This is a genomic window from Comamonas sp. MYb69 (assembly GCF_037479315.1).
Taxonomy (GTDB): Bacteria; Pseudomonadota; Gammaproteobacteria; order Burkholderiales; family Burkholderiaceae_C; genus Comamonas.
Genome location: NZ_JBBGZG010000005.1, coordinates 289,293 through 345,839 on the forward strand (window position 1 = coordinate 289,293; position 56,547 = coordinate 345,839).

Annotated in this window: 50 protein-coding genes and 1 tRNA gene (2 of these 51 running past the window's edge); 21 read left to right on the forward strand and 30 right to left on the reverse strand. The window is 63.8% G+C overall.

Annotation, left to right across the window (positions count from 1 at the left end; all coding sequences use genetic code 11):
- A protein-coding gene (locus tag WH303_RS09545) for an EAL domain-containing protein (protein ID WP_339518155.1) crosses the window boundary here: on the forward strand, positions 1-1,891 show its 3' portion. It extends 650 nt beyond the left edge of the window; 1,891 of the gene's 2,541 nt are visible here — the last part of the coding sequence; the start codon falls outside the window, past its left edge; its stop codon occupies positions 1,889-1,891.
- Positions 1,892-2,190: 299 nt separating this feature from the next.
- The gene (locus tag WH303_RS09550) at positions 2,191-3,357 is read left to right on the forward strand and encodes a YncE family protein (RefSeq protein ID WP_339518156.1); all 1,167 of its coding nucleotides are present in this window, start codon (positions 2,191-2,193) and stop codon (positions 3,355-3,357) included.
- Positions 3,358-3,525: 168 nt separating this feature from the next.
- Here WH303_RS09550 and WH303_RS09555 read toward each other — a convergent pair whose 3' ends face one another.
- The gene (locus WH303_RS09555) at positions 3,526-6,048 is read right to left on the reverse strand and encodes a YgiQ family radical SAM protein (RefSeq protein WP_339518158.1); all 2,523 of its coding nucleotides are present in this window, start codon (positions 6,046-6,048) and stop codon (positions 3,526-3,528) included.
- A gap of 403 nt (positions 6,049-6,451) precedes the next feature.
- Entirely contained in the window at positions 6,452-6,634 is a 183-nt protein-coding gene (locus WH303_RS09560; protein ID WP_021028080.1) for a hypothetical protein, read from the reverse strand.
- A 216-nt stretch (positions 6,635-6,850) separates the two neighbouring features.
- Here WH303_RS09560 and WH303_RS09565 point away from each other — a divergent pair, with 216 nt between their 5' ends.
- The 3 genes from WH303_RS09565 (at position 6,851) to WH303_RS09575 (ending at position 8,369) form a co-directional block, all read left to right on the forward strand.
- Entirely contained in the window at positions 6,851-7,444 is a 594-nt protein-coding gene (locus WH303_RS09565; RefSeq protein ID WP_339518160.1) for an IMPACT family protein, read from the forward strand.
- A 158-nt stretch (positions 7,445-7,602) separates the two neighbouring features.
- Complete coding sequence (locus tag WH303_RS09570; RefSeq protein ID WP_021028082.1) at positions 7,603-8,217, forward strand: GAF domain-containing protein; 615 nt, start codon at positions 7,603-7,605, stop codon at positions 8,215-8,217.
- Between the two features lie 78 nt (positions 8,218-8,295).
- A tRNA-Gly gene (locus WH303_RS09575) sits at positions 8,296-8,369 on the forward strand.
- 56 nt (positions 8,370-8,425) lie between these two features.
- Here WH303_RS09575 and phbB read toward each other — a convergent pair.
- From phbB to WH303_RS09590, 3 genes are all read right to left on the reverse strand, one after another.
- Positions 8,426-9,163 carry an acetoacetyl-CoA reductase gene (gene phbB / locus WH303_RS09580; protein WP_021028090.1) on the reverse strand — a complete coding sequence of 246 codons (738 nt, stop codon included), beginning with the start codon at positions 9,161-9,163 and terminating at the stop codon, positions 8,426-8,428.
- 378 nt (positions 9,164-9,541) lie between these two features.
- The gene (locus WH303_RS09585; RefSeq protein WP_021028091.1) at positions 9,542-10,723 is read right to left on the reverse strand and encodes an acetyl-CoA C-acetyltransferase; all 1,182 of its coding nucleotides are present in this window, start codon (positions 10,721-10,723) and stop codon (positions 9,542-9,544) included.
- Positions 10,724-10,847: 124 nt separating this feature from the next.
- A complete protein-coding gene (locus WH303_RS09590) occupies positions 10,848-12,605 on the reverse strand; it encodes a PHA/PHB synthase family protein (protein ID WP_339518162.1) in 1,758 nt (585 codons plus the stop codon).
- A 62-nt stretch (positions 12,606-12,667) separates the two neighbouring features.
- On the opposite strand from WH303_RS09590, the gene WH303_RS09595 reads away from it, so the two are divergent.
- Complete coding sequence (locus tag WH303_RS09595; protein ID WP_339518163.1) at positions 12,668-12,949, forward strand: hypothetical protein; 282 nt, start codon at positions 12,668-12,670, stop codon at positions 12,947-12,949.
- 15 nt (positions 12,950-12,964) lie between these two features.
- On the opposite strand, the gene WH303_RS09600 is transcribed toward WH303_RS09595, so the two are convergent.
- From WH303_RS09600 to maiA, 7 genes are all read right to left on the reverse strand, one after another.
- A complete protein-coding gene (locus tag WH303_RS09600) occupies positions 12,965-14,386 on the reverse strand; it encodes an MFS transporter (protein ID WP_021028094.1) in 1,422 nt (473 codons plus the stop codon).
- A gap of 33 nt (positions 14,387-14,419) precedes the next feature.
- The gene (locus WH303_RS09605; protein ID WP_339518164.1) at positions 14,420-14,923 is read right to left on the reverse strand and encodes a GNAT family N-acetyltransferase; all 504 of its coding nucleotides are present in this window, start codon (positions 14,921-14,923) and stop codon (positions 14,420-14,422) included.
- Between the two features lie 82 nt (positions 14,924-15,005).
- Positions 15,006-15,434, reverse strand: a complete 429-nt coding sequence (locus tag WH303_RS09610) for a PaaI family thioesterase (RefSeq protein ID WP_021028096.1) — start codon at positions 15,432-15,434, stop codon at positions 15,006-15,008.
- A 126-nt stretch (positions 15,435-15,560) separates the two neighbouring features.
- The gene (locus WH303_RS09615; protein ID WP_339518165.1) at positions 15,561-16,874 is read right to left on the reverse strand and encodes a type II toxin-antitoxin system HipA family toxin; all 1,314 of its coding nucleotides are present in this window, start codon (positions 16,872-16,874) and stop codon (positions 15,561-15,563) included.
- Between the two features lie 28 nt (positions 16,875-16,902).
- Positions 16,903-17,214, reverse strand: coding sequence for a helix-turn-helix transcriptional regulator (locus WH303_RS09620; protein WP_312990119.1), 312 nt, complete (start codon positions 17,212-17,214; stop codon positions 16,903-16,905).
- Between the two features lie 131 nt (positions 17,215-17,345).
- The gene (locus tag WH303_RS09625; RefSeq protein WP_339518166.1) at positions 17,346-18,227 is read right to left on the reverse strand and encodes a polyphenol oxidase family protein; all 882 of its coding nucleotides are present in this window, start codon (positions 18,225-18,227) and stop codon (positions 17,346-17,348) included.
- Positions 18,224-18,895 carry a maleylacetoacetate isomerase gene (maiA, locus tag WH303_RS09630; RefSeq protein WP_339518167.1) on the reverse strand — a complete coding sequence of 224 codons (672 nt, stop codon included), beginning with the start codon at positions 18,893-18,895 and terminating at the stop codon, positions 18,224-18,226. Before maiA ends, WH303_RS09625 begins: the two co-directional genes overlap by 4 nt.
- 191 nt (positions 18,896-19,086) lie before the next feature.
- On the opposite strand from maiA, the gene WH303_RS09635 reads away from it, so the two are divergent.
- The 3 genes from WH303_RS09635 (at position 19,087) to WH303_RS09645 (ending at position 21,043) form a co-directional block, all read left to right on the forward strand.
- Complete coding sequence (locus tag WH303_RS09635) at positions 19,087-19,785, forward strand: fumarylacetoacetate hydrolase family protein (RefSeq protein ID WP_339518168.1); 699 nt, start codon at positions 19,087-19,089, stop codon at positions 19,783-19,785.
- A gap of 86 nt (positions 19,786-19,871) precedes the next feature.
- On the forward strand, positions 19,872-20,483 hold the full coding sequence (locus tag WH303_RS09640) for an NUDIX hydrolase (protein ID WP_339518169.1): 612 nt from the start codon (positions 19,872-19,874) through the stop codon (positions 20,481-20,483).
- Between the two features lie 14 nt (positions 20,484-20,497).
- Positions 20,498-21,043, forward strand: a complete 546-nt coding sequence (locus tag WH303_RS09645) for a hypothetical protein (protein ID WP_339518170.1) — start codon at positions 20,498-20,500, stop codon at positions 21,041-21,043.
- A 108-nt stretch (positions 21,044-21,151) separates the two neighbouring features.
- On the opposite strand, the gene WH303_RS09650 is transcribed toward WH303_RS09645, so the two are convergent.
- The 4 genes from WH303_RS09650 to smc form a co-directional block, all read right to left on the reverse strand.
- A complete protein-coding gene (locus tag WH303_RS09650) occupies positions 21,152-21,958 on the reverse strand; it encodes a hypothetical protein (protein ID WP_339518171.1) in 807 nt (268 codons plus the stop codon).
- A 169-nt stretch (positions 21,959-22,127) separates the two neighbouring features.
- Complete coding sequence (ligA, locus tag WH303_RS09655) at positions 22,128-24,221, reverse strand: NAD-dependent DNA ligase LigA (protein ID WP_339518172.1); 2,094 nt, start codon at positions 24,219-24,221, stop codon at positions 22,128-22,130.
- A 153-nt stretch (positions 24,222-24,374) separates the two neighbouring features.
- Positions 24,375-25,508, reverse strand: coding sequence for a cell division protein ZipA C-terminal FtsZ-binding domain-containing protein (locus WH303_RS09660; RefSeq protein ID WP_312989989.1), 1,134 nt, complete (start codon positions 25,506-25,508; stop codon positions 24,375-24,377).
- Between the two features lie 23 nt (positions 25,509-25,531).
- Positions 25,532-29,059: a chromosome segregation protein SMC gene (gene smc / locus WH303_RS09665; protein ID WP_312989988.1), complete on the reverse strand. Its 3,528-nt coding sequence runs from the start codon at positions 29,057-29,059 to the stop codon at positions 25,532-25,534.
- 341 nt (positions 29,060-29,400) lie between these two features.
- Between smc and WH303_RS09670 the strand changes: the two genes are divergently transcribed.
- The 6 genes from WH303_RS09670 to gloA all read left to right on the forward strand — a co-directional run bounded on the left by WH303_RS09670 (position 29,401) and on the right by gloA (position 33,944).
- Positions 29,401-30,942: a protein adenylyltransferase SelO gene (locus WH303_RS09670; RefSeq protein ID WP_339518173.1), complete on the forward strand. Its 1,542-nt coding sequence runs from the start codon at positions 29,401-29,403 to the stop codon at positions 30,940-30,942.
- On the forward strand, positions 30,939-31,349 hold the full coding sequence (msrB, locus tag WH303_RS09675; RefSeq protein WP_021028109.1) for a peptide-methionine (R)-S-oxide reductase MsrB: 411 nt from the start codon (positions 30,939-30,941) through the stop codon (positions 31,347-31,349). Before WH303_RS09670 ends, msrB begins: the two co-directional genes overlap by 4 nt.
- Positions 31,350-31,622: 273 nt before the next feature.
- On the forward strand, positions 31,623-32,168 hold the full coding sequence (locus WH303_RS09680) for a septation protein A (protein ID WP_182341477.1): 546 nt from the start codon (positions 31,623-31,625) through the stop codon (positions 32,166-32,168).
- Between the two features lie 66 nt (positions 32,169-32,234).
- Positions 32,235-32,519 (forward strand): BolA family protein, encoded by a 285-nt coding sequence (locus WH303_RS09685; RefSeq protein ID WP_021028111.1) that lies wholly within the window; start codon positions 32,235-32,237, stop codon positions 32,517-32,519.
- Positions 32,520-32,566: 47 nt separating this feature from the next.
- Positions 32,567-33,352 carry a peptidylprolyl isomerase gene (locus tag WH303_RS09690; protein WP_021028112.1) on the forward strand — a complete coding sequence of 262 codons (786 nt, stop codon included), beginning with the start codon at positions 32,567-32,569 and terminating at the stop codon, positions 33,350-33,352.
- Positions 33,353-33,530: 178 nt separating this feature from the next.
- Positions 33,531-33,944 carry a lactoylglutathione lyase gene (gene gloA, locus WH303_RS09695; protein ID WP_339518178.1) on the forward strand — a complete coding sequence of 138 codons (414 nt, stop codon included), beginning with the start codon at positions 33,531-33,533 and terminating at the stop codon, positions 33,942-33,944.
- A 92-nt stretch (positions 33,945-34,036) separates the two neighbouring features.
- Here the strand turns inward: gloA and WH303_RS09700 are convergent, their stop codons facing one another.
- Complete coding sequence (locus tag WH303_RS09700) at positions 34,037-35,761, reverse strand: diguanylate cyclase domain-containing protein (protein ID WP_339518180.1); 1,725 nt, start codon at positions 35,759-35,761, stop codon at positions 34,037-34,039.
- 572 nt (positions 35,762-36,333) lie between these two features.
- Here WH303_RS09700 and WH303_RS09705 point away from each other — a divergent pair.
- Entirely contained in the window at positions 36,334-36,603 is a 270-nt protein-coding gene (locus WH303_RS09705; RefSeq protein ID WP_021028115.1) for a DNA-directed RNA polymerase subunit alpha C-terminal domain-containing protein, read from the forward strand.
- A 305-nt stretch (positions 36,604-36,908) separates the two neighbouring features.
- On the opposite strand, the gene eda is transcribed toward WH303_RS09705, so the two are convergent.
- From eda to WH303_RS09720, 3 genes are all read right to left on the reverse strand, one after another.
- On the reverse strand, positions 36,909-37,550 hold the full coding sequence (gene eda, locus WH303_RS09710; RefSeq protein WP_339518183.1) for a bifunctional 4-hydroxy-2-oxoglutarate aldolase/2-dehydro-3-deoxy-phosphogluconate aldolase: 642 nt from the start codon (positions 37,548-37,550) through the stop codon (positions 36,909-36,911).
- A complete protein-coding gene (gene edd, locus WH303_RS09715) occupies positions 37,535-39,382 on the reverse strand; it encodes a phosphogluconate dehydratase (protein WP_339518226.1) in 1,848 nt (615 codons plus the stop codon). Before edd ends, eda begins: the two co-directional genes overlap by 16 nt.
- A 106-nt stretch (positions 39,383-39,488) precedes the next feature.
- Positions 39,489-40,022, reverse strand: a complete 534-nt coding sequence (locus WH303_RS09720; RefSeq protein ID WP_339518184.1) for a gluconokinase — start codon at positions 40,020-40,022, stop codon at positions 39,489-39,491.
- Positions 40,023-40,206: 184 nt separating this feature from the next.
- On the opposite strand from WH303_RS09720, the gene WH303_RS09725 reads away from it, so the two are divergent.
- Positions 40,207-41,286, forward strand: a complete 1,080-nt coding sequence (locus WH303_RS09725) for a LacI family DNA-binding transcriptional regulator (RefSeq protein WP_445228269.1) — start codon at positions 40,207-40,209, stop codon at positions 41,284-41,286.
- Between the two features lie 12 nt (positions 41,287-41,298).
- Here the strand turns inward: WH303_RS09725 and WH303_RS09730 are convergent, their stop codons facing one another.
- The 7 genes from WH303_RS09730 to scpA all read right to left on the reverse strand — a co-directional run bounded on the left by WH303_RS09730 (position 41,299) and on the right by scpA (position 50,840).
- The gene (locus tag WH303_RS09730) at positions 41,299-42,069 is read right to left on the reverse strand and encodes a YdcF family protein (RefSeq protein ID WP_339518186.1); all 771 of its coding nucleotides are present in this window, start codon (positions 42,067-42,069) and stop codon (positions 41,299-41,301) included.
- An 84-nt stretch (positions 42,070-42,153) separates the two neighbouring features.
- Positions 42,154-44,202 (reverse strand): acetyl/propionyl/methylcrotonyl-CoA carboxylase subunit alpha, encoded by a 2,049-nt coding sequence (locus WH303_RS09735; protein WP_339518188.1) that lies wholly within the window; start codon positions 44,200-44,202, stop codon positions 42,154-42,156.
- Positions 44,203-44,252: 50 nt separating this feature from the next.
- Positions 44,253-45,431, reverse strand: a complete 1,179-nt coding sequence (locus WH303_RS09740) for a hypothetical protein (protein WP_339518190.1) — start codon at positions 45,429-45,431, stop codon at positions 44,253-44,255.
- A 42-nt stretch (positions 45,432-45,473) separates the two neighbouring features.
- Positions 45,474-47,006, reverse strand: a complete 1,533-nt coding sequence (locus WH303_RS09745) for an acyl-CoA carboxylase subunit beta (RefSeq protein ID WP_021026063.1) — start codon at positions 47,004-47,006, stop codon at positions 45,474-45,476.
- Positions 47,007-47,066: 60 nt separating this feature from the next.
- Positions 47,067-48,104 (reverse strand): methylmalonyl Co-A mutase-associated GTPase MeaB, encoded by a 1,038-nt coding sequence (meaB, locus tag WH303_RS09750; protein ID WP_339518192.1) that lies wholly within the window; start codon positions 48,102-48,104, stop codon positions 47,067-47,069.
- A gap of 91 nt (positions 48,105-48,195) precedes the next feature.
- Positions 48,196-48,648, reverse strand: a complete 453-nt coding sequence (locus WH303_RS09755; RefSeq protein ID WP_339518193.1) for a GNAT family N-acetyltransferase — start codon at positions 48,646-48,648, stop codon at positions 48,196-48,198.
- Between the two features lie 17 nt (positions 48,649-48,665).
- Complete coding sequence (gene scpA / locus WH303_RS09760; RefSeq protein WP_339518195.1) at positions 48,666-50,840, reverse strand: methylmalonyl-CoA mutase; 2,175 nt, start codon at positions 50,838-50,840, stop codon at positions 48,666-48,668.
- 131 nt (positions 50,841-50,971) lie between these two features.
- Here scpA and WH303_RS09765 point away from each other — a divergent pair, with 131 nt between their 5' ends.
- Entirely contained in the window at positions 50,972-51,607 is a 636-nt protein-coding gene (locus WH303_RS09765) for a GntR family transcriptional regulator (RefSeq protein ID WP_339518197.1), read from the forward strand.
- A 30-nt stretch (positions 51,608-51,637) separates the two neighbouring features.
- Here the strand turns inward: WH303_RS09765 and WH303_RS09770 are convergent, their stop codons facing one another.
- A complete protein-coding gene (locus tag WH303_RS09770) occupies positions 51,638-52,930 on the reverse strand; it encodes a TIGR03862 family flavoprotein (protein WP_339518199.1) in 1,293 nt (430 codons plus the stop codon).
- A gap of 205 nt (positions 52,931-53,135) precedes the next feature.
- Between WH303_RS09770 and moaA the strand changes: the two genes are divergently transcribed.
- The 3 genes from moaA to WH303_RS09785 all read left to right on the forward strand — a co-directional run bounded on the left by moaA (position 53,136) and on the right by WH303_RS09785 (position 55,346).
- Positions 53,136-54,221: a GTP 3',8-cyclase MoaA gene (gene moaA / locus WH303_RS09775; RefSeq protein WP_445228273.1), complete on the forward strand. Its 1,086-nt coding sequence runs from the start codon at positions 53,136-53,138 to the stop codon at positions 54,219-54,221.
- A 68-nt stretch (positions 54,222-54,289) separates the two neighbouring features.
- A complete protein-coding gene (gene mobA, locus WH303_RS09780) occupies positions 54,290-54,943 on the forward strand; it encodes a molybdenum cofactor guanylyltransferase MobA (protein WP_339518201.1) in 654 nt (217 codons plus the stop codon).
- A gap of 73 nt (positions 54,944-55,016) precedes the next feature.
- The gene (locus tag WH303_RS09785; RefSeq protein ID WP_339518203.1) at positions 55,017-55,346 is read left to right on the forward strand and encodes a thioredoxin family protein; all 330 of its coding nucleotides are present in this window, start codon (positions 55,017-55,019) and stop codon (positions 55,344-55,346) included.
- 44 nt (positions 55,347-55,390) lie between these two features.
- Here the strand turns inward: WH303_RS09785 and WH303_RS09790 are convergent, their stop codons facing one another.
- Both WH303_RS09790 and WH303_RS09795 read right to left on the reverse strand, forming a co-directional pair.
- A complete protein-coding gene (locus WH303_RS09790; RefSeq protein WP_021026052.1) occupies positions 55,391-56,296 on the reverse strand; it encodes an adenylate/guanylate cyclase domain-containing protein in 906 nt (301 codons plus the stop codon).
- Between the two features lie 247 nt (positions 56,297-56,543).
- A protein-coding gene (locus tag WH303_RS09795; RefSeq protein WP_339518205.1) for an LD-carboxypeptidase crosses the window boundary here: on the reverse strand, positions 56,544-56,547 show its end. Its footprint extends 1,010 nt past the window's final position; the window shows 4 of its 1,014 coding nt (coding positions 1,011-1,014); its start codon lies off the right edge, out of view; it ends in the stop codon at positions 56,544-56,546.

The following is a 56,547-nucleotide window of genomic DNA, read 5'->3' on the forward strand; positions in this document are numbered from 1 at the left end:
CGATACATCGCGGGCGATGAACAAATGGCTGTGGTCCATCAACATCGGCATTGCGCTGGCCATGCTGGGCCTGCTGATGGGCCATACCTGGCGCCTGCAGCGCAAAACAGCCCGCGCCGAAGATGCGCTGGATCTCGTCAGGGAGCGCGCCTCCACCACGCTGGCCGCTATTGGCGAGGCGGTCATCACCACCGATGCAGCCGGGCATGTGATGTACATGAACCGTGCGGCCGAAGAGCTGCTGGGGATGAGCCTGGAGCAACTGGTGACCAGCGAACTGGTGCAGCACATGCATGCACCTCCGGCTGTTATGGCGAACCAAAGAGACGGCGACAGGGGCACCAGCATTGCGCTGGTGCAAACAGCCATCGCCGATGCCCTGCAAGGGCGCGAGCACCCGCGCGAGACGATTTTCCGGCTCTGTGATGCGCAGCACCATATGCGCGAGGTCAAACTCGCGTTCACGCCGATCGGGGACGACACTGGCACGACCGAAGCAGTCTTTGTGCTGCACGATGTGAGCCAGGAGCAAAGCTATATCCGCGAGCTGGCCTGGCAGGCCACCCATGACCAGCTGACCGGCCTGGTCAACCGCTATGAGTTTGAGCGCCTGCTGGGCGTCTTCCTGGAGCAGACCAAACAGGCTGGGGCAGCGCCGGGCGACCATGCCATCATGTACCTGGACCTGGACCAGTTCAAGGTCATCAACGACACCGCAGGCCACATTGCAGGTGATGCCATGCTGCGCGCGATGAGCGCCATGCTGCAGCGCTGTCTGCGCGCCGGGGACACGCTGGCCCGTGTCGGTGGTGACGAATTTGCCATTTTGCTCAAGCACTGCTCCTTTGATGACGCCAAGCGCATTGCCGAGCAGATCCGCGATGCCGCGCAGAATGTGCGCATCCAGTGGGGTGAGCGCAGTCTGAGTGCAGGCATCAGCATTGGCCTGGTCAAGCTCGCAGCACCCCTGGCGTCGGTCGAAGAAGTGCTGCGCGTTGCCGACATGGCCAGCTACGGCGCCAAGCAGCGCGGCCGCAACAATGTCTATGCCTATGACCCGGGTGTGGACCAGGAAATTGCCCGCTATGTCGGAGAGATGGAATGGGTCGAACGCATCAAGGCAGCGCTGGAAGGTGGGCATTTCTGCCTGTATGCACAAACCATTGAAGCGCTGAGCACCTCCGCAGACGATATCGCAGGGGGCGGCCTGCACATCGAGGTGCAAATACGCATGCGCCTGCCCGACGGCCACATCATCAGTCCCGTGCTGTTCATTCCAGCAGCCGAGCGCTATGGGCTGATGCCGATGGTGGACCGCTGGGTGGTCAAGCAAACCCTGCAGACCCTGGCCCGCCTGCAAAAAGCCGCGCACCGCCCAGCGATCTCCTGCTGCGCAATCAACCTCTCAGGCACCTCGCTGGGTGATGAGCGCCTGCTGGACTTTTTGCAAGAGCAGATTGCCCTTTATGGCGTGGACCCGCGCACGCTGTGCTTTGAGATCACCGAGACTGCTGCCATCACGCATCTGCCCAACGCCATCCGCTTGGTCAATGCCTTGAAGGCCATTGGGTGCCGTTTCTCGATGGATGACTTTGGCGCTGGCGTCTCGTCCTTTGGTTCGCTCAAGAACCTGCCCGTGGACTTTCTCAAGATCGATGGCGCCATCGTCGCCGACATGCTCAATGAGCCTGCACACCGCGCGATGGTGGACGCCATCAACCACCTGGGCCATGCGCTGGGCATGAAGACCATTGCCGAGTTCGCATCCACGCCCGAGATTGTCGACACCCTGCGCGGCATGGGCATCGACTACGCGCAGGGCTATGCGGTAGGACGGCCCCAGCCCTTCTCCGACACTACCGAGGCACTGCCTACGGGCCGCGTGCACTAGCCGAGGCAGCCCTGGCGGCATTCCGCCCACCGTTGCTGACACGGCAGCACCTGGTCAGTGGCGCACTGCAAGAGACGTGTTGCAAGCAGTCACGAAATGCGCATTTCGCAGCGAGCGCTGTGCTGCACAGGCCAGCGCTTGGGCACCGCCTTTTGCGGGACAGGCGACGGCCTCTTTCCCCCTTGCGCGGGGAAAGCCTGCCCCGGATTGCGAACAATCTTGATTCGATGGATCAGCATGCGTTTTGCCGCAACTTATGATGTACATTAATATAATTAATTAATTTCATACGTCTAATCGTGTTAGTCAATCTGAAAGGGTGGGCACGCTGGGGCTTGCGCTGGGCCAGTGCGATGGCGCTGTGCTGCGCCTTCGGCCTGGGCCAGGCCGCACCACTGGCCTATGTGGTCAACCGCGATGACAGCAATGTCTCGGTGGTCGATGTGGCGAGCAAGCGCAGCATCACCACCATCCCCGCCGGCATGGCCATGCCCCAGGAGATTGCCATCAGCCCGGACGGCTGCCTGGCCTATCTCTCCAGCGTCTGGTCCGCCACCATTGCGGTACTCGATCTGAACAAGCAGCAGTTGCTCACAGGCATTGCTTTGAACCATGTCAGCAACGATGTGGTCTTCAGCCCTTCCGGGGCCCTGGCCTATGTCGACACCACCACGCCCGGCGGCGGCGCGATTGCCGTCATTGATACCGCCACCCACCAACTCATGCGCATGTTTCCCGTCAGCCCCCAAAACACCCGCGGCATGGCCGTCCACCCCGATGGTTCACGCCTGTATTCGCTCGAACAACACCGCGACCCCGATGTCGGCAAAGTGGCGGTGATCGACCCCAGCAGCGGCACGGTGCTCGAGCGCATCAGCGTCGGCGCCGATGCCAGCGATATCAAGATACACCCGGCAGGCAACCTAGCCTATGTGGTCAACCGCGCGTCAGACGAAGCCCGTGGCCGTGTCACCGTAATCAATACGCGAACCCACAGCGTCGTCGCCACGGTCGCTGTCGGCCTGCATCCCAGTCGCATCGCCTTCCACCCCGCAGGCACCCAGGCGTATGTCACCAACAGCGGCGACGGCACCGTGTCGGTCATCGACACTGCCAGCCACGCGGTGGCCGCTGTGATCGAGGTGGACCAGACACCCCAGCATGTCGTCTTCCATCCGGCCGGGACGCATGCCTATGTGAGCAATCCGCAGCGCAATAGCCTGTCCATCATCGATACCGCCACCCAGGAAGTGCATGGCGCCGTGACGGTAGGCAGTGCCCCTTGGGGGGTTGCGCTGGCCGCTGGCGCGCACAAGGCTGCCGCCAAGCAGGATGCCAGTGGCCTGGAGGCGGGCAGCGTCGTGGCAGGCAAACCCATTCCGATCAGCGGCGTCTGGGCCGGCTTGCTGCTGTTGGTTGCGGGCATTACGGCACTGCACCGCCATGGGCAGAAGCTGATGGGCTAACCCCCCGCTGCCAAAGCCCCTGCTTTGGCCGCCCCGTGGGGCAAGGGTTGTGCAGACCATCGTTCCTGCACGCTGGCCGGTGGCTGCCTCCCCATCCCGCCAAAAACAAAGGCGCCAAGCCTTCGCTTGGCGCCTTTGCGGCGATCTGGGTGCAACAACACCGCAGTCTTAGCGGCTGCCCTTGCGCACGGGGCCCGACTTCTTGGCCAAGCCAGGCTTGCCCGCGCCAGCGCGCACGCCAGCCCGTGGCGGCAAGCCGCTGTGCTGGGTCAGCAGCTGACCGGGCTTGGGCTGCGCACTGCGAAAGCGCACATCGCCCTTGGGCTCTTGCTGCTCCTGCGGGCGGCGCGGTGCCAGCGCTACAGCCTTGCCATCCTTGTTGGTGGTATAGCCCAGGCCACTACCGCTTTTGGAGCTGGTGCTGTTTTTCTTGCGCGCGCTTTGGTAGCTGCCATCGACCAGCGGCTGGAAGGTCGGGATCAGGTGCTGCTTGCCATTGCCGATCAGGTCCGAGCGCCCCATGGTCTTGAGCGCTTCGCGCAGCAGCGGCCAGTTGTTGGGGTCGTGGTAGCGCAAGAACGCCTTGTGCAGACGGCGGCGCTTTTCACCGCGCACGATGTCGACGCGCTCCTCGGCCTCGTCGCGCATCTGGCGGCGCACCTTGGTGAGCGTATTGCGGCCGCTGTGGTACATCGCGGTGGCCGTAGCCATCGGGCTGGGGTAGAAGGTCTGCACCTGGTCGGCGCGGAAGCCATTCTTCTTGAGCCAGATCGCCAGGTTCATCATGTCCTCATCGCTGGTGCCCGGGTGGGCGGCAATGAAGTAGGGAATCAGAAACTGCTTCTTGCCCGCCTCTTCGCTGAACTTTTCAAACAGCTGCTTGAAGCGGTCATAGCTGCCAATGCCCGGCTTCATCATCTTGTTCAGCGGCCCGGCCTCGGTGTGCTCGGGGGCGATCTTCAGGTAGCCGCCCACATGGTGCTGCACCAGCTCCTTGATGTACTCGGGCGACTTGACCGCCAGGTCATAGCGCAGGCCCGAGCCGATCAGGATCTTCTTGATGCCAGGGAGCTTGCGCGCGCGGCGGTAGATCTTGATCAGCGGACCGTGGTCGGTGTGCAGGTTCGGGCAGATGCCGGGGAACACGCAGCTGGGCTTGCGGCAGGCCGCTTCGATCTGCGGGCTCTTGCAGCCCAGGCGGTACATGTTGGCCGTGGGGCCGCCCAGGTCCGAGATGGTGCCGGTAAAGCCCTTGACCTTGTCGCGGATGTCTTCGAGCTCCTGGATGATGGAGTCTTCCGAGCGGCTCTGGATGATGCGGCCTTCGTGCTCGGTGATCGAGCAGAAGGTGCAGCCGCCAAAGCAGCCGCGCATGATGTTGACCGAGGTGCGGATCATCTCCCAGGCAGGGATCTTGGTCGTGCCTTCATGGCTGCCGCTCTCGTCGGCATAGGCCGGGTGCGGGCTGCGGGCATACGGCAGGCCAAACACCCAGTCCATTTCGGCGGTAGTGAGCGGAATGGGCGGTGGGTTCATCCACACATCACGGGCCGTGGCTCCTTCACCATGGGCCTGCACCAGCGCGCGGGCGTTGCCGGGGTTGGTCTCCAGGTGCAGCACGCGGTTGGCATGGGCGTAGAGAATCGGGTCGCTCTTGACCTCTTCAAAGCTGGGCAGGCGCAGCACGGTGCGGTCGCGCGCCGGCATCTTGGACTTGTGGCGCAGCGAGAGGTTGGGCACAAACTGCAGCGGCTGCACATTCGACAGCGTGGGTGCGCTGGTGCTGGCAGCGCCTGCAGCCGTGCCACAGGCCGCTGCGGCGGGCGCGGCCGTGGACGCATCAGCGCCCTGCTTTTCCGCATCTTCCTTCGCGCAGCTCTGGCCCTGGGCTTCGGCCTGCTCGCTGGTCGTCATGTAGGGGTTGATATGGGGCTCGACCTCACCGGGCTCGTCGACCGTGGTGGAGTCCACCTCGAACCAGCCCTCTTCCGATGCGCGGCGGAAAAACGAGGTGCCGCGCACATCGGTGATGTTCTCGACCGGCTCACGCGCGGCAATGCGGTGGGCCACTTCGACCAGCGCGCGCTCGGCATTGCCGTAGAGCAGGATGTCGCACTTGCTGTCCACCACAATCGAGCGGCGGACCTTGTCGCTCCAGTAGTCGTAGTGGGCAATGCGGCGCAGCGAGCCTTCGATGCCGCCCAGCACAATCGGCACATCCTTGTAGGCTTCGCGGCAGCGCTGGCTGTAGACGATGGCAGCGCGGTCCGGGCGCTTGCCGCCCACATCGCCTGGCGTGTAGGCGTCGTCGGAGCGGATCTTGCGGTCAGCCGTATAACGGTTGATCATCGAATCCATATTGCCCGCCGTCACACCCCAGAACAGGTTGGGCTTGCCCAGCGCCTTGAAGGCCTCGGCGCTTTGCCAATCGGGCTGTGCAATGATGCCCACGCGAAAGCCCTGGGCCTCCAGCACGCGGCCAATCACGGCCATGCCAAAGCTGGGATGGTCCACATAGGCGTCACCGGTGACCAGGATAATGTCGCAGCTGTCCCAGCCCAGCTGGTCCATCTCGGCACGGCTCATCGGCAGAAATGGCGCAGCACCAAAGCGCTTGGCCCAGTACGGCTTGTAGCTGGTCAGCGGCTTGGCAGCACGTTCAAAAAAAGAAACATCAATCGGGGCAGACATGGGCAACAACAGTCGTGGAGTAATGCACGCGGGGCTCGGCGCCAGGGTGGCGGGGTCCGATATTCTAAAAAAATAGCCCGTAGCGCGCACTTGTACGGGTATTGATGCTATGTATTTGGAAGCATCTGCGGGGGCAAGGCCCCAGTTCAGACCAGGGCGGTCAAGGCATTGCAGCGCGGCGCCAGGCTTGGATAATCACCGGCCCCTGGCTGGCTAGGGCTATGGCCACCAGCAGAGGGTATTAAAACCGCATTTTTTGCGCTGCATCAAATAGCCCGCCATTGTCGCATGGCTGGGCATGGCACCGCAAATAAAAAAGGCAGCCTAGGCTGCCTATGGCGCTCATGCGATGCGGGTTCTGTCTGTTAACCGGTAGCCCATCCTGGCGCGCTTGCTCAGCGCCTTACCACTCACCGCCTTCGCGCACGCGCTGGGCCAGGTCCACATAGCTGCCATCGTCATTGGCACTGGGGGTCGTTGGCAGGGCTGCCAATACTTCAGTCACATAGGCGGGCGTCTCCAAACCTGCACGTCCGAACCCATGGTTGTTCAAGGAATCCAAATTGGTTTGCAGTTGGTGTTGCATGGTCGCTCCCGGGTAATGTGTCAGTCGGTGGTATGAAATGGTTCTTGGAAAAATCGGGGTAGACTCGAGCCTGGCTGCGCCTGAGGTCTCCGCTGCGGCAAGCCACTCCATCACTGGAGCGCTCCCGTCATTGAAACAATGATATGTGTCTAACGCATGACATCTAGGCGACGTTGACGCATGACAGTGTAAGCAAACGTCTTCTCCACGCAACGCATGCCCTACACCCTGGCCCAGCCCGTTCACAGCGAATTGCTCATCAAGAAAAGCCGCTTCATCGGCTGCGTTCAGCCCGTGCAGGATCGTGCACAAGCCCTGGTCATTGTGCAGAGCCTGCGCGAGCAGCACCCCGGTGCCAACCATGTCTGCTGGGCGCTGATGGCGGGCGGGCAGTCTGCTGCGGTCGATGATGGCGAGCCCAGCGGCACTGCCGGCCGCCCGATGCTCGATGTGCTGCGCCACCAGCAGATCGAAGGCGCCTTGGCGACCGTGGTGCGTTATTTTGGCGGCGTCAAGCTGGGCGCCGGCGGTCTGGTGCGGGCCTACACCGACGCCATTGCCCAGGCGATGCTGAAAGCAGAAAAAGTCGAGCGCCAGGCGATGGCCCGCCTGCAATGCCGCCTGCCCTATGCGCTCGAAGGCGGCATGCGGCGCGAGGTTGCCAGCGCCAACGCGCAGTTACTGCAGGTGAGCCACGGCGATGATGTGCTTGCCGAGATCGAGTTGGTCGCGTCGCAGGCGCCTGACTTTGTCGCCAGGATGAATGAGCTCGGCCAGGGCCGCCTGACCTGGATCGACGAGTCCGCTTGAATCCGGGTTAGCGGAGCTAGCACCGCGTGTGCGCTCGCTTCCATGTAAAAGAGTAATTCAATCCTGCTGCCAGGGATGCACACGCTTTTCAGTGCCGTTATCATCAAACGCGACCGGGATGCGCTAACGGGTAGCGCATGGAAATAGCGAGAACAACTATGGCCATTCATTTATGGGATTACGCACCTGACGCGCTGGAAGTATCGATGAGCGAGCTGCTGGTGGCTACGGCCGAAGGCGCCGATGACCTGATCGACCAGAACGTCAAAGAGGTGCTGCACGGCCTGCGCGAGCATCTGAAAATGGACGTGATCTTTGTCTCCGAGATCCGCAATGGCCAGCGCACCTTCAAGCATGTGGACCACAGCGCCGACAAGGCCTTGATCGAGACCGGTGGGGGCTCCTCACTGGAGCAGTCCTTCTGCCAATGCGTGCTCGACGGCCGCCTGCCGCCACTGGTGCATGATGCGGCAGAGCACATCGAGTCGGCCAAACTCCCTGCCACCCCTTTCCGCGTTGGCGCCCACCTGAGCACCCCCATCATCCTCGCCGATGGCCAGATCTACGGCACCCTGTGCTGCTTCAGCACCGAGCCCGATCCGACGCTGCGCGATACCGATCTGCAAAAACTCGCCGTCGTTGCCAAGCACACGGCTCGCCGCATCGATGTGCGCCGCGAGACCGAGCGCGACGCCGAACTGGAGAAATGGAAGCTGCAGCCGCTCGATGAGAAAAAGCAGGCCTGGGCTTTCCCTGGCAAAAAGGGGAACTGAATCACACAACCTGACTGTAGCCAATGCGGCAGCAGCGCAGCGGGTGTTGCGATTTCTAGGGATACAATGTCAGCAAACGCGGGTGTCGTTCAGTGGTAGGACTCTTGCTTCCCAAGCAAATAATGTGGGTTCGATTCCCATCACCCGCTCCAGACAAAACAAAACGCGCCTTATGAGGCGCGTTTTTCATGGGTAGCTGCCGTGGCGATCAGTGGGTGTGCAAACCACCATTGACCGAGAACTCCGCACCCGTCGCATAGCCGCCATCTTCCGATGCCAGCCAGGCGATGATTGCCGCGATCTCGGTGGGCTCGCCCAGGCGCTTCATCGGGATGGTGCCAACGATTTTCTCCAGCACATCGGGGCGGATGGCCTTGACCATGTCGGTGCCGATATAGCCGGGGCTCACGGTGTTCACCGTCACGCCCTTGCCGGCCAGCTCCTGGGCCAGGGCCATCGAGAAGCCGTGCATGCCTGCCTTGGCAGCGGAGTAGTTGGTCTGGCCCGCCTGGCCCTTGGCGCCGTTGACCGAGCTGATGTTGACGATGCGGCCCCAGCCCTTTTCCACCATGTCGGCGACGACCTGCTTGGTCACATTGAACATGGAGTTGAGGTTGGTTTCGATCACTGCCTGCCAGTCATCGGGCGTCATCTTGATGAACATGCGGTCGCGGGTAATGCCGGCATTGTTCACCAGCACATCGATGCTGCCGTGCTCCGCCTTGGTCTTGGCAAAGGCTTCGACGGTGGATTCCCAGTTGCCGACATTGCCCACCGAAGCGTGGAACTCATAGCCCAGCGCCTTTTGCTCGCCCAGCCATTTTTGGAAATCGCGCGTGGGCCCGCAGCCCGCAATCACCTTGAATCCATCTTTGTGCAAACGCTGGCAAATGGCCGTCCCAATGCCTCCCATACCGCCGGTTACGTAGGCCACTTTTTGACTCATTCACATCTCCTTGGTTTTGCTTGAAATGCCTGTGCACTACCACTGTAACCAAGAAACGAGGTGTGCAAACGCTCGTTTACGCCAAGCGAACAATTTCTTGCAGTAGCCCTTAATTTCGGCGATTTTGACCGGCTATTGCAACAAAAACGCGCCTCATTAACGCGCGGTTTTGATCGTTTTCGCGCCGCATCCTCGCAAACCCTATCACGAAGCAGACAGCCATAGTCAGGTATTTTTATGACAGTCCAATGGCCCTCAATGACGGAACAAGCACCAGCCCTGCCAAGCCCTCAGCCCTGTCTTGCGCGGCGACGGGCGCACATCAAAAAACCGCCCCGAGAGGCGGTTGCGATGCAAGCGATGCGGGGGAAGAACGGCTTAGAGACGCTCGACCGCCAGCGCCACGCCCATGCCGCCGCCAATGCACAGGCCGGCGATGCCGCGCTTGGAGCCACGGCGCTTCATCTCGTGCAGCAGGGTCACCAAGATGCGCGCACCGGATGCGCCGATCGGGTGGCCGATCGCAATGGCGCCGCCGTTCACATTGACCTTGCTGGTGTCCAGACCCAGCTCCTGGTTCACCGCGCAGGCCTGGGCCGCAAAGGCTTCATTGAGCTCGAACAGATCGACCTCCTCGGCCTTCCAGCCGGTCTTGGCCAGCACCTTGCGCACGGCATGCATGGGGCCCATGCCCATGATCTTGGGGTCCAGGCCCACGGTGGCAAAGCCGGCGATGCGTGCCAGTGGCTCGGCACCCAGCTCCTTGGCCTTCTTGCCGCTGGCAATCACCAGCGCGGCAGCGCCATCGTTGAGGCCCGAGGCATTGCCGGCCGTCACCGAGCCGGTCTTGTCAAAAGCGGGCTTCAGGCTCGCCAGCGCTTCGCCATTGGTCTTGCGGTTGATGTACTCATCGGCCTTGAAGGCCACCGGGTCACCCTTGCGCTGCGGGATCTGCACGGTGACGATTTCTTCGTCGAACTTGCCGGCGTCCTGCGCAGCCGCTGCCTTTTGCTGGCTGGCCAGTGCAAAGGCATCCTGCTTGTCACGGTCGATATGGAATTCCTTGGCCACGTTCTCGGCGGTGATGCCCATGTGGTACTGGTTGTACACATCCCAGAGGCCGTCGACGATCATCGTGTCGGTCATCTTCCAGTCGCCCATGCGCTGGCCGTCGCGCGAGCCGTTGAGCACGTGGGGCGAGAGGCTCATGTTTTCCTGGCCACCGGCCACGACAATCTCTGCATCGCCTTGGCCAACCGCCTGCGCTGCCAGCATCACCGCCTTGAGGCCCGAGCCGCAGACGGCGTTGATAGTCAGCGCCGGGGTCTTCTTGTCCACGCCGGCCTTGATCATCGCCTGGCGTGCGGGATTTTGGCCCACGCCAGCGGCCAGCACCTGGCCCATGATGACTTCATCGACCTGGTCGGCGCCCACCTTGGCACGGGCCAGTGCTTCCTGAATGACAGTGGCACCCAGGTCAGTCGCAGGCACCTTGGCCAGCGAGCCGCCAAACTTGCCAACTGCCGTACGCACGGCGGAGATGATGACGATGTCTTCCATGATTCTTCCTTTTCAAAATGGGCACGGATGCCGTTGTCTCAGACGGCCCTGCGCTGCAGATTATTGCACCGCAGCATGGGGTTGGCGACCCTGCAATTGCAACCAGACCGCTATGGTTTCCAGGTCAGGCCTTGGCTTGCACATAGCTGCCGGGGGCGGGCTCCAGCTCCCGGTAGTCGGTGCGCGCGCGGCCATAGCTTTTGGGCGCTGCCACCTTTTTGCCTGCATGCTGGGCCAGCCACTGGCTCCAGTCCGTCCACCAGCTGCCGGGCAGCTCATCGGCGCCGTCCATCCAGGCATCGATGTCGGCGGGCAACTGGCCATCCTCGCGCAGCCAGTGGCTGCGCTTGTTCTTGGCGGGCGGGTTGATGACGCCGGCAATATGGCCCGAAGCACCCATGACAAAGCGCTTGTCGCCGCCCAGCACCTGGGTGGATGCGTAGGCCGCGCCAATGGGCACGATATGGTCCTCACGCGAGCCGTAGATGTAGATCGGCATGTCGATCTTGCCAACGTCGAGCTTTTCACCGCAGACGCTGAGCGCGCCGGGCTGCACCAGCTTGTTTTCCAGGTAGAAGTTGCGCAGGTACCAGGCGTAATAAGGCCCAGGCAGGTTGGTGCAATCGCTGTTCCAGTACAGCAGGTCGAAAGGCGGCGGCGTCTCGCCCTTGAGGTAGTTGCCGACCACGTAGTTCCACACCAGATCGACCGGGCGCAGAAAACTGAAGGTGGAGGCCAGCTCCTGGCCGGGCATCAGGCCGTTCTGGCCCATCGTCAGCTCGCGGAACTTGACAAAGTTCTCGTCGATGAATACATCGAGAATGCCGGTGTCCTGGAAATCCACCAAGGTGGTGAGCAAGGTCGCGCTGGCCACCGAGTCATCGCCGCGCGCGGCCAGCACCGCCAGCGCGTTGACCAGCATCGTGCCGCCCACGCAAAAGCCCAAGGCGTTGATCTGGGGTTTGCCGGAGATGGCCTTGACCACCTCGATCGCTTCGAGCACCGCGCCGCCGATATAGTCGTCCCAGCCCTTGCCCCCCAGGCTGGCATCCGGGTTGCGCCAACTGACAACAAAGGTGCGGTGGCCCTGGGCCACGCTGTAGCGGATCAGCGAGTTGTCGGGCTGCAGATCGAGGATGTAGTACTTGTTGATGCAGGGCGGTACAAACAGCATCGGCCGCTCATAGACCTGGGCGGTCAGCGGCTTGTATTCGATGAGCTGGAACAGCTCGTTCTGGAAGACCACCGCCCCTTCGCTGGTGGCCACATTGCGCCCGACTTCAAACAGCGACTCATCGGTCATCGAGACATGGCCCTGGCGCATGTCGGCCAGCATGTTCTGCAGGCCCTGGGCAATGCTCTGGCCCTGGGTGTCGAGCGCCTTTTGCTGCGCTTCGGCATTGAAGGCCAGGAAGTTGCTGGGCGCCGTGGCCGCCAGCCACTGCTCCACGCCAAAGCGGACACGCGCGCGGGTTTTCTCATCGCCTTGCACCGCATCGACCATATCCATCATGGTCTTGGCATGCAGCGCATAGCTGGCCGCGGTGAACGTGGAGACGGGGTTTTGCTGCCAGGCGTCGCCGGCAAAGCGGCGGTCCTTGGGCAAGGCCACCTCGCCCTTGGCGCCTTCGGTCCACAGCGCCAAGGCCGCTTGCGCGTACTGCGCCTGGATGGCCTGCAGCTTGGCCATGTCAAAACTGACAGGGGGCGTGCCCGCTGGCAGCGCCCCCAGACCGGCGGTAAACCCCTGGGGTGCGCCTACCGCATTGAAGGGAGATGCCATGGTCTGCATGGACTGCATGCGCTCCATCCATTGCTGGGTCATCTGGCTGAGTTGCTGGAACTGGTCGCTGCCCAGTCCCCAATACGGTTGCTGCGTCATCGTCGTCTCCCTGAACAGGCTCCATGCCGGGCATGGGCTTGTGTGCATCTTAGGCGCAAAAAATGGCAGCCGTGTGCTGGTGGGCAGCAAGTTCGGGTAAATTCCAGGGCATGTACCTGATAGCGATAGCCTGGCTGTATGTGGTGGTGTTGATGGCGGTGGTCGAGGCCGCCAGCCCCCAGGGCAGCCTGCTGGGCGCCTTTTTCACCTTGCTTCTGTATGGCGCGCTGCCGCTGGGTTTGCTGCTGTTCATCGCCGGCACCCCTGCGCGGCGCCGCATGCGCCTCCGGGCCGAAGCCGAGGCGCAACAGGCCCCTGCCCCACCGCCGCCCGATGCCTCTTAAAGTCGCTTAATGCGCTTAGTGCGCTGAATGCCGCAGCCGCAGGCTGCTGAACACACCCGACATCGCGGCAAAGCCGGCTGCCAGATACAGCGCCACCGTCGTGCCATGGCCGCTGGCCACCGGCCACAAGGTAAAGATGATGGCCACCAGCACCGCACCCAGCGATTGCCCGGTCAGCCGCGCCGTGCCCAGCATGCCGCTGGCCGCGCCGGCACGGGCCAGCGGTGCCGAGGTCACGATGGTGTGGTTGTTGGGTGACTGGAACAGCCCAAAGCCCAGGCCGCACAAGGCCATGCGCCAGCCGATGTTGAGGTCGCTCGGGTCGACTGGCAGCAGCGCCAGGCTCAAAAGGCCCAGCGCCAAAATCGCCATGCCGATGCCGCCGAGCAGACCGTCTTCTACCCGGCCGATCAGCCGCCCCGCCAGCGGAGCCACCAGCACAATCGCCACCGACCAGGCCGTCATCAGCATGCCGGCCGCAAAATGGCTGCGCTGCAGCGCGTCCAGCAGCAAGAATGGCAGCGCGATAAAGGACAGCATCTGCGCCGCAAAGGCGCCAATCGATGCCCCCATGGACAGCGCAAAAACAGGAATGCGCAGCAAGTCCAGCGGCAGCAAAGGCAGGCTGAGTTTGCGTTGGCGCAGCACATACCAGGCGCCCAGCAACAGGCCCAAGCCCAGCATCAGCCAGCCTGAGGCGGACGAGCCGCCCGACTCCATGCCATGTCGTGCGCCGATACGCTCGGCCCCCAGAAACACCAGCGAGAACATCGCAAAATTCAGCGCCACATCAATGGGCGTCAACTTGGCATGCGGTGCATCCAGCAGCTGCTGCGGGTTGCGCGGCAAGGCCTTGCGGCCCAGCCACAGGGTCAGAATGCCCAGCGGCACATTGATCGCAAACAGCCAGGGCCAGCTGGCCACCGACAGAATCAATGCCGCCACACCAGGGCCGGCCACCGACGAAATCGCGACCACCAGCGAGTTAAGCGCCATGCCCTTGCCCAGCTTGGCCGCCGGGTAGGTCAAGCGCACCAGTGCAGCATTGACGGCCATCACCCCGGCCGCGCCCATGCCCTGCAGGCCGCGCGCTGCAATCAGCAGCCACAGCGACTGGGCCAGCATGGCCACGGCCGATGCCAGCGTAAAACACACGAGCCCCACCAGGTAGACCTTGCGGTAGCCAATGCGCTCGCCCAGCGCGGCCAAGGGCAGCAGCAGGCCCAATGTGCCCAGCTGGTAGGCATTGATGACCCAGATCGCCTCGGCAGGCGACGCCTGCAGCTCCTTGGCCACCGTGGGCAGCGCCAGGTTCATGATGCTGCCATCGAGCACGGCCACGATCAGGCCCAGCACGATGACCAGCATCGCCAGGCGCCGCTCGGGCATGGGCAGACCCTCGCTCAGCGAGGCCGGTTGCATGCGCGCCTCAGCCATGGCAGATCACCGGCATGTGTGGATGGGCAGTTTTCATACGGCGACGCTTTCCACCGCCTGGGGCTTGCCCGGGTAGAGCATGGTCAGGTGGGGAATCCCGTCTTCCAGATAGGGCTCGGAGACAACGTCGAATCCGCAGCCTTCGTAGAATTTTTGCAAATAGGCCTGCGCGCCAATGCGAATGGCGGTGCCTGGCCACAGACGGTCGGTTTCGGCCATCGCGTGGCGCATCAGCTCCCAGCCAGCCCCCGTGCCGCGCATCGCCTGCATGACGGCCACGCGGCCAATCGACGGCTCTGCATAGGCCAGGCCCGGCGGCAGCACCCGTATATAGGCCTGCAGCCTGCCTTGCGCATCACGCCCCAGCAGGTGCCAGGCGTCCTGGTCTTTGTAGTCCAGGTCCTGGAAGGCGACCTGCTCGGCAATAAAGACCTGGCAGCGCACATGCAGCAGGTCATACAGCTGCTGCAGATTGAGTGCCGAAAAGGGCTGGAAGGACCAGCTCAACTGGTCCAGCGTTGAAGAAGGCTTTGGCATGTTCTGTCCATCTATCGAGGGCCTGGGGACAGCGGCCACAGGCCCAGTTGCGCTGTAACGCAGCATTGCGCACGCGCGGAAATCAGTCGGTCTTGATCTGCTTTTTGGCGGCCTGCAAGGACTGCACCACCTCGGGCATCACGTACTTGAACGTGCCCGTTGCATGGCTGCACAAGGCGCCCTGCTCGTCATAGAGCCAGGCCTCGCAAAAGGCCATGCGGCTGCTGCGCGAGAGCAGCTTGCCCTTGGCCACCAAGGCGCCTTTGGCTGGCGCCATAAAGCTGGTTTTCATCTCGATCGTCACCGCGCCACTGCCAGGGATGGCACTGCGCGCCGCATGGGCCATGGTCACGTCGAGCAAGGTCATCGATGCACCGCCATGGGTGACTTCGTAGCTGTTGAGGTGCTCGGGCCGGGCCCGGTAATGCAACTCCGCCTCGCCGTTTTCCCAGCGGTGCAAGCTAAAGCCCAGGTGGCTGACAAAGGGGATTTCAACTTCAAAGGGCAGCACAGCACAGGCTCCAGCAACAGGCAAGCGTGGAGCATACCGCCTTTGGGCGCTTCCCTGGGGCAAACCCTGACATACAAGCGACAGCCAGTCGGGCAATACGCTGGCGAGCGCCATCTGAACCGATTCTTACAGCGTGGCGATGGCCACGCCCCCGCGCAAACGCTGCTGCACCACGGTGGCCATACCGGCAGGGGCCTGGGCCAGCAAGGCGGGCCAGGCGCTCTGCGCCTGCCGCACCATGTCCTTGAGCAGGCTGATATGGCGCGGCACGCGCAGCAGACCGGCGGCCTTCAGCAGGGCCGCCACATCGTCCCAGCCAAGCGCCCGCATGCTGCTGTCAATGGCCTTGTTGACGGCGTACTGTTGCGGGGCCGAACGCTCAAAGAAGGCGGCGACGCAGACACAGTCGTAGACGGGAGCCAGGCGCGGCTGGCGCCCATCAGGGTAGACCAGCGCCCAGTTCTTCAGGTGCGCATCGGTATTGCCCATCAAGATGGCGGCCACTGTGCGGGCCAAAAACTCGCGGGTATCGGCGACGGGCTGGGGGCTCAGGCGATCGAGCACGCGCAGCATCGTCGGCCAGTCCTGCTGCAGGCCCTTGCCGTACTTGTGGCGCGGCGCATAGCCCAGGGCCTGGTTGAACTCCTCCATGTGCACACGGGTGCCGTCTGGCAGGTGGTCAAAGCGCTGCACGGCCAAGATCTCGTCAAACGGCAGGTGCTCGGGCAGATCGGCCTGTGCGCGGCTGATGATCTGTGCATCGGCCGTTGTCAGCCCCAAGGCCTGGCACAGCTGGTAGCAGCTGTACTCATTGGCCACCAAGTCGGGGTGCTGGGTGCTGGGCAGCTTCAGGATCACGCTGCCCGCCGCGCCCCGGCGGCGTACGGTATAGCGCCGGCCATCCTGCACGGCACTGAACTTGGTGACGATGCCTGGCAGCGACGCGGCATCGGCCACCGGAAACTCGACAAAACCGGGCTCCAGCACATCGAGGCCTTGCGAGGTATGCCAGTGGCGCACCACGTCGGGAATGGCCTCGTCGCGCGGCACGGGCTCCACCTCCAGCGCGCCCATCAGGTCGTGGCCGGCAGCGGCCAGCAGCTCAAACTCGTCATCGGGCGAGCAGCCCCGCTCAGCGGCCAGGCGCTGGCGGTTATGGCCCTCGGGCAGCAGGTTCTGAAAGTAGACCGGCCAGCGCCCATCGGTGCGCACCAGCCGGGCGTCGCGCGCGGCATGCAGGATGCGCTGGGTGTCCGCCTCCGTAGCGCCCTGGTAGCTGAGCGAGAGCACAGGCCGCTCCGGATCTGCGATATAGCTCTCCTCGAACGAGACGCGCAGGATATCGCCGTACTGCGACAGGTAGCCAATCGCACGCCGCCCACCGCCCATGCTGCCGGGCAGGTGCATATAGAGACGCAGGTAGCGGATGGAGGTGCTCATTCAGTGCCTCGCTTGCGCCTAGCTTGCCTCAGGGCTTGCGGCCCGCCAGGCTGTCTACTACCGAAGGGGGGGCTTCCGCACCGGTCGGCTGGCCCAAAAACTTGCCGCCCGACTGGATAAAGGCCTGCAGCGCGGGCAGCAAATCAGCGGGCACCGCCAGCAGCTCCATGCCCAGCACCCGGGCCATCTCGGCGACGGTCGAGTAGCGCGGGTCCACATCGCCGGTTTCGGTGCGCTGCACCGCCATGCGCGAGAGCCCAGCCTGCTCGGCCAGTTGGGCCTGGGTCAGTTGCTGGGCTTTGCGGGCTGCCACCAAGGTGGCCATCAAAGAGGTAGTCATGCTGCATATTCTACTCTTTTTCTATGAAATGAGTAGATTAAATAGCATAAACAGATGCAAAAAGATTATAAAAGTACTCATTTCAATAAAAATGAGTACTTTAGTAGCAAGGCTTGGGTGATAGCAAAGCCTTAGGCCACCCAGATGCAGGCGGCAAAGCGCCCGGTGCCACCGCCGGGCGAGCCGTCTCGCCGGTGCGAGAAAAACCGCTCTTGGTTGGCCACGGTGCACCAGTCCTGGCTGCCGTCATTGCCAAACAACGCCCCAAGGCCCAAGCGCTGCAAGCGGTGGCGGGCGAGGCCGCTCAGGTTAGCAAAAAACTTGCCCGGATTACCGGGTACAAACAGCGGCGCGCAAGCTGGATCCGGCCCCACAAAGGCGGCCTGCACCTCGGCACCCACCTCAAACGCAGGCTGGCTGATGCAAGGGCCCAGCCAGGCCATGGTTTGCGCGGAAATCTGGGCATCGCTCAGGCCGGCCTGGCCCGCCTGCCGGCGCACGCGATCGGCATAGGCGGCAAAGCAGCTCTCCAGCACCCCTACCCCGTCCTGCCCCAGCAAGCCCCGCCAACCGGCGTGGGCGGCGCCTACCACCGGCAGCTGCTGGTGGCAGAACAACACGGGCAGGCAATCGGCCGCCATCACGGTGCAGCCCAGCCCGGGTACATCGCTGACGCTGGCATCGGCCGGCTGCTCAGCGCCGCCGCCCTCGCCCAGCACCTGCACCTGGCGGCCATGCACCTGGCGCACAAATACCGGCTGGCGGGGGCGGGTCTGGTCGGCACCGTAGCCGGCCTGCTGCTCCAGCGCCTGCATGGCCTGGGCGAGCAGCAGCCGGTTGCTTTGCACATGGCCGGGCACATCGCCCACGTTAAAGCTCAGGTTGGTGGTGCCAAACAGGCCTTCGCTGGCACCGCCGCCGCGCGTCGTGCAGAGCGCAAACACGCCCGGCGGCGTAGGCCACTGGGGCAGCAGCCAGTCAGCGGGAAAGGGGTTGGACGCAACATCACTCATGGCTGGGCATCCGGGCAGGCGGCAGGCTGGGCTTTTTGCACCGCATCGGTCGCAAAGGCCGCCTCATAGGCGGCTATCGTCAGTGGCAGGCCTTCAAGATTGACCTTGAAGCGCTGGGCATTGAAGACTTGCGGCACCAGCGCGCAGTCCGCCATCGTCAGGCTATCGCCCCAGCAAAAACGCGATGGCGCCAAGCCCTGCGCCTGGCGCTCGGCCGCCAGCAGCACCAGCTGGCGCTCAAAGGCCTCCAACCCGGTGCGGCACCAGTGCTGGTACCACTGGGTTTTTTCAGCATCGCTGTGGCCCAGCTCACCGGTCAGGTAGGCGAGCACACGCAGGTTGTTGATCGGGTGGATCTCGCAGGCCACCTGCAGGGCCAGCGCGCGGATGCGGGCACGCGCCAAGGCATTGCCCGGCAGCATGGAAGGCGTTTGCGGGTAGGCCTCGTCCAGCCACTCGATCACGGCCAGCGACTGGTTCAGCCACAGGCCGTCATCGGTCTCCAGCGCGGGCACCAGCGCATCGCCCACATGGCTGGCAAAGGCGGGTTCGCGGTGCTCGGCCTTGACCAGGTGCACCGGCAGGTAGTCATAGGCCAGGCCCTTGGCCTGCATCGCAATGCGTACCCGGTAGGACGCGGACGAGCGGAAATAGTTGTGCAGCTTCATGGCGACCGAGCATAACGCAGGGCGGTGCAACTGCGGGTGCGCCAGTCACCCGCATGACAGCTGCAGCTCCCTGCCATGCCAGGGCTAGCATGGGCTGTGCCTGGGAGCCTGCAGGGCGCTTTGTTTTGCCGCATAATTTTTGGCACCGCTTCAACCGGGCGGTTTCCTCCCGCCTCCAACCAAAGTCCAGCATGAGCCAATACGTCATCCCTCCAGCCTCGCCAACCGGCGTACCTGTTCAAGGCAGCGACCAGCTGTTCCCCGTGCGCCGCGTCTACTGCGTGGGCCGCAACTACGAAGATCATGCCAAGGAAATGGGCTTTACCGGCCGCGAGGCGCCCTTTTTCTTCATGAAGCCCGCCGACGCGGTGGTGCCCGTGGCTACCGGCAGCACTGGCCAGATCGCCTACCCAACGCTCACCAGCAACCTGCACCACGAGATCGAGCTGGTGGTGGCCATTGCCAAGGGCGGCAAGAACATTGCTGCAGCAGACGCCGCCGCGCACATCTGGGGCTATGGCGTGGGCCTGGACATGACCCGCCGCGACCTGCAAAACGAGATGAAAAAGCAAGGCCGCCCCTGGGAAATCGGCAAGGCCTTTGAAGGCAGCGCGCCCATTGCAGCGCTGGTGCCCGCCGCCCAGGCCGGTGATGTCAACAACGCCGAGATCTGGCTCAAGGTCAATGGCGCCGAACGCCAGCACAGCAATGTGCAAAAGCTGATCTGGAACATTGCCGAGACCATTGAAGTGATCTCGCAAGCCTGGGAGCTGCAAGCCGGTGACCTGATCTTCACCGGCACGCCCGAAGGCGTGGCCGCTGTCGTCAAGGGCGATGTGCTCGAAGGCGGTGTGACGGGCCTGCCCTCGTTGAAGATCGAACTGGTGTAAGGCCAGGACAACGCGCCACCCACTGCGGTGGCGCTTTTTTTCGCCCCTGGCCGCGAGCAGCGCGGCCTTGACGCACAATAGACCGCATGACCTCACGCGCCCCCGTTGATTTTTGCCGCCGCTGCGGCACCCAGGTTGAGCACCGCCTGCCCGATGACGGCGACACCAAGATCCGCGCGATCTGCCCCGCCTGCCATACCGTGCACTACGAGAACCCGCTGAACGTGGTGGGTACCGTCCCCTATATGGGCGACAAGGTGCTGCTGTGCCTGCGCAATATCGAGCCGCGCAAAGGCTACTGGACCTTGCCGGCCGGCTTTATGGAGCTCGATGAGACCACCGGCCAGGGCGCCGAGCGCGAGACCGATGAGGAAGCCGGCGCCGACATCACGATGGGCCCGCTGTTTTCGCTCGTCAATGTGCCGCATGTCGGCCAGGTGCACCTGTTCTACCTGGCCCAGCTGCAAAGCACCGAGTTCAAGCCCGGCTGGGAAACCATCGAAGCGCGGCTCTTCAGCGAGGCCGAGATCCCCTGGGACCAGATCGCCTTTCGTACCGTCAAGGTCACCTTGCAGCGCTATTTTGAAGACCGCAAGCGCGGCGCATTCGGCATCCATGTGATCGATCTGGAGACGCCCGCCGGCCCCTTGGTTCCCCCCAAGGCCGCCCAAGCCTCCACCCCATCGACCACTTCCTGACCAGCCTGCCACCCATGACTTCTACCTTCACCCGCACCTCCTCAGCCCGCCGCCGCCTGCTGGGCAGCTTGGTACTGCCCGCCGTGGCGGCCAGCAGCGCCTGGCTCCCAGGCCTCGCCCATGCCGCCAAGCTGCAGGACATGGCGCTGGCCCTGGTCGAGAAATACAAGCTTGGCCACAGCCTGCCCCAGGTGGGTTTGCAGATTGCGGCCAAATCGCCCGAGTACCAGGCCTTGGTCGACAAGATGGGCCAGCAGCAAGCGGGCCAGGCGATGATTGCGGCCACGCGCTCGGTCGCAGCCGACTACCAAAAGCGCTGGGACACGCAGCTGGCCGCCGCCTACGCACAGAATTTCAACGAGGCCCAGCTGCAGTCTTTGCTCGACCAGGGCCCACAATCGCCGCATGCGCAACTGATGCAGAGCAAGCAGGCCGACATCAACCGCATGATGCAGCAATCGAGCTCGGGCCTGCTGCGCGAGATGATGACCAAGGCTTACGCCAAGGCGCAGCAGCCAGCCGCCGCGCCCAGCCCGGCTGCCAAAAAGACCAAGCCCTGAGTCGCTGAGCTGCCACCCCTGCGCAGGGCGTGGTGCTGCAACGCCAGCCCACATGACAATGCCGTACCCCTTATGCAGGGGGTACGGCATTTTTGATGGACTGGTTATTTAGCGGCTGTCGCGCTTGGCCTGTGCCGCCCGGGTTTTGGACTGGCCGCTGGCCTTGATTTTCTTGTTCACCGGCTGGGCCTTGATGGGGTTGCCCCGGCTGGCCGCTGCCGGCTGGCGCGTAGGCACCGCGCCGCGCGCAGCCGCTGCAGCATTGCCGCCAACCTGGGCGCTGGCAGCAGCCGTTTTGCGTGCTTTGGCGGGCGCTGCTGCCGCCTTCTTCGCAGGGGCCTTGGTGGACTTGGCCGCTGGTTTTTTGACCGCAGCTGGCTTCTTGGCTGCGGGCACCTTCACGGCCGTCTTGGCTGCTTTGCGCGGCGCGGCGGCCGACGTTTTGCTTGCAGACTTGGTAGCCAGCTTCTTCGCCGCGCCCTTCACTGCTGGCTTGGCTGCGGTCTTGCTTGCTGTCTTCGTTGCTGTTTTGCTTGCAGTCTTCTTCGCCGCCTTCGCAGGGGCGGCTGCAGGCTTGGCGGCTGCGCCTGCCGCGCCCTTGAGGGCCGTGGCCTGCAGCTTGGCCAGCCGCTCTTCAAAACGGCCCAGCAGATCCTGCATTACATCGGCTTTGAGCTCGGTGCGGTTGTTCTCATTGCCCGCAGGCCGGCGCGCAGCGGCCGAACCCTTCTGGGTTTTGACCGTCTGGCGTTGGTAGAGATCGCGGTACTTGGCGCGCAAGGTACGGCTGCGGGTGATCTTGCTGCTGAGCTGGCGCTCGGTCAGATCCTTGATCGCATTGGCACGGCTGGCTTGGAACAGCTCCAACTCAGGCTTGGTCAGCAAGGTCTGAACTTGTCTCAGGGTATAGCTCACGGCATCTCCTCTGCATAAAAAAGCAGGGCCGCCGGATCGCAGCCACTGGTATTTTTCATCGTATTGACATCTGGCGCATGCCGATGTCAGAGAAAGCCCCTATCCCTATCGCCCCACCGCCTGCTATGTGCTGCTGTGCAGCGTGGCGAGGCGCACCATGTGCGCCAGATCAAGGCGCGCCGTTTTGCAAGAGCCGCAGCATCGCAGCTTCATCGAGCACAGCCACGCCCAGCTCCTGGGCCTTGGTCAGTTTGCTGCCCGCGTCCGCGCCGGCCACCAGGTAATGGGTCTTCTTGCTGACTGAGCCGGAGACCTTGGCGCCTGCGGCTTCGAGCAGGTCCTTGGCTTCATCGCGGCCCATGGTGGGCAAGGTGCCGGTCAGCACCACGGTCATGCCGGCCAGAATCTGCGCGGGCTTTTCGGCAGGCACCGCCTCGTCCCAGTGCACGCCCGCAGCGCGCAGCTGCTCGACCACTTCGCGGTTGTGCGGCTGCGCAAAAAAGGTGTGCAGGCTGTTGGCCACCACCGGTCCCACGTCGTTCACCTGCAGCAGCTCGTCGACCGAGGCATCCATGATCGCGTCGAGCACACCAAAGTGCTTGGCCAGGTCCTTGGCGGTGGATTCGCCCACATGGCGAATGCCCAGGCCAAACACAAAGCGGGCCAGCGTGGTTTTCTTGGAAGACTCGAGCGCCGCCAGCACATTCTGTGCGGACTTCTCTGCCATGCGCTCGAGGCCCGACAAGGTCGCAATACCCAGCTTGTAGAGGTCGGGCAGGCTGCGGATCACGCCGCTGTCGACCAGCTGGTCCACCAGCTTGTCACCCAGGCCTTCGATGTCCATCGCACGGCGGTGCGCATAGTGCAGGATGGCCTCCTTGCGCTGGGCCACGCAGAACAGGCCACCAGTGCAGCGGTGGTTGGCCTCGCCTTTTTCACGCACCACATCGCTGCCGCAGACCGGGCATTGGCGGGGCATCGAGAAGTTGGGCACATACTGCGGCCGCGCGCCAGGCACCCGTCCTGCCACCTCGGGGATCACATCGCCCGCGCGGCGCACGATGACATCGTCCCCCACCCGCACGCCCTTTTTGCGGATGTCGAACACATTGGACAGGGTGGCGTTGGTGACAGTAACGCCACCGACAAACACCGGCGCCAGACGCGCCACCGGCGTCAGCTTGCCGGTGCGGCCCACCTGCACTTCAATGCCTTCGAGCCGCGTCACCATCTCCTGGGCCGGGTACTTGTGGGCCACGGCCCAGCGCGGCTCACGGCTGACAAAGCCCAGCTCCAGCTGCAGCGCGCGGCTGTTGACCTTGTAGACCACGCCATCGATCTCGTAGCCCAGGTTGGCGCGTTCGGCGCCCATGCGCTGGTGAAAGGCCACCAGCTCATCAGCGCCCTTGGCCACGCAGACCTGCGGCGCCACTGGAAAGCCCCAGGCGCGCAGCTGCATCAGCATTGCGTAGTGGCTGTCCCACTGCATGCCGCCCTGGGCCACCGGCGTCACCTCACCCAGGCCATAGGCAAAAAAGGACAGCGGACGCTGGGCCGTAATGTTGGAGTCAAGCTGGCGCACCGCGCCCGCTGCCGCATTGCGCGGGTTGACAAAGGTCTTGCCGCCAGCAGCTTCCTGCTTGCGGTTGAGCGCATCAAAATCATCGCGGCGCATATAGACTTCGCCGCGCACTTCCAGCACGGGTGGCACGGCGGCATCCTGGCGCAGCTGCAGCGGTATCTGGCGGATGGTGCGAATATTGTGGGTGACGTCCTCGCCCACTTCGCCATCGCCGCGCGTGGTGGCCTGCACCAGGCGCCCGCCCTCGTAGCGCAGGTTCATCGCCAGGCCGTCGAATTTGGGCTCGGCGACATACTCGACCGGCGGGTCACTGGGATCGAGGCCCAGCTCCTTGCGGATGCGCGTATCAAAGGCCTGCGCGCCGCTGGCTTCGTTGTCGGTCTCGGTGCGGATGCTGAGCATCGGCACCGCATGGCGCACGGGGGTCAGGCCGTCCAGAATGGCGCCGATCACGCGCTGGGTCGGCGAGTCCGGGCTCAGCAACTCAGGATGGGCTTTCTCCAGTGCTTCGAGCCGCTGGTAGACGCGGTCGTACTCGCCATCGGGCACCGTGGGCGCATCCTGCACATAGTACTCATGCGCCCATTGCTCCAGCTGCGCGCGCAAGGCCTGCACCTCGGCGGCGGCATCCTGCGGGGCATCGCCAGCGGGCGACGCGAAAAGATCAATATTCTCAGCCATGCGGCTTGACTCCGAAAATCTGGCAAAGCGCGGGGCTCTGCGTAGTCTGATGCCTGCGACTATACGGCCAAAGCCGCCGCTGCACTGCCTAATCAGCGGCAGCCAGAACGCAAAAAAGGCTGCACAGGCAGCCTTTGGCAAAACGCTGGCGGCTTAGCTGAACAAACGCCTGGCGGCCAGCGAGCCCGCTGCCAGATCGCGCTGCTCGAGCTGGTCGTACAGGTTCTCCAAATCCTGGGCGATGGGGTCGACCACCATGATCGGCAAGGGGGTGCCGTTCTGGTCGCAGATGACACCGTCCATCTCGGCGCACAGAGCCTCGGCAGCGGTGCGCATCTTGTCGAAAGGCTTTTCGCTGCGCGCCACATGCGGCACATCCAGGCTCAGCAGCACATCGCGCAAGGCGCTGGCTTCCGGGTCATCGGCCAGTGCCGCCTGCGCGTCATAAGTCAGCGCCAATATGGCAGGCATCTGCTCGATGCCCGAAGGCATCACCATGCGGCCAGGGCCAGCGGGCACAAAGCCATGCTTGGCGGCCACCTGGGCCACATAGCCGGGGCTCCAGGAGGCGCGCTTGGCGCGCAGCATAAAGGCCAGCTGCGCATCATGCTCGCTGGCAAAAGCGTCGAGCTCGCGGGCGCGGGCCACTTCCTGCAGCATGTCGGGCGTGTCCTGCGCCGCGCCAATGCTGTCGGCGAACTGCTGGACCTTGGTGACGAACTCGGAAAACTCGATCTCGTTCATCGGGCCATGGCGGTTGGCCAGCTGCACACCGGCCTGAAAACCGGTGTAGCGGGCGCCGGCGCGTGGAAGCTCCCAGGTCTGGCTGGTCTCGTTCAGGCCTTCGATGTTGAAGGCCTTGTTGCCGGCGCGAAAGCTGCTGGGCATGGCCGCAATGGCCGCATTGCCCGAGACGATGCCGTCAGTGTGGATGGTCGCGATCGCATCGGTAAGCGGGTCGAGAATCTGCTGGCGGTCGCCCAGGTAGGTACCGGGGTTGCCGCTGCGCGCCACCGCGCCTGCGCCAAAGGCATCAGCGCTGTGGCCGCTCAAGCGGGGGCCTTGGCCGCCCAGCTGGGCATCAAGCACCGGGTCGCCGGTGGCTGACGATGCCGCGCGGCCATCAAAGCCGGGCTCGTAGCGCAGCTCGGAGTCGCCGCTCTGGCCGGGCTCCTCGGGCCGGGGTTTTTTGGGCTCGTTGCGGCGTGCCGACCAGGTGTTGTAGGCGATGTACAAAACCAGAATGACACCAAAGGTGATCACCAACGCCAGTTGAAAATTACTCATACGACTTCGTTTTTAAAAATCTTTCACGCTGAATCGGCCATCGACAAGGCAGATTCCATATCCACGGCCACAATGCGCGAGACGCCCTGCTCCTGCATTGTCACACCAATCAGCTGCTGGGCGATCTCCATCGCGATCTTGTTGTGGCTGATGAAGAGGAACTGCGTGCTGCGGCTCATCGAGGCCACCAGCTTGGCATAGCGCTCGGTATTGGCATCGTCGAGCGGCGCGTCCACCTCATCGAGCAGACAGAACGGCGCCGGGTTCAGCTGGAAGATCGCAAACACCAGCGCAATCGCGGTCAGCGCTTTCTCGCCGCCCGACAGCAGATGGATGGTCTGGTTCTTCTTGCCCGGCGGCTGGGCCATCACCTGCACGCCCGAGTCCAGAATCTCGTCGCCGGTGATGATCAGCTTGGCCTGGCCGCCGCCAAAGAGCTCAGGGAACATGCGGCCAAAATGGCTGTTGACGGTGTCAAAGGTGCCCGAGAGCAGCTGCCGGGTTTCGGCATCGATCTTCTTGATCGCGTCTTCCAGGGTCGTCATGGCCTGGGTCAGGTCGTCCATCTGCGAGTCGAGGAAGGTCTTGCGCTCGCGGGCGTGGTTGAGCTCGTCGAGCGCGGCCAGATTGACGGCGCCCAGCGCTTCAATCTCGCGGTGCAGGCGGTCGATTTCGCCTTGCAGACCGGTCAGGCGCACCTGACCGTCCTTGACCGAGGCGGCGATGACCTCCAGATCGGCCTGGGCTTCCTGCAGCAAGGTCGTGTACTGCTCCAGGCCCAGTTGCGCGGCCTGCTCCTTGAGCTTGAACTCGGTGATGCGGTCGCGCAGCGGCTGCAGCTCGCGCTCAAACTGCTGGCGGCGCTCATCGCTGCTGCGCAGCCGGGCGGTCAGGTCGTCGTACTCGCTGCGGCGCGCAGCCAGGTCCTTCTCGCGCTCCATCTTCAGGTTCAGCGCATCTTGCAGGCCGCCTTGCGCCGCCGCGTCGTTCAGGCGCTTTTGCTCCTCTTGCGCGCGCAGCTGTTCATCGCCCAGGGCCTTGGCCTGCTGCAACGCCGTTTCCATCGTGCGGTTGAGCTCGGCGCGGCGCGCTTCCATGCTGCGCTGGCCAAACACCGCTTCCTGCGACTGGCGCTCCAGTGCACGCAGCTGCTCACGGGCGCTGGCCAGCTTGCGCTCTGACTCATAGACGGTCTCATCGAGCTGGGCATGGCGCTCCTGGCTGTCGGCCAGCTGCATGTCCAGCTCTTCAAAGCGGGCCTCGGCCGCAATCCGGCGCTCCTGGATCTCTTCGAGCTGCTGCACCACTTCACCCAGGTCGGTGTCGATCTGCGCGGTGCGGGCGCGGGCCTGCTCGGCCAGCTGGGTCAGGCGCAAGGTCTCGACCTGCAGCTCATGGGCGCGGTTGCGGGTTTGCGCAGCCTCGGCGCGCACGGCCACCAGGCGCTGCGAGGCATCGGCATAGGCGCTCTCGGCACGCACCAGCGCATTGCGCGCCTCTTCGCCAATCAGCGATTGGGCGCGCAGCTCCTTTTCCAGATGTTCGATTTCCTGGGCCCGGGCCAGCATGCCCGACTGCTCGGAGTCCTGCGCATAAAAGCTCACGCTGTGCAGGCTCACCGAATGGCCGGTTGGCACAAAAATGGTTTCACCAGCCTGCAGGCGGCTGCGCTGGGCCAGTGCCTCGTCCAGGCTGGGGCAGGTGTAGCAGCCGCAGAGCCAGTCGACCAGCACGGCGCGCAGGCCGGCATCATGGACGCGCAGCAAATCGGACAGCTGCGCGAGTTTGCCAGCAGGAGCTGCGGCCGGTGCTTGGGGCACGCTGTAGAAAGCCAGGCGGGCGGGTGGCGCATCCTGGGCACCTGCGCCCAAAAAGCCGCGCACCATGTCGAGGCGGCTGACTTCCAGCGCGGCCAGGCGCTCGCGCAGTGCCGCTTCAAGGGCGTTTTCCCAACCGGGTTCGACCTGGATGCGGCTCCACAGGCCCTGCAAGCCATCGAGCCCATGCTTGGCCAGCCAGGGCTGCAGCTTGCCATCGGTCTTGACCTTTTCCTGCAAGGCCTTGAGGGCCTCGAGCCGCGCCGACAGATCGGCCTGCTTGGCGCCTTCCTGGTTGACCTGCTGCTGCTTGCTGCGCCGCGCTTCATCGAGCTGGGGCACGCTGTCCTGCAGCTCCAGCAGGCGCCCCTCGGCAATCTCGGCGGCCTCGGCCGCTTCCTCGTTTTGCTGCTGCAGGTTGAGCAGACGGGTCTCGTCGGGCGCGGCCATCGCATTGCGGTCGCTGCGCAATCGTTCGCTGCGCACTTCCAGGCCACGGCTTTGTTCGTTCAGGCTGCGCTGCTCAGCGGCCAGCACCTGGATCTGCTGCTGCACCTGGGTGACGGAGCTGCGCTGCTCATTGGCGCGCTGCTGGGCCAGGCGCAGCGCCTCTTCCATATCGGGCAGCTGCAGGTTTTGCTCTTCAAGCTGAGCGGCCAGCATCTCGGCGCGCTCCTCGGCATCCATGCCCTGGCCGGCCAGGTTCTCCAGCTCGGCCTCGGATTCGTCCTTGCGAATGGTCCACTGCGCAATCTGCTCGGCCAGCTGCACCAGGCGGTTTTCCACGCGCTGGCGGCCTTCAACCACATAGCGGATTTCCGCTTCGAGCCGGCCGACTTCGGCCGTGGCCTCGTAGAGCTTGCCCTGCGCCTGGTTGACGATATCGCCTGCAGCATAGTGCGACTGGCGGATGGTCTCCAGATCCGCCTCGACATGGCGCAGATCGGCCAGGCGCGACTCCAGGTCATTGACGGCCTTGAGGCCATCGATGCGCACCTTCTCCTGCTCCTGCTCGGCATCACTGCGTTTCAGGAACCACAGCTGGTGCTGCTTCAAGGTGGCGCTGGCATTGAGCGCGTTGTACTTGGCCGCCACCTCGGCCTGCTTTTCCAGCTTGTCGAGGTTGGCATTGAGCTCGCGCAGGATGTCCTCGACCCGGGTCAGGTTCTCGCGCGTGTCGTTGAGGCGGTTTTCGGTCTCGCGGCGGCGCTCCTTGTACTTGGAGACGCCAGCGGCCTCTTCAAGGAACAGGCGCAGCTCTTCGGGGCGCGACTCGATGATGCGGCTGATGGTGCCCTGGCCAATGATGGCGTAGGCACGTGGGCCCAGGCCCGTGCCCAGAAACACGTCCTGCACATCGCGCCGGCGCACCGGCATGTTGTTGATGAAGTAGCTGCTGCTGCCGTCGCGCGTGAGCACGCGCTTGACCGCTATTTCGGTGTACTGGCTCCACTGGCCACCGGCGCGGTGGTCGCTGTTGTCGAACACCAGCTCCACGCTGGAGCGGCTGGCGGGCTTGCGGTGCGTGGTGCCGTTGAAGATCACATCCTGCATGGACTCGCCACGCAGCTCGCTCGCCTTGGACTCGCCCAGCACCCAGCGCACCGCATCCATGATGTTGGACTTGCCACAGCCATTGGGGCCGACCACGCCCACCAGTTGCCCTGGCAGCATGAAATTGGTGGGCTCCGCAAACGATTTGAAGCCAGCAAGCTTGATGGAATTGAGGCGCACAGTGCTCGTTTTCTCTTGGATGGGCGGCGATCACCTGCCTGGCGCTGTCGCAAGCGGGCCGGGCCACGCAAGGTGGAGCTGGCCCGGCATGGCCGGCAGGTGCCCGAGGGCCCAGGGATCTCTTCTGATGAAGCAAGCGGTAGAACTCAGGCCGACATAATAACCGGCCCTCCTGGCCCACCAGGGACAAAAGCGCCTGCTGCTGCGGTTTTGCGCCCGGGGCAGGGTCAAATAATGTTGCGCCGCCGCTGCGCTGCGCCCTGCAGGGCCGGACTTGCGGTATAGACACAGGGCCACGCAGGGAAAGCCGCAAGGCAGACAATGGCTGCATGGATTCAAGCATGTCTACGCGCCCGGCAACTGCCGCGGCCACCGCATCCACCCCGAGCGAAGCAGCGCCTGCCCTGCAGCCCGGTGCCCAATGGCACAACGGCTTTGCCAGCCTGCCGCCAGTCTTCTACACCCGCCTGCAACCCACGCCGATGCCGCAGCTGGCCATGCATGCGCGCAATGAGGCACTGGCCCAGGACATGGGGCTGCGCCCCGAATGGCTGGCCAGCAGCGAGGCGACCCAGGTGCTGGGCGGCAATGCGCTGCTACCGGGCATGGATGCGCTGGCCAGTGTCTACAGCGGCCACCAGTTTGGCCACTGGGCAGGCCAGTTGGGCGACGGCCGGGCCATTTTGCTGGGCGAAATCCGATCGGCGACTGCCCCCGAGGGCCTGGAGCTGCAGCTCAAAGGCGCAGGCAAGACGCCCTATTCCCGCATGGGCGATGGGCGCGCGGTGCTGCGCTCGTCCATCCGCGAATACCTGTGCAGCGAGGCGATGCACGGCCTGGGCGTGCCTACCACGCGTGCGCTGTCGCTGGTCACCTCCCCGCAGCCCATCTACCGCGAGACGGTGGAGACCGCTGCCGTCGTCGCCCGCGTGGCGCCCAGCTTTGTGCGCTTTGGCCATTTTGAGCATTTCGCGGCCCGCGATGACCAGGACAGCCTGCGCAAGCTGGCGGACTATGTGGCCGAGCGCTACATGCCAGCTGTTGCCCAGCACGCCAGCGGCAGCACCGAGCGTTATGCCGCACTGCTGGCCGAGGTGGCCGAGCGCACTGCGCGCATGCTTGCGCTGTGGCAGGCCCATGGCTTTTGCCATGGCGTGATGAACACCGACAACATGAGCATCCTGGGCCTGACCATCGACTACGGCCCCTTCCAGTTTCTCGACTACTACGACGCCAACCATATCTGCAACCACAGCGATACCGGTGGCCGCTACGCCTTTGCCCGCCAGCCGCAGGTGGCCTACTGGAACCTGTTCTGTCTGGGCCAGGCGCTGCTGCCGCTGATTGAAGACGAGGCGACCACGCTGGCCGCGCTGGAGCGCTACAAGACCGCGCTGGAGCCTGCGATGCAGCGCGCACTGGGCGCCAAGCTGGGCCTCGATCCTGCGCGCAGCACCGCGCCCGAAGCGGTGGCCGCTGTCGTCAACCCCTTGCTCGCCCTGATGCAGCAGCACCGCACCGACTACAGCCTGTTCTGGCGCGCGCTGTCGCAAGCGGTGGCCGATGACCGCCTGCCGGCGCTGGCCCCATGGTTCAATGGCGATGCGGCCTTTGAGACCTGGCGCGAGCAGTACCAGGCGCTGCTGCAGCCCGGCGACGCAGCAGCCACCGCTGCGCGCATGTTCGCCGCCAACCCGCGCTATGTGCTGCGCAACCACCTGGGCCAGCAAGCCATCACCGCCGCCCAGCTGGGCGACTGGGCACCGTTTGCCCGCTTGCAAACCGTGCTCGCAACACCATATGCAGAGCATCCCGGCTGCGAAGACCTGGCCGCCCTCCCGCCCGACTGGGCGCAACATATTGAAATCAGCTGTTCATCATGAGCTTTCCCGTCCAAAAATCGGATGCCCAATGGCAGGCCGAACTCGCATCCAAGCAAGCCGAATCGGTGGCCTACCAGGTCACCCGGCATGCCGCCACCGAACGCCCTTTTACCGGCAAGTACGAGGCCCATTGGGCCGATGGCAGCTACCACTGCATCTGCTGCGGCGCCAAGCTGTTTGACAGCGACACCAAATTTGACGCGGGCTGCGGCTGGCCGAGCTTCTCCGAAGCCATTCCCGGCGCGATCCAGGAAAACGTGGACCGCAGCCATGGCATGGTGCGGGTGGAGACGGTCTGCGCCCAGTGCGGCGCCCACCTGGGCCATGTGTTCCCGGACGGCCCCCAGCCCACTGGCCTGCGCTACTGCATGAACTCGGCTGCGCTGGACTTTGAAAAGCAGGACTAAGAACCTGTTCTAAGCCAGGCTTGGCCCCAGCCATGACAGGCCGGGGGCAAGCGCGGCGCGGAACTTTGGCTGCCGCCTGCGCTCTGACACCCCGGCAAGCCGAGGCGAGCACTTCAGCCCGGCTTAAGCTGGCCGCAAAATAGCTCGCGTATCATTGGCGGCTTGCCTGCAGACGCGCTATTCAACCACACACAAGCACCCAAAGCCCTGCTCTCTTGTCCGCACCGCGCTCCGGCTTTTGAGCCATGCCGTGCACAGCCCGCATCGCCTGATATGAAATTTTTGATTGATTTTTTCCCCATCCTGCTGTTTTTCGCAGCGTTCAAGGTCTGGGGCGTGTTTGTGGCCACCGGGGTGGCCATTGTGGCGACCATTGCGCAAATCGCCTACCTGCGCTTCAAGGTCGGCAAGGTGGAACCCATGCAATGGATCAGCCTGGGCGTGATCGTGGTGTTTGGCGGCGCGACCCTGCTTTTCCACGACGAGTCTTTCATCAAGTGGAAGCCCACCGTGCTGTACTGGGTGATGGCGGCCGTGCTGCTGGGCGGCCAGTGGTTCTTCAACAAGAACCTGATGCAAAAGCTGATGTCGGCGCAAGTGCAGCTGCCCCAGCCCGTCTGGAACACGGTCAATTACAGCTGGGCGATCTTTTTTACCCTCATGGGCATCGTCAATATCTGGGTCGCCTACCAGTTTGATCTGGACACCTGGGTCACTTTCAAGATGTTCGGCGGCCTGGGCCTGATGCTGGTCTTTGTGCTGGGCCAGGCCATGTACCTGAGCCGCCATATCCAGCACAACCCGGAAGACCAACCCTGATCTGCGGCCTGAGCCTGCTGCCTCTCAGCCAGGCTCTCCGCCCACCGCGCTACCCCCCTTTTCTCTATGCAAGCCCAGGACATTACCGCCACCGCCATTGAAGCGGTGCTGCGTGACAAACTCTCGCCCACCCAGTTGGAAGTGATCGACGAAAGCGGTCTGCACGCCGGCCATGTGGGCGCCAATGGCAGCGGATTTGGCACCCATTTCCGGCTGCGCATCGCTTCACCCTTATTTACTGGCACATCACGCATAGCCCAGCATCGGCTTGTGTATGATGCGCTCCAAGCATTCATTGACGCGGGTTTACATGCCCTTGCCATTGAAGTCCTGCATACACCAAAACAATGAAATCACTGGTGTATATTTCCTTCATAGATAAACAATTTGGATTTCGCATGAAAAAACAGCTCTTGTCCGGTCTGGTTGCAGCTGCCCTGCTTGGTTCAGCCGCGCTGCCTGCAGTGGCCCAAAACATTGGCATCGTCAATGGCAAGCCAGTGCCCTCGTCCCTGCTGCAGACCTTCAAGGAACAAATGGAGCGCAGCGGTCGCCCGGTGAGCGCCGAGCAAGAAGGCCAGATCAAGGAAGCCATCATTGAGCGCGAAATCTATGCCCAGGCTGCCAAGGCCCAAGGCCTGGACGCCACCGAGTCCTTCAAGGGCCAGGTCGAGCTGGCGCGCCAAGGCATCCTGACCCAGGAGCTGTTTGCCGCCTACGAAAAGGCGCACCCCATCTCTGACGCGGCTGCCAAGGCCGAGTACGACAAGTTTGTTGCGACCAACCAAGGCAAGGAATACCACGCCTTCCACATCCTGGTGGACAGCGAAGACAAGGCCAAGGCCCTGATCGCCCAAATCAAGAAGGGTGCCAAGTTCGAAGACCTGGCCAAGAAGGAGTCCAAGGATCCTGGATCGGGCCAGCGCGGTGGCGATCTGGACTGGGGCAATGCTGCCAACTACGTGCCTGAGTTCTCCGAAGCGATGACCAAGCTGAAGAAGGGCCAGATGACCGATACCCCGGTCAAGACCCAGTTTGGCTACCACATCATCCGTGTGGACGATGTGCGCGAAGCGCAACTGCCCAAGTTTGACGAAGTCAAGCCCCAGATCGAGCAGCAACTGCGCCAGCAACAAATCCAGAAGTACCAGCAAGAGCTGCGTGAAAAGGCCAAGGTCGAGTAATTCTCGCCACCTCGCTTGTACTTGCAACCCCTGCCCCGTGCAGGGGTTGTGCTTTGTGGGCGCTGCAGCCTGCCACTGTGCGGCGCTACACTCGGATGGCTCTGGCTGGCCCCTGAAGGTCGGCCTCTTCCTTGCGGCAGCCCTGCGCTGCCGCTGCCTTTACAAGAAAGAAAACCCCATGCGTCTTTTGCACACCATGCTGCGCGTTGGCAATCTCCAGCGCTCCATCGATTTCTACACCCAGGTGCTGGGCATGCGCCTGCTGCGCACCTCGGAAAACCCCGAATACAAGTATTCGCTCGCCTTTGTCGGCTACGAAGACGGCAACCCTGGCCAGGCCGAGATCGAGCTGACCTACAACTGGGGCACCGAGAGCTATGACCTGGGCACCGCCTACGGCCATATCGCCCTGGGCGTGCCCGATGCTTACGCTGCCTGCGAAAAGATCAAGGCCAATGGCGGCAATGTCACCCGCGAAGCCGGCCCGGTAAAGGGCGGCACCACGGTGATCGCTTTTGTGACCGATCCTGATGGCTATAAGATTGAACTTATCCAACGCGCCGAAAGCAGCGCCGGCGGCGGTCTGCGTTAATACCGGCCTGGGCGTCTGTCAGTAACGCCCGCTACGTCCTAAAAGCCAGGCACCTGCCGGGCTTTTTTGCATTCGAAGCGCGATCGGGCCGATCAGCGGCTATGGCCGTTGTGCTGCTTGTTCTTGTACATGTCCAGATCGGCATGCTTGAGCAGGCTTTGCGGATCGGCCCCATCGATCGGATAAATCGCCTGGCCAATGGAGGCGCCCAGATGAACGACCTCGCCCTCAGGCAAGCCCTTGAGCGACTGCAACGCAGGGGCGAGAACCTCCAGGATCTTGGCTTTCACCACCTGGATCTGCTCATCGCTGTGGATGCCTTGGAGCACCGCAACAAACTCGTCCCCGCCCAGGCGAATCAGCACATCATTGCTGCGCAGCACTTCCTTGAGGCGCTGCACCACCTCGATCAGGGCCAGATCGCCGTTTTCATGGCCCCAGCGGTCGTTGAGCGCCTTGAACTGGTTGAGGTCGATAAAGAGAATGGCAAACACCGCCTGCTTGGGCGCGTTCGGCCGGGTCAAGGTCTCCAGAATATGGTTCAGCGCGCTGCGGTTGGCAGCGCCGGTCAGCGCATCGGTAAACAAGCGATGCCGCATATGGTGGACATTGCTGGCCAGCTCGCCAATCTCGTCATTGCGCTCGACGCCGATGGGCACATCGATCTCGCCCTGCCCCACGCGGCGTACCGCATAGGTGAGCGAGCGCATGTCCTTGGCCAGGCCGCCAAAGATGCGCAAACCCAGTGCCAGAGCAATACCCAGGGCCAGCAGACCCAAGGCCACCACCAGCACCACATGGGCACGGATGCCGGCCAGCATCTGCTGGTGCGGCACGGCCACCACGGCCAGCCAGTTCAGGCCCGCCTCATCGGTCACGCGGCGGTAGGCCACCTCGATCGCATGGTTCTTGGCATCAAAGATCAGCGCCGTGCGTGCCACCTCGTTGGACTGCGAAAACTCGTGCACCAGCTGCCGGTACACCACCTTGAGCAAGGGGTTGCCGGCGCTGGCGGCGTTGACCCGGCTGGGCGGCTGCTCGCCGTTCAAGCGGATATTGTCCATGCGCGTGCCGGCAATCAAGTCGCCATTGGGCTCCATGATGAAAGCCTCGGCACCCTCTGACAAATGCAGGCCATCGACAAAAAGCCGCAGCTCGTTCAGAAAGACATCGGTCGCCACCACACCCGTGGGCTGGCCATCCGCACCAAACACCCGGCGCGCCCGCGTCATCACCAGGTCCTTGGCATTGAAGTCGATATAGACCGGTGTCCAGATATGGCCGACAACGCCCTGCGCCAGCCGGTACCAGGGACGCGTGCGCGGATCAAACAGATTGGATTCCTTGGACAGGAAGATCGGCTCGGCCTGGATGCCTGGCAGCAGGTAGATGCTGCGCACATCCTGCGCGTTCAGCTTGATGCGCAGTTCCGCCTGGGTTTCATTACTGCGCAGCAGGCCGATGCCTTGCCCATGGCGGTTGCCGTAGAAGACATAGTCGCCCTGGCGCTGCGTCAGCGATGTGGCAGCCCACAGGCGGGTGCGCAGCGCCGGCATGTCGTCCTCGATGCGGTCGGGGGCCTGCAGGCCCGCCGGAAAGCTCGCCTCGATGATGGAGCGCGAGCTGAAGATGTGCCGGTCCACCGCCTGGCTGATGCGCTCGGCCATCTCCACCATCAGCTGCTGCGACAGCATCGATACCGTCTTGCTGCCCGTCCAGTACCACAGCACGCCGAGCACCCCGGTCAGCAATGCAATCAGCATCACAAAGGGCAAAATCAGGGTGATCGTCAGCGACGAGGCTTTACGGACGGGCATAACCAGGCATGGAGAAGGCTTTGATGGCGCGTTGGGCAGGTATTGGTATAGATACTGTCAGTTAATTCTTACTTTAACCGTTTTTATGAATTACATAGCGCGATAGACCTGTGTAATAACTCAACTTGACAGCGCGATGTTGCCACGGCAACCCCAAGCCATCGCTGGAATTTTTTCTGCAGCCCAGGCGACAGATCCAGCGATTACCCTCTGATTGGTCAAAGGATAGTTGCTCTGGAGATTCTTTTTTTAGGAGGAGAATAGCGCCTGGGAGAAAAGCAGCCGATACCCTCTCCGGACCGCCCCAGTATAACCAACCAAATACATTTAATTACATTAATCCGGCATAAATCAATCCTGCATCGGCGGAAATGATCCATCATTGAGTTACAAATTAGCTATAAGCTGATAGAATCAGTGAATAACAAAATGCGATTTAGCATGATTTGTATCCACTCCTGTCCGCACCGGCGCAGGCTTGGGGCATAGCCACTCCCAGCGAAACGGGACGCGGCCCTCAGTCTTGACGCCAACGACAGACGTTGCCGCTTTGTTTATAGATTGATGATCCCATGGCTACTGAACTGCTTCTGAACAAAAGGCTCTCTCGCAGAACCCTCAACAGCTTGGGGCGACATGCGATCACCACGGTGGATCAGGTGGTTGAAGCGTATCCCGAGCGCTTGCTCAAGCTCAATGGTGTGGGGATGACAGTGCTGCGCGATATCGAGCGGACGCTGTTCCCCGGGCAGCAGTTCCAGCCGCATTCGGGCCGCTACAAGGCCTGGACGGAAGACGCAGCCAACCAGCCGCATGCTGAGCAGGCGCAGTCCAAGGACTAAAGGCGCGCCCCCAGGCACCGCCCTGCTCCTCTGCCCAATCCCCTGCTTTTAGCGGCCACCATACAAGCCAGCACTGCATGCCTGCTGGCATGTGCTCGCAAGGCCTGTGCCCGGCCCCGTGGCATAAACACCATGCCCGGCGCTGCGCACTAGCGCCCAGGTGCAGCGCTGCGGCGCATTGCATGGAGCAACCGCAGCAGCATGGCCTATGGATCAATGTTCATCCCGCTGATGGGGATGCGGTATGGAACGCAGCCAGCAGGCGGCATGGATGGCCGCCTGGAATTGCTCTGATGGCTGTGGTGTCAGGCCTTGCGTAGCAAGGCAGCGGCCTCGCGGGCCAGCAAGGTGATGTGTTCCCAGTCACCGCGCTCCAGGGTGTCGGTGGGCACCAGCCAGGAGCCTCCGACACAGACGACGTTCTTCAGCGCCAGAAACTCTGCCGCATTGGCCGTCGTGATACCCCCGGTGGGGCAAAAGCGCACTTCGGCGAAGGGGCCCTGCCAGGCCTTGAGCATGTTGATACCACCGGCTTGCAGCGCGGGGAAGAACTTCAGCTCATTGAAGCCGTCTTGCTGCGCCTGCATGATTTCGCTGCTGGTTGCCACGCCGGGCAGCAGTGGCAAGCGCGCGTCGCGGCAGGCTTCACCCACGCTCGTGGTGTAGCCAGGGCTGACCGCAAAGCGGGCCCCTGCCGCCGCTGCGGCACGCGCATCGGCGGCATTGCGCACGGTACCCGCACCCACGATCGCCTCCGGCACGGACTTGGCAATCGCTTCGATGGCGGCCAGGCCCTGGGGCGTGCGCAAGGTCACTTCCAGCACCCGGATACCGCCAGCGACCAGGGCCTTGGCCATGGACACGGCGTGGTTGACGTCGCGCAGCACGATCACCGGGATCACCGGTGCGTCTTGCATGATCGATAAGGCGGTCAGTTGCTCAGCCATGTGCAGGCTCCTTCTTCTGCGCTCAGCGCATTGCGCCGGAATCCGGCAAACAGTTCTCGGCCCAGACCACGGCCATTGGCGCGCAGCTGCTCGGCCGGTATCGTGGCCAGTGGGCGTGCCTCCCAAACGGCGGCATCCACTTCGGCCTGCATGATACCGGTTTCAGCATCCAACAGCACCATATCGCCGCTCTCAATTTTGGCCAAGGGGCCACCGGCCAGTGCTTCAGGCGACACATGGATCGCAGCGGGCACCTTGCCCGAGGCGCCGCTCATGCGGCCATCGGTCACCAGCGCCACCTGGTAGCCCTTGCCTTGCAGCACGGCCAAGGGTGGCGTGAGCTTGTGCAGCTCGGGCATGCCGTTGGCCTGCGGGCCCTGCCAGCGCACCACGCAGACCACGCCGTTGTGCCCATTGGTCTGGCAGGCCTGCTCCAGCGCGCCCGATTTGAAGGCCTCCTGCAGCGCATCCTGCGAATCAAACACCCAGGCCGGCGCGCGCAGCACATGGCGGTCAAGCGGCACGGCGCTGACCTTGATCACACTGCGGCCGAGGTTGCCGGTCAGCAGCTTGAGGCCACCGGTAGGGCTGAAAGGCGCGCTCACCGGGCGCAGCACGCTGTCGTCACCCGATTCGGTGGCCGCCTGCCAGACCAGCTGGCCCGCCTCCACACGCGGCACCGTGGCGTAAGCCGCCAGGCCCTCGGGGCGCACGGTCAGCACATCCCCATGCATCAGGCCTGCAGCCAGCAGCTGGCCAATCACATAGCCCGGGCCGCCTGCCGCCTGGAACTGGTTCACGTCCGCCGCCCCATTGGGGTAGACGCGCGCCAGCAAGGGCACGACCGAGGACAGCTGCTCAAAATCATTCCAGTCGATGACGATACCGGCAGCACGCGCCACCGCCACCCAGTGGATCAGGTGGTTGGTCGAGCCACCCGTTGCCAGCAAGGCCACCATCGCGTTGACAATGCAACGCTCGTCGACCACGCGGCCAATCGGCGCAAAGCGCTTGCCAGCGGTGATGCCCAGCACGGTACGCATGGCTTCGCGGGTCAGCAGTTCACGCGCGCCATCTCCCGGGTTGATAAAGGCATTGCCCGGCACATGCAGGCCCATGGCTTCGAGCAGCATCTGGTTGCTGTTGGCCGTGCCGTAGAAGGTGCAGGTGCCCGCATCATGGTAGGCGGCCATCTCGGCTTCGAGCAGCTTTTCGCGGCCGACCAGGCCTTGGGCGGCCAGCTCGCGCACCTTGGCCTTGTCGTTGTTGGACAGGCCCGAGGTCATCGGCCCGGCGGGCACAAACACCATCGGCAGATGGCCAAAATGCAGCGCGCCAATCAAGAGGCCCGGCACGATCTTGTCGCAGACGCCCAGCATCAGCGCCGCATCAAAGGTGTCATGGGTCAGCGCCACGGCGGTGCCCATCGCAATCGCATCGCGGCTGAACAGGCTCAGCTCCATGCCCGGCATACCCTGGGTCACGCCATCGCACATCGCAGGCACACCACCCGCCACCTGCGCGGTCGCGCCATGCTTGCGCGCCTCGTCCTTCAGGATATCGGGGTAGCGCTGCAGCGGCGCATGGGCCGAGAGCACATCGTTATAGGCCGTGACAATACCCACGTTCGGGCCCTTGACCTCGACAATGCGCAGCTTGTCATTGACCGGCACGCCGGCCACCGCATGCGCCACATTGGCGCAGCCCATCGAGCGCATCTGCGGCGGGCGCTGGGCCATGGCGTCAACCTGGGCCAGATAGTCGCTGCGCGTGGCAGCGCTCTTGGCGCGGATGCGGTCAGTGACCGCTTGAAGAACCGGGTGGATCTGCATCATGGGAGTCCTTTGCATCATGGGAAGGCCGTAGCTTCCCCTTTATTTATGTAATTTTTATAGCACAGCAGCCGCATGCAGCGCTGGCACTATGCTTTGTCAGCGCTCAAGGCTGCTGAGCATCCAGCCACTGCTGCACCTGCTGGGCAATGCGGTCCAGCGGGGTATCGGCATCCACGGTCAGCACCTGGGGCTCATCGCGCGGGTCTTCCAAGGTGGCAAACTGGTTGGCCACCAACTCGGGCGAGAAAAAATGCCCCGCACGCTGCTGCACCCGCGCCAGCGCCGTGTCGTAGCTGAGGTCCAGAAACACAAAGCCGAGCCGGCTTTGGGAGGCGCGCAACAGCTCGCGGTACTGGCGCTTGAGCGCCGAGCAGGTCAGCACCACCCCCTGGCCATCATTCGCTTCGGCCAGCAACTGCGCCAGGCGTTGCAGCCAGCCAGCGCGGTCGGCATCGGTCAGTGCAATGCCCGCCTGCATCTTGGCCACACTTTCGGCCGCATGGTAGCTGTCGCCTTCAACCAGGCGCCAACCCAGGTGCAGCGCAATGGCTTCACCGGCGCTGGATTTGCCGCATCCCGACACCCCCATCACCACCAACGCTACAGGACGCCGACGCGAAGAATCACTAGAGGACATGGTCATTGGGTTAGCGCTATCCAATACAGGTAAAAAATAAGCACTGCCCTTGGACAATGTAGTTTGAGCAAGCCGATTCAAGCCATCAGTCTTGTTCTCGCCACGCCTGCAGGCACCGCCTTCCTTCCCAAGCATGTTGGGATAGCGCTATCATACCGGATATTGCTTGCTGAACAGACCGGAGATGCGCTTGCCCCTGCCCCCTTCCCCGCCTTTGCCCGCGCCGGCTGCCGAGCCCAACTGCCGCCGCTCGCGTGCCAGCGGGCGTGTCACCTTGCAGGATGTGGCCGATGCCGCAGGGGTCAGCCCCATGACGGTATCCCGCGCGCTGCGCGGCGAGCGCCGGGTGGCCGCTGCGCTGGCCGACAAGGTGCGCGAGGTGGCTTTGCGCCTGGGCTATGTGCCCGACCCGGCCGCGCGTGCGCTGGCCTCGCAGAAAAGCAACCAGGTACTGGTCATCGTGCCGCTGCTCAGCAACACCTTGTTTGTCGACCTGATCGAAGCGGCCCACAAGGTGCTGTTTGCCGCCGGCTACCACCTGCTCATTGGGGTGTCGCACTACAGCGCAGCCGAGGAAGAGCAGCTGCTGCGCGCCTACCTGCCGATGCGGCCTGCGGGTCTGATGCTGACTGGTTATGAGCGCAGCGCCGGCAGCGCCCAGCTGCTAGCAGCCAGTGGCACAGCCTGCGTGCATTTGATGGAGCTGCATCCCGACAGCGCAGCGGCCCGGCTGCACAGCGTGGGCTTTTCGCAGTTAGATGCCGGGGCGGCGATGACGGAACACCTGCTGGCCCAGGGCTACCGCCGTATCGCCTTTTGCGGCGCCCAGCTCGATGCCCGCGTCATGCAGCGCCTGCAGGGCTACCGCCAGGCCTTGCAGCAGGCAGGCCTGGCCGATCCGGGTCTGGAGATTCTGAGCCCCGAGCGCTCGTCACTGGCCCTGGGCGCGCAGCTGCTCGATCAGGTGCTGCAGCTCGGCGGTGGCGTGGATGCCGTATTTTTCTGCAACGATGACCTGGCCCAGGGCGCGCTGCTGGCCGCCAACCGCCTGGGCCTGGCCGTGCCCACACAAATCGCAATTGCCGGTTTCAACGACCTGCCCGGCAGCGCGCAGATGGTGCCGCCGCTGACCACCATCCACACACCCCGTAGCGCCATTGGCGCCGAGGCCGCCACCATGCTGCTGCAGCTGCTGCAAGACCAGCCGGTGGCACAGAACCGGCTGGATCTGGGCTACCACCTGGTGCGGCGCGCCAGCACCTAAGGGCTTAAACCTCTACCACTCGCCCAAGGCCCAGCTGCTGGCGACTGCAAAATACTCGCGCAGCCAGACGTTGAACCGGGTCAGCAGCGGTGTCGGCGCTGCCACGCCAATCGGATGGTTAAAGCCCTGGCTGCGGGCAATCTGCAGCGCGCGCCAGAGGTGAAAATCACTGCTGACAATCGCAATGGGCTGCGCCAGATCCACCCCGCGCTGCTGCAGCATCGGGCCGGTCCATTCCAGGTTCAGCACGGTGCTGGTGCTGCGCTCTTCCACCACCATCGTGGCGGGGTCCAGCCCGTGGCTCTGCGCCAGGTAGCGCGCCATGATGGCGCCCTCGCTCTCGTCCTGCCCAAAGTCCACCCCACCGGTCACCGCCAGCACGGCCTGGGGCTGCAAGGCCACGAGCTGCGCAGCGGTATCGAGCCGCATCGCCAGCGCCGGGCGCGGCTTGCCGTCTTGCGTGCCGCTGCCCAGCACCACAATCGCGGCCACCTGCGGCGTGGTCGCGGGCATCTGCCCCAGGCCGGCAATGCGCTGCCAGAGCCAGCCCACGCTGGCGACCCACAAGGCCAGACCCAGCCAGGCAGCACGCCACACAGCGCGGCGCCAAGGCGCTGCGGCGCGCCAGGACTGCACCGCCGGCCAGCGCCAAACCAGATAGCCTCCCGCCAGGCCCAGCCCTACCGGCACCAGCACCCCCAGGTGCAAGTGCCCGGCCGCCAAGGGCACGGTACCCAGCCCCAGCAGCACCAGCGCGGCCACGGCCAACAAAGCTCGTTGCATTCCCAATCCTCTCGTACACGCACACGCCAGCACAAAAAAACCCGCTGCGGGGCAGCGGGTCTGCGTCATCGCGAAGCAGTCAGATCATTCAAATTCCAGAATGATATCGTCCACCGCCAGCGAATTGCCCTTGGCAGCGCTCACCTTGCTGACCACGCCGTCTTGCGTTGCAAACAGGATGTTCTCCATCTTCATCGCTTCGATGACGGCCAGCTTCTCGCCTGCCTGCACCTTCTGGCCGGGCTGCACCGCCACATCGACGAGCAGGCCGGGCATGGGCGAGAGCAGGAACTTGGACAGATCCGGTGGCGCCTTGTAGGGCATCAGCTGGTAGAGCTCGGCGCCGCGTTGTGACAGCACCAGGATGTCGCGCTGCGTGCCATTGTGGATCACGCGCAAGGCCAGCGGGTTCTTGGCCGTGCCGCGCTCGATCTGCGCGGTAAAAGGCTGGCCGTTGCAAGTGCCGTGGGTGACGACATCGCGCAGCACCGCTTCACTGCTGAACTGGTAGATCTTGTCGCCAATGCTGACCTTGCAGACGCGGGCTTCGTCGTCAAAATCGGTCACCTCGGCCGAGACAAAGCTGTGCTGGCCTTCGGCGCCCAGCACCACCGCCGTGTAGCTGTGGCCCACGCGCAGCTGGTGGCCCAGCATCTGGCCGCTGATGGTGGAGGCGCGCGCGCGGTAGCGGCGGTTGCGGAACATCGCCAGCGCCACCAGAAAATCCGTGTCCTCGTGGGGCACGTCCTCGGCATGGAAGCCCTGGCCATAGTGCTCGGCGATAAAGCCGGTGTTGAACTGGCCGGAGACAAATTGGGGGTGGGCCAGCAGCGCGGCCTGGAAAGGAATGTTCGAGCTGATGCCGCGGATCGCAAAGCCGTTGAGCGCCTCGCGCATCTTGGCAATCGCCTCGTTGCGGTCCTTGCCATGCACGATCAGCTTGGCAATCATCGAGTCGTAGTACATGGGAATCTCGCCGCCCTCGTACACACCGGTATCGACACGCACGCCCTGCAAATGGGCGGTATCGGCCTGCCACATGGTCTGCTTGGGCGGCTCAAAGCGCACCAGGCGGCCGGTCGATGGCAGGAAGTTGCGGAACGGGTCTTCCGCATTGATGCGGCATTCGATCGCCCAGCCATCGCGCTTCACATCAGCCTGGCTGAAGGACAGCTTCTCGCCCGCGGCCACGCGGATCATCTGCTCGACCAGATCGAGGCCGGTGATGCATTCGGTCACCGGGTGCTCCACCTGCAGGCGGGTGTTCATTTCCAGAAAGTAGAAGTCCTGGTCCTTGCCGACGACAAACTCCACCGTGCCAGCGCTCTGGTACTGCACGGCCTTGGCCAGGGCCACGGCCTGCTCGCCCATCGCCTTGCGCGTGGCATCGCTGATGAAGGGCGATGGCGCCTCTTCGATCACCTTCTGGTGGCGGCGCTGGATTGAGCATTCGCGCTCGTTGAGGTAGACCACATTGCCGTGGCTGTCGCCCAGGATCTGGATCTCGATATGGCGCGGCTCCTGCACGAACTTTTCGATAAAGATCCGGTCATCGCCAAAGCTGTTGCGCGCCTCGTTCTGGCAGGCGGTAAAGCCCTCGAGCGCCTCCTTGTCGTTGTAGGCCACGCGCAGGCCCTTGCCGCCGCCACCGGCCGATGCCTTGATCATCACCGGGTAGCCAATGCCCTGGGCAATGCCAACCGCTTTTTCCGCGTTCTCGATGGCATCGTTGTAGCCGGGGATGGTGTTCACCTTGGCTTCGTTCGCGAGCTTCTTGGAGGCGATCTTGTCGCCCATCGCAGCAATCGAATGCCCCTTGGGGCCGATAAAGGCAATGCCCTCATCTTCGCAGCGCTTGGCAAAGGCCTCGTTCTCCGACAGGAAACCATAGCCCGGATGGATGGCCTGCGCGCCGGTCTTGCGCGCCGCATCGATGATGCGGTCGGCCAGCAGGTAGGACTCGCGGCTGGGGGCTGCACCAATATGCACGGCCTCATCGGCCAGCTTCACATGGCGCGCTTCCTTGTCCGCATCGGAGTAGACCGCAACGGTCTGGATGCCCATGGTTCGGGCCGTGGCGATCACGCGGCATGCAATCTCGCCGCGATTGGCAATCAGGATTTTGCTGAACATGGTTGTCGTCTCTTGGTTGAATCTTTCGGTTGGCCACCATGCTGCCGTGCTTACGGCAGCGCCTTGTCATGCGCCCATTGCCCGCCGGGCATGAGCAAATAGTCTTCGCAATCGATCTCGCTGCAGCGCACACTGCCGAGCAATTGCAGCATTACCTGGTCCTGCGTGCGCACATCGGTCGAGCGCCCCTGCACTTTCACCGCCAGCAGGCGGCTGTCCTTGCCCCAGCGGGCAATCTCAGGGCCTTCGACCACCGCTGCCGTGCTGTCCCAGCCTTCGCGGTGCGCGGTGCGCACCGTTGCCAGCCGGCGCGAGAGGATGCGCTCGGGCCGCACGCCCACCAGCACCACCTGGCCGCGCAAGCCCCCCAGGTTTTTGTCCAAGGTCGGCAGGTCCACCACGCGCCGTGCCTGGTACTGGCGCACCATCGCCTGCAGACGCTGGGCGTTGGCGCTGTATTCGCGCTGCTGCTCGGGCTGGCCGGCATTGTGCTGCTGCTGCGCCGCTGCGTTGTTGCTGTACTGCTGGAACAGCAGCTCGCGCCCCTGCAGCGAAGCCGTGGCCCGCACCACCGGCGCGGGCAGATGGCCATCGGCATCCGCCGCCAGCTCAAAGCCCTGGTAGAGCATCAGCCGCACCAGGTTCTGCGCCGCAGCCGGGCAGGCACGCTGCCAGTGCTGCAAGGCCGCCTGCAGCCATTGCCGCGCCACCTGCTCGGAGCCCAGCGGCGAATGGATGTCCACCAGCACATGCAGCGCCATCGGTGCGCAGGCATCGGCTGGCGTGTTGCCGTCCAATGCCGCCTGCACCCAGAGGCGCCCGCCCTTGCCTTCGCTGTCTGCCAAGGGGCCCAGATCGAGCAGCACCTGGCTGTCAGCCAAGGGCCGAGCGGCGCGCACTGCCGGGCGGCTGAGGAAAATGCCCCGGTCAAAGCGGCCCTGCCAGACAATGGGCGCCGCCCCAGCATCGCTGCGCGGCAGCCACTGCGCCCGGCCCTCGCCTTGGGCCAGGCCGTTTTCACAGCCACCCTGGTACGAGAACACGTATTGCCAGGACTGGGCCAGTGGCGCACCACTGCGCGCCACACAGCTGCTGCCCGGCGCTGCCGGCATGCCAGGCTGGGTTTGCGCGCCAGCAGCCACCCCCATGCAGGCCATGGCTGCGCACAGCAGGCGCTGCGCCAGCAGGCGATGCGCCCGCCAGCGCTGCGCCCGCCGTCTTGCGGCCATGCGAAGTGGGACAAAGGTGGAGCGCATCCAGGCCTGCAGCGTTTAGAGCGGAATATTGCCGTGCTTGCGCCAGGGGTTCTCAAGCTGCTTGTTCTTGAGCATCTCCAGGCTGCGGCAGATGCGCTTGCGCGTCTCGTGCGGCAGGATCACATCGTCGATAAAGCCCCGCGCGCCAGCAACAAAGGGGTTGGCAAAACGGGTCTTGTATTCGGCCTCGCGCTTGGAGAGCTTGTCCGGGTCGTTCTTGTCTTCGCGGAAGATGATCTCGACAGCGCCCTTGGCGCCCATCACCGCGATTTCTGCCTGCGGCCAAGCCAGGTTCACATCGCCGCGCAGATGCTTGGAAGCCATCACGTCATAGGCACCGCCATAGGCCTTGCGGGTGATGACGGTGATTTTTGGCACCGTGCATTCCGCGTAGGCGTAGAGCAGCTTGGCGCCGTGCTTGATGATGCCGCCGTACTCCTGGCTGGTGCCGGGCATAAAGCCGGGCACATCGACAAAGGTGACCACGGGGATGTTGAAGGCATCGCAAAAGCGCACAAAGCGGGCGGCCTTGATGGAGCTCTTGATATCCAGGCACCCGGCCAGCACCAGCGGCTGGTTGGCCACAATGCCGACGGTCTGGCCAGCCATGCGCGCAAAGCCGATCAGGATGTTCTTCGCATACTCGGGCTGCAGCTCAAAGAAATCGCCGTCATCCACGGTCTTGATGATCAGCTCCTTCATGTCGTAGGGCTTGTTCGGGTTCTCGGGCACCAGGGTGTCGAGCGACATGTCGGCGCGGCTGACCGGGTCGGTCGTCGCCCGCACCGGCGCCTTTTCGCGGTTGTTGAGCGGCAGGTAGTTGTAGAGGCGGCGCAGCATCATCAGCGCCTCGACATCGTTGTCAAAGGCCATGTCGGCCACGCCACTCTTGCTGGTGTGGGTGACGGCGCCGCCCAGCTCTTCGGCCGTGACCTGCTCATGGGTCACGGTCTTGACCACCTCAGGGCCGGTGACGAACATGTAGCTCGAATCCTTGACCATGAAGATGAAGTCGGTCATCGCCGGCGAATAGACCGCGCCACCGGCGCAAGGGCCCATGATCATCGAGATCTGCGGCACCACGCCCGAAGCCAGCACATTCTTCTGGAACACATCGGCGTAGCCGCCCAGCGACGCCACGCCTTCCTGGATACGGGCGCCGCCCGAATCGTTGAGGCCGATGACCGGCGCGCCCACCTTCATCGCCTGGTCCATCACCTTGCAGATCTTCTCGGCATGGGTCTCGGACAGCGCGCCGCCGAACACGGTGAAATCCTGGCTGAAGACAAAGACCAGGCGGCCATTGATCATGCCGTAACCGGTAACCACACCGTCGCCCGGGATCTTGGTCTCTTCCATGCCAAAGTCGGTGCAGCGGTGCTCGACAAACATGTCCCACTCTTCAAAGGTGCCGTCGTCGAGCAGCAGCTCGATGCGCTCGCGCGCCGTGAGCTTGCCCTTCTTGTGCTGCGCATCGATGCGCTTTTGCCCGCCGCCCAGGCGGGCGAGTTCACGCTTTTTCTCCAGTTGTTCCAAGATATCTTGCATGTTCCATCCTTGAAGCTTGCTAGGTTGTCTCTCTGTCTTGATCGGGGCTCGCCGCCCGGCTCAATCCGCTTTGTGAATCATCGCCGCACTGCTTTGCGCCTGCAGCAGGTTTCTGGCCGCTGTCGATGCCGCCAACTGGCCCGAAGCGACTTGCTGCTGCACAGCAGGCAGCATATCGCGCACGGCAGGGTGGCTGCGAAACGCCAGCTTGAGCCCATGGTCAATGCGCTCCCACATCCAGGCGAGCGACTGCTTCTCGCGCCGCTGTGCCAGGCAGCCATTGCTGGTCTGCATCTGGCGGTAGCTGCTGACCGCGTCCCAAAAGGCCTCCACGCCATCGCCTAGCAGCGCGCTGATCTGTATCACCCGGGGCTGCCAGAGCGCGCCGCGCGCTGCATGGTCATGGCTGCCATGCATGCCCAGCAGGCGCAGGCTGGAGGTGATCTGCGCCTGCGCACGGGTGGCGGCATTCGGGTCGATGTCGGCCTTGTTGATGACCACCAGGTCGGCCAGCTCCATCACGCCTTTTTTGATGGCCTGCAGGTCATCGCCGGCATTGGGCAGCTGCAGCACGCAGAACATGTCGGTCATGCCATGCACCGCTATCTCGCTCTGGCCGACACCGACGGTCTCGACCATCACCACGTCATAGCCCGCCGCTTCGCAGACCAGCACCGCCTCGCGCGTCTTCTCTGCCACACCGCCCAGGGTACCGCTCGACGGGCTGGGCCGGATATAGGCTTCGCTGCGCATCGACAGCTGCTCCATGCGCGTCTTGTCGCCCAGGATGGAGCCGCCCGACACGGTGGACGACGGGTCGATGGCCAGCACGGCCACGCGCAAGCCCTTACCGATCAGATACAGGCCCAGGGTTTCAATAAAGGTAGACTTGCCCACGCCGGGCACACCGCTGATGCCGAGGCGAAAAGACTTGCCGGTATGCGGCAGCAGCGCCGTCAGCAGCGCATCACCCAGCGCACGGTGGTCGGCGCGGGTCGATTCCAGCAAGGTGATGGCCTTGGCCATCGCGCGCCGCTGCAGCGCCGGGTTGTCCCCTTGCGTAATGGCGGCAACGCGCTCGGCAACATCGCTACTCATGCCGCCGCCTTGTCAAAACACTGCCGCAGCGCCCCTGCCACAGGGGCGCTTGCCGCCATCATTTGTATCGCCAACTCCATATCCACTACCTCTACGCCGGGGTCCACTGGTACAACAGGTCAATCGGATCACCGCCCGTCTGCACAAAGCCATGGCGCTCATAAAACCGGATCGCATCGCTTTGGTTCAGCACCTCCAGCCATACCGCTCGGCCTTCGCGGCGCGCCTGGTTCTGCACCTGCTGCATGGCCCAGTCGCCAATGCGGCGGTTATGCCAGGCCGGCAGCAGATAGAGGTGCTGGAGCTTGAGCCGGCCATCTTCATAGGGCACGACCGTCAGCAGCCCGGCGCGCTGCGGGCCTGCGCCTTCGTCCACACAGATATGCCGCATGTACTGCGGCGCAAACTGGCGTTCAAAACGCTTGCGGGCATGGTCCAGGTTGAAGATGCCCAGCCGCTCCAGGCTCGGGCGCATCGCGGCCACGCGCAGCGCAAACAGCGCTTCAAAATCACTGGCGGCAACCGGGGCGAAAGAGAGATGCATGGCGTCTGCGGCCCTGGTTAGACAGCAACCGCTTTCTTGATCTGCTCGAGCACATCCTTGGCGCTGGCCGGGATCGGGGTGCCCGGGCCATAGACGCCTTTGACGCCTGCGCTGTAGAGATAGTCGTAATCCTGCGCCGGGATCACGCCGCCGACAAAGACGATGATGTCGTCTGCACCCTGCTTCTTGAGCTCTTCGATGATCGCGGGCACGAGGGTCTTGTGGCCGGCGGCCAGGGTGGAGACACCGACGGCATGCACATCGTTCTCGATGGCTTGGCGCGCGCATTCCTCGGGGGTCTGAAAGAGCGGTCCCATGTCCACGTCATAGCCCAGGTCGGCAAAGGCGGTCGCCACCACCTTGGCGCCCCGGTCATGGCCGTCCTGGCCCAGTTTGGCAATCATCACGCGCGGGCGCCGGCCTTGGGCTTCGGCAAAGGCTGCGATCTCGTCCTTGAGCTTGTCCCAGCCTTCGGCCGAGTCATAGGCGGCCGCGTAAACACCGGTCACCTTTTGCGTATCGGCGCGGTGGCGGCCAAAGGATTTCTCCAGCGCATCAGAGACTTCACCGACGGTGGCACGCAGCCGCACCGCCTGGATGGCCAGGTCCAGCAGGTTGCCCTCGCCGGACTCGGCAGCGGCGCTGAGCACCTGCAGGGCCTTGCCCACGGCAGCGGCATCGCGCGTGGCCTTGATCTGGTTCAGGCGCTCAATCTGGCTGTCGCGCACCTTGACATTGTCCACTTCGAGGATGTCGACCGGGTCTTCCTTGGCCAGCTTGTACTTGTTGACGCCGACAATCACTTCCTTGCCCGAGTCAATGCGCGCCTGCTTCTCCGCCGCAGCCGCCTCGATCTTGAGCTTGGCCCAGCCGCTGTCCACGGCCTGGGTCATGCCGCCCATCGCGTCGACCTCTTCGATGATCTTCCAGGCGGCATCGGCCATGTCCTGGGTCAGCTTTTCCATCATGTAGCTGCCGGCCCAGGGGTCGATCACATTAGTGATATGGGTCTCTTCCTGGATGATGAGCTGGGTGTTGCGCGCAATGCGGGCACTGAACTCGGTGGGCAGCGCAATCGCTTCGTCCAGTGCATTGGTGTGCAGCGATTGCGTGCCACCAAACACGGCGGCCATGGCCTCGATGGTGGTGCGCACCACATTGTTGTAGGGGTCCTGCTCGGTCAGGCTCCATCCACTGGTCTGGCTGTGGGTGCGCAGCATCAGGCTCTTGGGGTTCTTGGCCTCAAAGCCGGTCATGATGCGGCACCACAGCAGGCGGGCGGCACGCATCTTGGCGATTTCCAGGTAGAAGTTCATGCCCACCGCCCAGAAGAACGACAGGCGCCCGGCAAAGGCGTCCACATCCATGCCCTTGGCGATGGCGGTTTTCACATATTCCTTGCCGTCGGCCAGGGTGAAGGCCAGCTCCAGCGCCTGGTTGGCACCGGCTTCCTGCATGTGGTAGCCGCTGATCGAGATCGAGTTGAACTTGGGCATGTTCTGGCTCGTGTACTCGATGATGTCGCCGATGATGCGCATGCTCGGCTTGGGCGGGTAGATATAGGTGTTGCGCACCATGAACTCTTTGAGAATGTCGTTCTGGATCGTGCCCGAGAGCTGGTCCTGCGCCACGCCCTGCTCTTCAGCGGCCACCACATAGCCGGCCAGCACCGGCAGCACCGCGCCATTCATCGTCATCGACACGGAAACCTTGTCCAGCGGAATGCTGTTGAAGAGGATCTTCATGTCTTCGACCGAGTCGATCGCCACCCCTGCCTTGCCGACGTCACCGGTCACGCGCGGGTGGTCGCTGTCATAGCCCCGGTGCGTGGCCAGGTCAAACGCGACCGACACGCCTTGGCCGCCAGCGGCCAGCGCCTTGCGGTAGAAGGCATTGGATTCTTCGGCGGTCGAAAAACCGGCGTACTGGCGAATGGTCCAGGGCCGCACCGCGTACATCGTGGCCTGCGGGCCGCGCAGGTACGGTGCAAAACCCGGCAAGGTATCGGCAAACGGCAGGTCAGCGGTATCGGCGGCGGTATAGAGCGGCTTGACCGTGATTCCATCGGGCGTCAGCCAATCGAGGCTGCCGACATCGCCACCGGGGGCGGATTTGCTGGCGGCCTTGTCCCAGGCGGCGCGGTCGGCCTTGGGAAACTCGGATGCAGTGTTGTGCTTCGCGGAATCAGTCATGTCTCAAGCTCGGGATACGTTATAGACAGTGCATATTGGCCTACCCACGGCCGCCAGGCAAGTGTACATTATTCATAATTATGAATGCAGAATTTTGAATTTCAGTCGCCTTCTGTACAATGGCGCCACCGATGAGCCTTCCCACTTTTGCGCCGCGTGCGCTGTACCAGGACGTTGCCGAGCTACTGCGGCAACGTATTTTTGCGCACCAACTGCCCCCTGGCAGCTGGATCGATGAGTTGAAGATTGCCGAAGAAATAGGCATCAGCCGCACGCCTTTGCGCGAGGCCTTGAAGGTGCTGGCCACCGAGGGCCTGGTCACGATGAAGCTGCGCCGTGGCGCCTATGTGACTGAGGTGTCGCAAAAAGACCTGCTCCAGGTCTACCACCTGCTGGCCTTGCTCGAGAGCGATGCCTCCGCCGAGCTGGCCAGCAAAGCCAGCGCCGAACAGATTGCCGAGCTACAAGGCCTGCATGACGCGCTGGAAGCCGCTGTCGATGAGCGCGATGCCTTTTTTATTGCCAATGAGCGCTTTCATATGCGCGTGCTGGAGATGCTGGACAACAAATGGCTCAGCCAGATGGTGGCCGACCTGCGCAAGGTGATGAAGCTCAACCGCCACAACTCCCTGTTCAAATCCGGCCGCATCGAGGAATCGCTGCAGGAGCACCGCGCGCTGGTGCGGGCGCTGGCCGCGCAGGACAGCAGCGCGGCACGCGCCTGCGTCATGCTGCACTTCAAAAACGGGCTGGCAGCGGCATCCTAGCCCTGATGACGCTGGGCTGCCCGAGCGTCATCAGCCCTTGAGAAAATGCGCAGCGCCCTGTGCTGCCCGCACGCCGCTCGACAAGGCCGCCGTCAGCAGATAGCCGCCCGTCGGCGCTTCCCAGTCCAGCATTTCCCCCGCGCAAAACAGCCCGGGCCGGGCATGGCACATCAGGTCATGCGACAGCGCGGTAAAGGCCACGCCACCCGCAGTGCTGATGGCCTCATCGATGGGGCGCGTCGCGACCACGGTGATGGGCGCGGCCTTGATGGTGCGGGCCAGCAGCTCGGCATTCTGCATGCCCTCCTTGCCCAGCACTTCAAACAGCAACGCAGCCTTGATGCCATCCAGACTTAGCCGGCTCTTGAGGTGGCTGGCCAGGCTGCGCGAGCCGCGCGGGTGGCGCACTTCGGCCAGCACGCGCTCGGCGCTGTGGTCAGGCAGCAGATCAACAAGGAAGGTGGCGCTGCCCTGGGCCGTGATGGCATCGCGCAGCAGCGCAGACACCGCATAGACCAGGCTGCCTTCGACGCCGCTGTCCGTCGCGACAAACTCGCCACGGCGTGCAAAGCCCGCCTCGCTGCCGTCATCAAAACGAATGGCCACGGATTTGAAAGGCTGGCCGGCAAACTTGCTGGCGAAAAACGGCGACCAGCCGGGTGCCGTCTCGCCATCGGCGGCCGGCAGCATGCGCACATCAAAGCCGCAGTTGGCCGGTGCAAGCGGGGCAGTATCCACCCCCACCTGCGCAAGCAGCGGCACCCAGGCGCCGTCCGAGCCCAGCCGCGCCCAGCTGCCGCCGCCCAGCGCCAACACGGTGGCACGCGCTTGCACGGCGGTCTCGCCATCGGGGGCGGCAAAGCGCAGTGCGCCGGCCGCGTCCCAGCCCAGCCAGCGGTGGCGCATGGCAAAACGCACGCCAGCGGCCCGCATGGCCACCAGCCAGGCGCGCAACAAGGGAGCGGCCTTCATGTCCTTGGGAAACACCCGGCCCGAGGTGCCAACAAAGGTCTCGACGCCCAGATCCTGGGCCCAGGCCTGCACCTCCGCCGCGCCAAAATACTGCAGCCAGGACGCGACGACGGCCTGTTGGCGCCCGTAGCGCCCGACAAACGGCGCCATCGGCTCGGAATGGGTCAGGTTGAGGCCGCCGCGCCCAGCGAGCAAAAACTTGCGCCCTACCGAAGGCATCGCGTCATAGACCGTCACCTGCAAACCGGCCTGCGCCAGGCGATGTGCTGCCATCAGACCAGCCGGGCCGCCGCCAATGACTGCGACATCCACGGTGGCTGGCGAAGAAGAGGAGTGGCTGGGCAAGGTCATGGCAAAAACAAAGCAAAAGAGAACAAGGGGGCGAACCATACACCAAGTCCGGCCCCTGGCAGACAAGGATGGCTACTTTTCGCCAACTGCTGATGCAGCGCATACCCGCAACAGCACATCGGAAGGCGGCCTCTAGTACCATTCCGCTATGGATCGTCCCGTCATTTCCCTGGTTGACCTGCGTCGCTATGACGCCAGTCTGGCCATGCCCACGCCCGCCGGTGCCACGTTGTCGCACGGCGGTGCGGTGCGTGACCAGCGCCAACGGCCGCTGCGGGATCTGCGCATCAGCGTGACGGACCGCTGCAACTTCCGCTGCAGCTACTGCATGCCCAAGGATGTGTTTGACAAGGACCACCAGTACCTGCCGCACCGCGATTTGCTCAGCTTTGAGGAAATCACCCGCACCGCGCGCCTGTTTGCCCAGCTGGGCGTTGGCAAGCTGCGCATCACCGGTGGCGAGCCGCTGCTGCGCAAGAACCTGGAGGCGCTGATCGCCCAGCTGGCTGAGCTCGAGACGCTCAACGGTACGCCGATGGACCTGACCTTGACGACCAATGGCTCCATTCTGGCACGCAAGGCACGCGCCCTCAAAGACGCCGGGCTCAAGCGCCTGACGGTCAGTCTCGACAGCCTGAGCGACCCGCTGTTCCGCCAGATGAACGACATGGATTTCCCGGTCGCCACCGTGCTGGAAGGCATTGAGACTGCGCAGGCCGTGGGCTTTGCCAATATCAAGGTGAACATGGTCGTCAAGCGCGGCGTCAATGACCATGAGGTCGTCGCGATGGCCCGGCACTTTCGCGGCAGCGGCGTGACCTTGCGCTTTATCGAATTCATGGATGTGGGCGCCACCAACGGCTGGCGGCTCGAAGAGGTGCTGCCCTCGGACGCCGTACTGGAGCGCCTGCAGTCCGCCTTTGCACTCACCCCGCTGTCAGCGACTGCGCCTGGGGAGACTGCCGTGCGCTGGGGCTATGTCGGCGCCAACGGCCAGCATGACCCAAGCCTCGGCGAGATCGGCCTGATCAGCAGTGTCACCCACGCCTTTTGCCAGGACTGCAACCGCGCGCGGCTCTCGACCGAGGGCAAGCTGTTCCTGTGCCTGTTTGCCAGCGAAGGCTGGGATCTGCGGGCGATGCTGCGCAATGGCGCCAGCGACAGCGATTTGCGCGAGGCCATCGCCCAGGTCTGGGGCCAGCGCAGCGACAACTACAGCGAGCAGCGCAGCCAGCACCCGGAGATCGCGCTGCAGCGCCAGCGGGTCGAGATGAGCTATATCGGCGGCTGATAGCGGCTTGCCCGCTTCTGATGGCTGCCACAATCAGAGGGTCTGAAACCCTGCTGCCTTTGCCGACCATGCCCTCTTTCCCATCCGCCATTCCCCTTGAACATATCACCGGCCTGGTGCTGGCCGGTGGCCAGGGCACGCGCATGGGCGGTGCTGACAAAGGCTTGCAGTTGCTGGGCGGCCAGGCACTGGCATGGCATTGCGCCCAGCGGCTGCAGCCCCAGGTGGGGCCGCTGCTGATCAATGCCAACCGGCACCTCGAGGCCTACCGCGCGCTGGGCTATCCAGTGGTGCCAGACCTCCGCCTGCCAGAGACCGAAGCCTTCCCGGGCCCATTGGCAGGTTTTGCCGCCGGTCTGGCGGCCTGCCAGACGCCCTGGCTCTTGACGGTGGCCTGCGACACGCCGCACTTCCCGCAAGACCTGGCCCAGCGCTTGGCGCAAGCTGCGGCCACCCAGGGCTGCCCCGTCGCGATGGCCTGCACTCCGCCAGAGGGGGCGGGCAGCGACCACCCGGTACTGCAGCCCACGTTCTGCCTGATCCATGCCAGCCTGGCAGACAGTGTTCGGCAATTTGTCGCCGGCGGCGGGCGCAAGCTGCGGCAGTGGGCGGCGCAACACGGCCACTGCCTGGTGTTGTTTGACGATGGCCAGGCGTTCTACAACGCCAACACCCCTGAGGAGCTGGCCTGGCTGCAGGACATGCCAGCGCCGCACAAGTGACTGGCGCTGACGCAGGCAAGCTGGGCCGGTGCTATAACGGTTCACACGACCACTGCACATTTGGAGCCGCCTTTTGACCTACTCGGCACAGCACCTCAGCCAGGAGCCCCCACGCTCCGACATCGACACCCGGCCCGGCTTGACCGTGCTGGAATTTGGCACGCCCTGGTGCCCGCATTGCCTGGGCGCGCAAGGCCTGATCGAGCAGGCGCTGGGCCCACGCACCGATATCGCGCATCTGAAAGTGGAAGATGGCCCCGGCCGCCCCTTGGGCCGCAGCTACCGCATCAAGCTCTGGCCCACCTTGGTGGTGCTGCGCGATGGCCGGGAAGTGGCCCGCGTGGTGCGCCCGACCGATGCGGCCAGCATCAACACGGCGCTGGCAGCGCTGCAAACGCCATAAATTGGAGGTGCTCGGCGCATGCATGCCGAGCCTGCCATGCCTGCCTAGACCGGCGTGACCGAAAACGCCGTGCTGGGCGCCGTGGGGTCTTCGGGCGATACGCCAAAGTACATCACACCCACGCCATGCAATTGCACCGACTCGCGTCGCACGGCAGTGGCGGGGTTGGCACCAAAGCTCACCCAGGTGCCATAGCGGCTCAGATCGGTGTAGATCACATTGCCGCTGCGCCAGTCGATACGGCCATGCTGGCGGGAGACGCGCCGGTCCAGCACCACCCATTCCGAGTCCGATGAGCGGCCGACAAAAATCGGCATCTCCTGGGTGCTGAAAAAGCGCTCCACCCCGCCCGATGCCAGCCGCAGCCGCATCTGCACCACGGCCTCGGGCTTCATCGGCAAAACGGAGTCGTACGCGGTCACCACTTCCTGGGCTTCGGGCTCGATCCACTGCACCTGGTAGAGCATTTGCTGCTCGGCTTTGCCGCGCACATCCATCCAGCCCATGGGCACAAACACGGTATCGGCGCGGGCGCCGGACTCCATCGTCGAGGCGGCGGCCCAGACCTCGCGGTGACCGGCCTTTTCGCACAGGCGCGCGGCCATGTTGACCGAGTCGCCATAGCAGTCGCCCTCCATCAGCACGACTTCACCGGTGCTCATGCCCACACGTACATGGAATTTTTGCGAGGCAGGCAGGGAGTCCCACTGCCCGTAATGGCGGCGCATCAGCATGGTCATGGCGCTCACGGCCAGGGCGCTGCTGTTGAAGATGGCCAGCACACCATCGCCCAGGGTCTTGATCACCCGCCCCCCCGCCTGCACGACGACTTGCTTGAAAGCATCCGTCATGCCCGCGACTGCTCGCGCAGCACGCTCATTGCCCAAGGTTTCGAACAATGCGGTACTGCCCGAGATATCGATGAATACCACGGTGGCGACAGTTGTCATGGATTTTCTTGTTACGGCTGGGGTCGCCTCCTCCCCAGGAGCAACGCCAGCCTATGCATCAATAGCGACCATGCATATTACACTGCAAACCAGGGCCTGCGACCAGTCCTGACGCCGTCGTCGAACTTACGAATTGTTTAGATTCCAACAGACAGGCGCAAACCCCTGGCTTTTCACAAGCCCGCGCCCAGGGCGCATGGTATATGGCTGGGCGGGCCTGGCACCCAGGCGCAGCCCGCGCTTTGCGTTAT

Excerpts from the sequence above, each read along its gene's own strand:
- WH303_RS09595 (WP_339518163.1), top strand. The coding sequence starts at position 12,668 with ATGGCAGCCGTGTGCTGGTGGGCAGCAAGTTCGGGTAAATTCCAGGGC.
- WH303_RS09740 (WP_339518190.1), bottom strand. The coding sequence starts at position 45,431 with ATGGCCGCAAGACGGCGGGCGCAGCGCTGGCGGGCGCATCGCCTGCTG.
- ligA (WP_339518172.1), bottom strand. The coding sequence starts at position 24,221 with ATGGCTGAGAATATTGATCTTTTCGCGTCGCCCGCTGGCGATGCCCCG.
- WH303_RS09570 (WP_021028082.1), top strand. The coding sequence starts at position 7,603 with ATGGCCATTCATTTATGGGATTACGCACCTGACGCGCTGGAAGTATCG.
- WH303_RS09735 (WP_339518188.1), bottom strand. The coding sequence starts at position 44,202 with ATGTTCAGCAAAATCCTGATTGCCAATCGCGGCGAGATTGCATGCCGC.
- WH303_RS09555 (WP_339518158.1), bottom strand. The coding sequence starts at position 6,048 with ATGTCTGCCCCGATTGATGTTTCTTTTTTTGAACGTGCTGCCAAGCCG.
- WH303_RS09705 (WP_021028115.1), top strand. The coding sequence starts at position 36,334 with ATGGCTACTGAACTGCTTCTGAACAAAAGGCTCTCTCGCAGAACCCTC.
- scpA (WP_339518195.1), bottom strand. The coding sequence starts at position 50,840 with ATGACTGATTCCGCGAAGCACAACACTGCATCCGAGTTTCCCAAGGCC.
- WH303_RS09605 (WP_339518164.1), bottom strand. The coding sequence starts at position 14,923 with ATGCCAAAGCCTTCTTCAACGCTGGACCAGTTGAGCTGGTCCTTCCAG.
- WH303_RS09770 (WP_339518199.1), bottom strand. The coding sequence starts at position 52,930 with ATGACCTTGCCCAGCCACTCCTCTTCTTCGCCAGCCACCGTGGATGTC.
- msrB (WP_021028109.1), top strand. The coding sequence starts at position 30,939 with ATGAGCTTTCCCGTCCAAAAATCGGATGCCCAATGGCAGGCCGAACTC.
- WH303_RS09790 (WP_021026052.1), bottom strand. The coding sequence starts at position 56,296 with ATGACAACTGTCGCCACCGTGGTATTCATCGATATCTCGGGCAGTACC.
- WH303_RS09565 (WP_339518160.1), top strand. The coding sequence starts at position 6,851 with ATGCCCTACACCCTGGCCCAGCCCGTTCACAGCGAATTGCTCATCAAG.
- phbB (WP_021028090.1), bottom strand. The coding sequence starts at position 9,163 with ATGAGTCAAAAAGTGGCCTACGTAACCGGCGGTATGGGAGGCATTGGG.
- WH303_RS09600 (WP_021028094.1), bottom strand. The coding sequence starts at position 14,386 with ATGGCTGAGGCGCGCATGCAACCGGCCTCGCTGAGCGAGGGTCTGCCC.
- WH303_RS09680 (WP_182341477.1), top strand. The coding sequence starts at position 31,623 with ATGAAATTTTTGATTGATTTTTTCCCCATCCTGCTGTTTTTCGCAGCG.
- WH303_RS09615 (WP_339518165.1), bottom strand. The coding sequence starts at position 16,874 with ATGAGCACCTCCATCCGCTACCTGCGTCTCTATATGCACCTGCCCGGC.
- WH303_RS09620 (WP_312990119.1), bottom strand. The coding sequence starts at position 17,214 with ATGACTACCTCTTTGATGGCCACCTTGGTGGCAGCCCGCAAAGCCCAG.
- WH303_RS09640 (WP_339518169.1), top strand. The coding sequence starts at position 19,872 with ATGACCTCACGCGCCCCCGTTGATTTTTGCCGCCGCTGCGGCACCCAG.
- WH303_RS09745 (WP_021026063.1), bottom strand. The coding sequence starts at position 47,006 with ATGCAAGATATCTTGGAACAACTGGAGAAAAAGCGTGAACTCGCCCGC.
- WH303_RS09585 (WP_021028091.1), bottom strand. The coding sequence starts at position 10,723 with ATGGAAGACATCGTCATCATCTCCGCCGTGCGTACGGCAGTTGGCAAG.
- moaA (WP_445228273.1), top strand. The coding sequence starts at position 53,136 with ATGCCCACGCCCGCCGGTGCCACGTTGTCGCACGGCGGTGCGGTGCGT.
- WH303_RS09765 (WP_339518197.1), top strand. The coding sequence starts at position 50,972 with ATGAGCCTTCCCACTTTTGCGCCGCGTGCGCTGTACCAGGACGTTGCC.
- WH303_RS09660 (WP_312989989.1), bottom strand. The coding sequence starts at position 25,508 with ATGAGTAATTTTCAACTGGCGTTGGTGATCACCTTTGGTGTCATTCTG.
- WH303_RS09730 (WP_339518186.1), bottom strand. The coding sequence starts at position 42,069 with ATGCAACGAGCTTTGTTGGCCGTGGCCGCGCTGGTGCTGCTGGGGCTG.
- WH303_RS09645 (WP_339518170.1), top strand. The coding sequence starts at position 20,498 with ATGACTTCTACCTTCACCCGCACCTCCTCAGCCCGCCGCCGCCTGCTG.
- eda (WP_339518183.1), bottom strand. The coding sequence starts at position 37,550 with ATGGCTGAGCAACTGACCGCCTTATCGATCATGCAAGACGCACCGGTG.
- mobA (WP_339518201.1), top strand. The coding sequence starts at position 54,290 with ATGCCCTCTTTCCCATCCGCCATTCCCCTTGAACATATCACCGGCCTG.
- maiA (WP_339518167.1), bottom strand. The coding sequence starts at position 18,895 with ATGAAGCTGCACAACTATTTCCGCTCGTCCGCGTCCTACCGGGTACGC.
- WH303_RS09700 (WP_339518180.1), bottom strand. The coding sequence starts at position 35,761 with ATGCCCGTCCGTAAAGCCTCGTCGCTGACGATCACCCTGATTTTGCCC.
- edd (WP_339518226.1), bottom strand. The coding sequence starts at position 39,382 with ATGCAGATCCACCCGGTTCTTCAAGCGGTCACTGACCGCATCCGCGCC.
- gloA (WP_339518178.1), top strand. The coding sequence starts at position 33,531 with ATGCGTCTTTTGCACACCATGCTGCGCGTTGGCAATCTCCAGCGCTCC.
- meaB (WP_339518192.1), bottom strand. The coding sequence starts at position 48,104 with ATGAGTAGCGATGTTGCCGAGCGCGTTGCCGCCATTACGCAAGGGGAC.
- WH303_RS09560 (WP_021028080.1), bottom strand. The coding sequence starts at position 6,634 with ATGCAACACCAACTGCAAACCAATTTGGATTCCTTGAACAACCATGGG.
- WH303_RS09685 (WP_021028111.1), top strand. The coding sequence starts at position 32,235 with ATGCAAGCCCAGGACATTACCGCCACCGCCATTGAAGCGGTGCTGCGT.
- WH303_RS09670 (WP_339518173.1), top strand. The coding sequence starts at position 29,401 with ATGTCTACGCGCCCGGCAACTGCCGCGGCCACCGCATCCACCCCGAGC.
- WH303_RS09725 (WP_445228269.1), top strand. The coding sequence starts at position 40,207 with ATGCGCTTGCCCCTGCCCCCTTCCCCGCCTTTGCCCGCGCCGGCTGCC.
- WH303_RS09625 (WP_339518166.1), bottom strand. The coding sequence starts at position 18,227 with ATGAGTGATGTTGCGTCCAACCCCTTTCCCGCTGACTGGCTGCTGCCC.
- WH303_RS09720 (WP_339518184.1), bottom strand. The coding sequence starts at position 40,022 with ATGTCCTCTAGTGATTCTTCGCGTCGGCGTCCTGTAGCGTTGGTGGTG.
- WH303_RS09690 (WP_021028112.1), top strand. The coding sequence starts at position 32,567 with ATGAAAAAACAGCTCTTGTCCGGTCTGGTTGCAGCTGCCCTGCTTGGT.
- WH303_RS09755 (WP_339518193.1), bottom strand. The coding sequence starts at position 48,648 with ATGCATCTCTCTTTCGCCCCGGTTGCCGCCAGTGATTTTGAAGCGCTG.
- WH303_RS09590 (WP_339518162.1), bottom strand. The coding sequence starts at position 12,605 with ATGACGCAGCAACCGTATTGGGGACTGGGCAGCGACCAGTTCCAGCAA.
- WH303_RS09635 (WP_339518168.1), top strand. The coding sequence starts at position 19,087 with ATGAGCCAATACGTCATCCCTCCAGCCTCGCCAACCGGCGTACCTGTT.